The following is a 52,065-nucleotide window of genomic DNA, read 5'->3' as shown; positions in this document are numbered from 1 at the left end:
AACCTGTTTGGATAGCTGCAAGTGGGGAGAGGTATTTTGATACGATGAAATAAAGGAGGATGATGCTAATAGATATCATAACAATTAAGGCTATAACTTGTATATATGCTGCTTTAAATATAGGTTTATTTATAATATCAGCGCTTTCGGTAATACAAGCTGTATAAGCAAAGACTTTAGTACAAGCTCCAAGTCTTTCTTCATTATTTAACTTATAAGAGAAGAAGTTGTTATCACCATGAGCTTTATATGCATTTAGAACAGGAGAATGGTCTACCGAAGGATCTAATAAAGCTTCGTTGGTGGCTGCAAAAATTTTATCTTTATTATCAAAAACAAAGGTATTGCCTGGAGTTCTAGCGATTTGATCTTGTAAACTAGTTAATAAAATATCAATTCCTAAAACACCAATAAATTTACCATCCTTATAAAGAGCTTTAGAGTAAGTAATGCAGTATTCATTACTAATAGCATCAATATAAGCTGGGGTTATATAGATTTGATTACTATTTCTAGCTTCTTTATACCATTCCCTAGTAGTTGCATTATAGTTGTTGGCTTTTCCATTTATAGTTATATTAGTATTTTTTTTCTCGCTTAGATCACTACTCATGATATTTTCACCATTATCTAAACCAATATAAACAGCAAGCAAATTTCCACTATTGCGGTAGTATTTTAATATGGCCCCTACATTATTAACTATGTTATCTTGAGAATTTAGTGCTTCATAGGGTAATTTTAATATATCTTTTTCAAGAGTATTAAGCAAAGATATATTTCTGGATCTAAAATCCTCTATAGAAATTTGTGTTGCTTTAAGAAGTTCTGTTTCAGTATAAAGCGTACTTTGATACAAAGAATCTTTTGTAAAGTAAAAGCTAATGATGCTCAAAATACTTAAAGCAAAAATTGCAATTGAATTTGCAATAACAGAAAGTTTTATTTTGATATTATTCATATTTTTCCTTTTAAATTTAATTAATTTTTGTAAAAGAACTTTTAACATTAATTTTATAAAATATAAAATAATGCTAAATTTTCTTAAGAATTATAAATTAAAAAATCTAAATTTTTACTTAAATATAAAAGTGATAAAAAATTTCATTTAATAAATATTAAATTAATTTATATTTATTATTTTTATTTAAATAAATATCGCTTCGAAAATTCTATGTATTAAGCTTAATATCGTTATAATTTAAAAAATTTATATCGAAGGAAATATTTTGAAAAAAATTCTATTATTTATTTTATCTTTAGGGATATTTTATACTTTCACACAAGCTAAAAATTTAGAGCAAGAACAAAATACTAGTAGCAATTTAGTTAGTGTCAGTATAGCACCTCAAGCATTTTTTGTTAAAAAAATAGCTGCAAATACTCTAGATGTCAATGTTATTTTGCCCCCAAATAGCAATGAGCATAATTTTGAATTTAAACCAAGTACTATGAAAAAACTTGAAAAAAGTGATATTTATTTCACTATAGGCTTAGAATTTGAAAAAGTTTTTACGGATAAATTTAAACAAAATTTTTCAAAACTTCAAGTTGTAAATATGCAAAAAAACATAGCTTTGATTCAAACTCATGATACACACGAACACTCTCATGAGCATGAACACCACGAACATGAGCATTTTGATCCTCATACTTGGCTAGATCCTATTTTAGTCCAAACTATGGCTTTAAATATTTATGACGCCTTGATTCAAAAATATCCACAAAATAAAAATTTATATAAACAAAATTTAGATAAATTTTTAGCAGAATTAGATAGTTTAAATTTACAAATTGCCTCAAAATTAGAAAAATTAAAAAATAGAGAATTTGTAGTTTATCATCCTTCTTGGACATATTTTGCAAAACGCTATAATCTTACGCAAATTCCTGTAGAAATTTTAGGTAAGGAACCAAAAAGCAAAGATTTGCAAAAACTTATCACTCTAATGAAAGATAAAAATTTAAAAGTCATTTTTGTTCAAAATGGTTTCCCTGAAAATGCAGCAAAAACACTTGCTAAAGAATGTGATGCAAAAATTTACAAAATAGATCATTTATCTTATGATTGGGAAAATGAGCTTTTAAAAACTGCTGATGCCTTTTCTCATAATTTATAATCAGGTTTTTTGATGCTTTTTTTTGAAATTTCTAATCTAAACTACGCTTATAATAATGAAATCATCTTAAAAAACATCAATCTTAGCTATGACAATAAAGACTTTCTCTCTATCATAGGTCCAAATGGCGCAGGAAAATCAACACTCGTAAAACTTATCTTAGGACTTTTAAAATCCAAAAATGAAATCCATTTCAAAGCTCTTCAAAAAAAAGAAATAGGCTATGTTCCTCAACACACTCTAGCCAATCCTAATTTTTGTCCAAGAGTACTTGAAATCATTCTTATGGGACTTGTAAGTAAAAAAATTTTTGGTTTTTATGGGAAAAAAGATAAAGAAAAAGCTATGCAAGCTTTAAAAAGTGTAGGAATGGAAAAATTTTGGAACAAAACCATTGATTCTCTAAGTGGAGGACAAAGGCAACGTGTTTTTATCGCAAGAGCCTTAGCTAGTGAATGCAAAATGCTTATTTTAGATGAACCTACCGCAAGCGTTGATAACAAGTCTGCTATACAAATTTTTGAACTTCTAAGCTCTTTGCACCAAAAAGGCATGGGAATTTTACTCATTTGTCACGATATCAACCTTGTATTAGCTTATAGCGATAAAATTGCACATTTAAACAAAGAACTTTTCTTGCATACTAACACTAAAGAAAAAGAAAAAAGTTCATTTTTAAAACATTTATACGAAAATCACTCTCATTTTTGTGATGTAGAAATGAGTTTAAATACTTGTTTTTGCGATGAAAAAAATTGCGATAGCAAAAAACTATGCGAACAAGAATTTACAAGAAGAAATTTGAAAAAAACAGAATTTAAAAAAGAAAATTTTTGTTTAAAATTTTCAAAGGAAAATAATGCTTGAAATTTTAAATTTCACCTTTTTTCAAAACGCTTTACTAGGAGCGATTTTAGTCAGTATAGCTTGTGGGATCATAGGCACTTTGGTGATGATAAATCGCCTTTTTTCTATGGCTGGAGGTATAACACATGGGGCTTTTGGTGGTATAGGTATAGCTTTTTATTTCTCTTTGCCTATTTTATTAAGCACGGGAATATTTACTTTATTTTTGGCTTTTTTAGTAGCTTTTTTAGCTAAACACTATGAACACAGAAGTGATAGTATTATCGCTGTAATATGGGCTTTTGGAATGGCTGTTGGGATTATTTTAATCGATTTAAGCCCTAGTTATAACACAGATTTAATGGCTTATCTTTTTGGGAGCATTTTGGCTGTAGGAACACAAGATTTATGGCTTATGGCTTTGGTTGATAGCGTGGTGGTGCTTTTAATTTTATTATTTTATAGACAATTTGAAGCATTAAGCTTTGATGCGGAATTTGCAAAAGTTCGTGGTATCAATACAAGTTTTTTTCATTATCTTTTAATCGCCCTTATGGCTTTTTGCATAGTTATTTCCATACGCCTTGTAGGGCTTATTTTAGTTATGGCTTTACTTAGTATCCCAAGCTTTATTGCTGAAAATTTTACCAAAAGACTTGGCTTTATCATGATTTTGGCAAGTTTTTTAAGTATGATTTTTTGTGTTTTAGGACTTATACTTAGTTATTATCTTAATCTCTCAAGCGGTGCTTGCATCATAGCTGTAGCTTGCTTTGGTTTTTTAGTGCATTTGATAGGCAAATTTTTAAAAAGGTAAAGGTGCAAAAAATACTTGGACTTTTATATCTTTTTGCCCTTGTTCTTTAAAATACAAATGTTCGCTTGCTTTAAAAACAAAAAATTTTTCTGCGATTTTTCTTTGTAAATCTTGAGTTTTTTCACATAAAGGATACACAAGTTTAATATCATAAATTTTAAATTTGCAAGCATAAGCAAACATTTGATACAAATCGCTTTGTTCTATACCCTGTTTTTTCTCATTTTCACTATCATTTGGAATTTTCCATTTGGTATCTAGGATCATTTTATTTTCTATATATAAATCAGGCTTTAACATGAAACAATTTTCATCATTTTTTGAGATTAAATACTTTCCATTGTTTTGAACTTTAATATCTTGAGCTGGATTTACTTTTTTTAGCATATAAGCTACATAATCTTCAAAAATTTTCTCCATAGGAAAAAGCAAAGCAAAAGCTTCATTTTTACCATGATAAGGCATAAAACTTTCATTTTTTAAGAAAATTTTACACCACAAAAGCAAGTTTTCATAATAATCAAAATGTCTTGAAATTTTATAACTAAAATCTTTTTCATAATTTTTAGAAAATTCTACCTCATCGAGAATTTGCATAGATTTTATAAGTCTAAATTTATTCAAACTTGTTTTTGATTTTAAAAAATTTAGCGTTGATTTTATCAAACGATTGGGTGCTATATCTAAAACAAACTCATCGTTGCTTGTAAAAAATCTTTCTTTGTGTATAAAATTTTGCTTGATATGCTCGTTAAATAGTAATTTTCCCTTTAAAAAAGCCCTATTTTCTTCGCAACTTAGATAAGATCTCATCAAGCCTTTTTTATATACGCTATCAAATTCATCTAAAAACATAGTGATAAACACTTCAAATAAAGGAATTTTAGAACTTTGCAAAGATGAAATTTGCGATTTTTTAAAGGGGGAGTTTTTTAAGGTTTTTAGCATATTTATCAAAAGATTTTTAGGATTAAATTTAAAATCTTTTTCATAAAAATCATTATTTTTAGAAATATTGTCTAATTCATAACATCTTCTTAGTTTTTCTTTGTCATGATTTGAAGAACTATCTTCTTTTTTATAACTATCTAAATTCGTGCATTTTGGCAAAATCTCCAAAACCCCGCTTTTAGTCTGTATAATGCCGACATAATTTTTAGCTTTTAAGGAATTTTTGTTTTTAAAGCCTAGAAGATTTTCATTATTTTTTGCAAAGTCTTCTAGCTCTTTATAAAACCCTTCGGCCTTTTCTTTGAAAATTTCTTTTAAATCTTCTTTAGAAAAAGCTTGGTATTCGATGATGGAAAAAGTGCTATTCATTTTCGTTTTTTAATTTATTTGCTATTTCATCATTATAAATTGCTTGATATATTTCTATTTTATCCCAAATTTTATCATCAAATGAAGCAATATTATAAATACTTCTCTCGCTATTAACACTATCTAGATTTTTTATTTTTTGAAGATATTTATCATCTTTTTTATCTTCAAAAATCATACCATTATCATTTAAAACCTCATTAATCAAAGCATAATCATTATAAAAATACTCTTGCAAAAGCGGAATAATTTTATTTTGAAAAACTTTTTTTAAATCTTCTAAATTTTCAACACTTACAAAAAATGCATGACCTATGGTTTTTTCTCTATCTAGTAAATATTCTATACGAGTGTTTATAGCTTTTAATAATTCTTGTAAATTAATACCTTCGCAATCCATAGATAATTTGCTCACATCAGGCATCATCTCAATAAATTCAAATCTTCTTCTTAAAGCTGTATCAAGAGAAGTTATGCTTCTATCGGCTGTATTCATAGTGCCTATGATATAAACATTTTTAGGCACTCCAAATTTTTCACCGCTATAAGGCAAAGTCACTTTTAACTCTTCTTTTTCACCTATCCTTTTACTAGGTTCTATCAAGGTTATAAGCTCACCAAAAATCTTACTTACATTACCACGATTGATTTCATCGATGATGATTATATAAGGTTTTAATTCTGGCTTTTCACTAGGATTATTATCTACTTTATAATCTTGTTCTCGTTCTTTAAACAATTTAACTAGCTGAAAATAGTAACTATCGATTTGTCTTCTATGTTTATTATTTAAAATTTGCTTAATGCTTCTTCCGTTTATAATCTTATCTTTATTTTCCAAAAGCGTTTTAAAAATTTCTAAATTTAAATACAAATTTGCATTAGTATCATCTGTGATAATTCTATATTTTTCATTATATTCTTCTAATTTAAATCCACCACTTTGAATTTTTTCTATAAATTTTTGTTGATCTACTAATTCATCTAAAAAAATTTCTATTTTGTTTTCTAAATCTTCACTCTTTACAAATTCTTCTTGTGTTAATAAAGATACTTTGTAATTATCCAAAGCTTTTTTACAAAGTTCTTTAAAAATTCCGTCTTTTATTTCGTATTCTACTTCCTTAGAATTTTCTTTGCTATCTATGCGAGGCTTTATGCCTTCTACAAATTCTTCATATCCATAGCTTTGATGAAAAGTGGTAAAAACTATTTGTCCATTTTTTACATACTCATCAAATTTTGCTTTTTTCTCATCTCTGTTTTCTAAATTTTCACCTAAAATTTCTAAAGCTTTATCTATAGTATGATAAGTTTTTCCTGTCCCTGGAGGCCCATAAAGAATTTGATTTAAAGGTATATTTTGATTTTCAATTAGTATCTTTTCATTTTCGCTTTGCTTAATCGCACTAAGATTTGAGTTGCTTAATATATCTTCAAATAATGGTTTAGCATATGACTCAACTTCATTTTTACCTAAAACACTATATTCCAAAAATCTATTCGAAGAGTATTTTCTAATATTATTAATACTAGCAATAATTTCTATCTTTTGATTTTTTATTTCTACTTTAAATTCTTTCTCACCACCTCTTGTCTTCAAATACTTAACCATATCTTTTGAAACATAATTTTTATAAGCATTGACATATTTTACAAATTCCAAATAATGAGATTTAATACAAGCATGCGGACATCGATTGCTGCTCTTAAGATCATATTCTCGCAATAGCCCATTTTTTAATTCAAATAACAAATTTGTTAAAACTTCTATAGAATTTATTTGAAACGTATCAAAATCATCTCTATTGACAATATTTAATCTTTTACATTCTTTAATTATGTCTTTTGTAGCTTTGATATATTGATTGTAATTTTTTAGTCTTTTTTCCAAAAATATCTTAAAAATTTTCTCATTTGAATCTTCTATTTGTGCTTGTGTTTTATTTCCATTTGAAAAATGAAATTCAGCAATATTCATACTATTTTCCTTTTAACCTACAAATATAAAATTTTATAGTTTTTTGTGTTTATATTTAAATTTAATTATATAAAAGGTAATTAAAAAATCATATTTCTAAATTTTCACCACTCCACAAAGGTTCTAGCTTTTTTTATATCATTAAAATTTATAGTAGTTTTTTCTTTATTTTCTAAATTTTCTAAAGTGATATTTTCATCATCTACAGCAATGATTTTTGCTTCGAATTTTTCTTTTTCATTGGTTGTGATCTTCACAAGTTCACCTATACTTTTTGCAAAATGTTCTATCTTGCTAAGTTTTCTTTCAAGTCCTGGTGAAGATACTTCTAAAAAATACTCTCCATTTACAGGTGACTCTACATCAAAAATAGGCGATAAAATTTCACTAAGCCTTGCACAATCATCAAGATTTACCCCGCCTTCTTTTTGTACATAAATTCTATAAATTTTTCTGCCATTTTCACTTACTAGCTCATCATCATAAAAACTAAGTCCTGCTTCTTTGCAAAGGGCTTCAAGATTCATTTTTATCCTTTTTTATTTTTTCAAAAAGTGCATCCATATGGTTTTGATACTCAAGCCTATCATCAAATTTAAAATGAAAATTCGGACACCTATACCAGCCCTGCTCACTCATGCAGTAATTTTGCAAAGCTCTACTTGCCTTTTTTAAAGAAGATAAAATTTTTTCTTGCTCATGAACATTAAAAAACATCTTATCAAGATACACAAAAGCATCGTATCTGCCTTTTTTACACTCTACATCCACTACACACAAATTTTTCAAATTTTCATCATCTAAATTTGCTAAAGCTTCAGGGATCAGCTCTTTTAAGATACTTTCAGTGCGTAGTTTTTTAATCTCACTTGGGTTCATAGACTTGCTTGTTCCTCTACTTCTTTATAGCTTTCTATATAATCACCCACTCTCATATCATCACACCCTTCTATACCTACGCCACATTCATAGCCTTTTGCCACTTCTTTAGCATCATCTTTAAAGCGTTTGAGTGAACTCACATTGCCTTCATAAACCACAACTCCATCACGGATAAGACGAATTTTAGCTCCACGGTTAATCACCCCTTCAGTTACCATACAACCTGCAATTTGTCCGATTTTTGGTACATTGATCACTTGTCTAATCTCTGCTTGTCCTAATTGCTCTTCAGAAATAATCGGGCTCATCATACCACCAAGTAAGGCTTTTACATCGTCTAAAAGATTATAAATTACATTATAAGTTTTAATTTCTACGCCTTTATCCTTAGCACGCTCTTTAACTTCCCCTGTTGGGCGTATGTTAAAACCTAGTACTATAGAGTTTTCACTCGCACTTGCAAGCTCTATATCACTTTGCGTGATTCCTCCTACTCCACTATGAATGATATTCACTTTAATCTCATCATTTCTAAGTTTTTCTAAACTTGCCTTTAAGGCTTCTAAAGATCCTTGCACATCAGCTTTTAAAATAACAGGCAAGGCTTTTAGATTACCTTCTTTGATCTTAGCTCCAAGCTCATCAATGCTAACTTTAGTGGATTTGCTAAGTTCTTTTTGGCGATTGTATTCGTGGCGTTTATTAGCATATTCTCTTGCTTCTTTATCGGTTTTTACTGCGATTAAAATTTCACCTGCATCTGCTACTTCACTAAGCCCTACGATAACCCCACATTCGCCTGGTTTAATTTCTTTTAAGGCTTTACCTTGATCATCGCTCATCGCACGCACTTTTCCATAAGCCTCGCCTGCAACCACGGTACTTCCTATAGTAAGTGTTCCATTTTGCACGATGATAGTAGCCACCGCACCACGCCCTTTTTGCACAGAACTTTCTATAATGCTTGCTTTAGCAAAACTTTTTGGATTGGCTTTAAGTTCTAAAATATCAGCTTGTAAAAGCACGATTTCAAGCAAATCTTCAATCCCCATTCCTGTTTTAGCCGAAACTCCTACAAATTCATAAGATCCGCCCCATTCTACTGGCATGATTTCCATTTCTGCGAGTTGAGTTTTTACCATATCGGGATTTGCTGCTTCTTTATCCATTTTATTAATAGCAATAATAATAGGCACACCTGCTGCTTTAGCATGATTTATCGCTTCTTTGGTTTGTGGTTTTACCCCATCATCTGCGGCTACAACGATGATTACAATATCAGTGATACTTGCACCCCTTGCACGCATAGCAGTAAAAGCTTCGTGACCTGGAGTATCGATAAAAGTAATTTTACGCCCGTTTTTTTCTACCATATAAGCACCCACGTGTTGGGTAATACCCCCTGCTTCTCCACTTGCAACGCGTGATTTTCTGATATAATCTAACAAAGAAGTTTTACCATGATCAACATGCCCCATGATGGTAATCACAGGCGCTCTAGTCACTAAATCTTTTTCATCAGTCTCTTCTTCATAGTCTTTTACATAATCAAACTCATCAGCCTCGTTAATGATATTGATCTCTATACCAAATTCAGCAGCCAAAATTTCAATCGCATCTTCATCTAAGAAATCATTTTTTGTTGTCATCATTCCAAGCATGAAAAGTTTTGAAATCACTTCACTAGTGCTTTTTCCTATCTTATCAGCGAATTCATACACACGAATTTCTTTAGAAATAGCAACGCTACCTACTTCTTCTACTTCCTTTTTTTCAATCTTTTTAGATGGTTTTTTACGACTTCTTCTTTGAATTCCACCTTCAAGCCCAAAACCCGCAGAATTTCCAACAGCTTGTCTTATAAAATTAGGTTGTTTTTTATTGATATTTTGTGGTTTTTCTTGTTCTTTTACACTAAAATCAGGTAATACTACCTCATCTTCATCATCTAAAGAAATATCACCAAAATCATGTTCATCTAAAAAATTCATTTTTTCGGTACTTTCTTTTTTACTCGCAACAAAAGATTTTTTTTCTTTTTTCTTTTTCTTTAAACTCTCATCAGCATTTGAAAACATAGTTTTTAAACTTAAGCGCTCTTCATTATTGATAGATATATCATTTGAATTTTTTACTTCTTCTTTTTTAACTTGAATTTCTTCTTCGTCTTTTTTCTTTTTAACAATAACAAGTCCGCGTCTTTTGGCTAAAGTTGCACTAGCAAGGCTTTGTGGCTTATGAGCATCAATAATTTCTTGTTTTTCTTCCTCTTTTGCATTTTCTTTTTCAATTTTTAATTCTTCTTTTTTAACTTCTTGTTTAAGCTTTTCTTCTTTTTTAGGTTCTTTTTTTTCAGATTCATTTAGCTTTTCTTGTTCTTTTATATTTTCTTTTTTAGGCTTTTTTGCTGTAGGAGTTTTGATATTTTTCTTAAAAGCTTCTGGAATTTCTCTTGTTTGTATATACTCATAAATAGCTGCCGCAATCTCAGGTTCTACAGCATTTGATGCTGTTTTAATTCCAAGTCCTAATTCATTTGCCTTTTCAATAATTTCCTTACTATCATAACCTAATTCTTTTGCGATTTCATGAATTCTAATCTTTGCCATTTAAAAATATCTCCTTAAGTCCTTGCTGAGTAATTTTAGTATTTAAATTTTTACATATTTTAGAAAATGCTTTTTGTAAGACTTTATCTTCTCTCTCAATACAATTTTGACATAAATATCCGCTTCTTCCATGTTCTGCTTTAGGCACAATATCTCCTAAAACAACTTTAAATCTAAATAACATATTTTGCTCAAAGCGGTTTTTACACACTATGCACATTCTAATTGGTATATGTTTTTTCAAAATTATATCTTTTTTTTATATTTTTTAGCAAATTTCAAAGCCATTATCATCAAATTCTAAATATTGCACACGAAAATCTTTAAATTTTGTTTGTATTTTCTTTGCTAAAGCTAAAGCATCATCTTTAAAAGCTAAAGAAAAAAAGCTCGATCCCGAACCTGAAAGTGTGCTCATTAAAGCTTTATTTTCTAAGGCAAATTTTTGCACTTCAAAAAGCTCGGGTAAGTTTTTCATACGATTGATTTCATGGAGCTTATCTTGACTTGCAAATTTTAAAAATTCATATTTTTTCTCCAAAAAACAAGCGGTTAAAAATGAAGCATGAGAAAGGTTGAAAACCGCATCATTAAAACTTAAATTTTTGGCCAAAGCTTGGCGTGATTGTTCCGTGCTCATTGCCAAATTTGGGATCACAACCACAGCAGCTAAATCTTTATCAATCTCTTTTTTGATACTATAAACTTTATTTTTTTCAACCAAAGAACACACAAAACCACCAAGAGTAGCTGGAGCGATATTATCTGGATGGTTTTCATAAATTAAAGCTTCATCTAAAATACGTTCTTTTTCTACCTTAAATCCACTCATATAATAAGCACTGGCAATAGCTCCAACAATCACAGCTGAAGAGCTTCCTAATCCTCTTGAAAGAGGAATGTTATTTTGAAAAATAAAACGAAAATTATCTTTTTTTCCGCTTAGTTTTTCATAAATTTCATAAAAAATATTTACAAATATATTGTTTTTTTTAAGAAAAATATTATCACTTCCCTCGCCTCCAATACTAATGCTAAAAACACCTGATTTTTGGATTTGAGTTTCATTAAAAAGCTTTAAACTAAGTCCTAAACAATCAAAACCTGGCCCTAAATTCGCACTCGTAGCTGGAACTAAAATTTTCAAATTTCATCCTAAATTGCATCTAAAAAATAAAAGGGAAGATTATCATTATTTAGTTTAAGCTCTTGTAAATTTTTTGGTAAAAAAAACTCTGCTGGGATATTTTGCTCTAAACAAATTTCACCTTCCTTATATACAAAACAAAAATTTTTATTTGCACTTATGGGTTTATAGCCATTTAATTCAAAAGCACTCACCGCAAATAAAGGAATATTTTTTACTATACTTAAAGTACTCAAACTTACATAAGAAATTTTAATCCCCATATAAGAACCTGGACCATTAGCATAGATTAAACTTGTAAAATCATATTCTTTAAGCAATTCATCTAAAATTTTTGGTAAAAATTCGCTTGCTTTTTCTTCACTTTTATAAGTTTTTATAAGTTTATCATCTTGATAAATTCCGATCATTAAAGGCTTAGATAAAGTATTAAGTAAAAGAGAAGTTTTTATGCAAATACCTTTTCATAAGCTTTTTGGGTTGTTTTTTCAAGGCTTACAATTTCATAAGCATCTTTATCTTTTAAAACTTCTTTAGTAAGTAAATGATTTAAATGATGACTCCCAGCATATGAAGTATAATCTCCAAAAACACGATATCCAAGTAAGGTTAAATCTCCAATTGCATCTAAAATTTTATGTCTTACAAACTCATCTTTGAAACGCAAACCCTCAGGATTTAAAATACGATTTTCATCTACTACTATAGTATTTTCTAAACTTCCACCTAGTGCTAAATTCATACTCCTAAGAGCTTGAACATCTTTTAAAAAACCAAAAGTTCTAGCCCTTGCTATGTTTTCTATATAATTTTTTTTGCTGAATTCAAAATTGTAACTTTGTTCACCTATGACAGCATTGTCAAATTTAATTGTGTAATTAATACGGGGTTCTTTAGTAGGAGTTAAACGCACAAATTTATTACCATCTCTTACTTCTATAGGCTTTTTAATTACCATAATTTTTTTAGGCACATCAAGTTCTTTTACCCCTGCTTCATCAAGCATCATACAAAAACTAATACTTGATCCATCCATAACAGGAGCTTCATTTGCATTTAAAACAATGCGTACATTATCGATTCCATAAGCATTAATCGCACTCATTAAATGCTCTATTGTAGAAATAAACCCTCTTTCATCTCCTAAAACAGTTGCCATTTGAGTATTGATCACATTTTCAGGACTTGCCTTATAGCTTGCATTAAGATCACTTCTAAAAAATACTATACCACTATTTGCTTCTAAAGGCTCTAAAGTAATTTCTATGGGTTCACCCTTATGAAGTCCTATACCTACGCCTTTGACAGTTTTTGCTAAAGTTAATTGTTTCATTAATTTTTTCCTAAAATTATCTTTTTACCATCATTTAAAACATTGTAAATATTATTTTCTATCCATTTTTTATCTTGCCATTGTTCAGGACGCGTTTCAACCCCTTGAACCAAAACTCCAAAATGCAAATGATCGCCTAAGGCTAAACCACTTGTTCCTGTTTTGCCTATAATGCTTTGTTTATTAATCATTTCATCTAAATCAACATTTTTAGAAGAACAGTGCCCATAAAGACTATATACTCCAAAACCATGATAAACAATTAAATTTAAACCATAAATTCCATTTTCAGCAGCAAAAACAACCTTGCCTGCGTTATTACTTATGATAGGAGCTTGTGCTACGCTTGCTAGATCAAGCCCCATATGATAAGAATCACTCACAAATTGCCCATTATAAGAATAATACCTATGATCAGCAAAATCCGCTACTTTCATACCATTTTTAAGAGGTAAAAATAAATTCAAATCAAAATTATCAATTTTTTCCTCAGGTACTTTTGAAGTGATTTCATGGATAAGTTTTTCATTGCTATTTCTTAAAGTTTCATTGACAAACTTAAATTTTTCATAACGATTGAGATTATTATCTTTTGGAGCGTACTGATTTGCTAAATTCTCAATCTTTCCATCTAAAAATTTATCCGTTAGATTGATATTTGAAACACGATATTTACGATTAACAAAATAATACCTTATACGTTCTTTTGAAATATTGCCCGCTTTATCCGTAGCGATAACAAATGCACGAAATTCCTCATCTCTTGCATCCCAAGCAATCAAAGCCGCATAATATCCTTCTTTTACATAAGGTGTGGCTTTAAAGATTTTACCTTTATTTGTTTCTATATACACCTTATCTAAATTAGCATCATCAGCCTTAAAAACAACTGCCCCAGCACCACCTTGCTCGATTTGGTAAGAATTGCTTATGATATTGATTTTTGGAGCCGTATTATCTACTAATACCGCAATTTGTTTTCTTGCTTCATTGCCACTAAAAAAATTCCAAAAACTAGAATCTTTAGCTATCGCCTCCAAAACAAAAGATTTTACATTTTCTTTGTAACCAAATTTTGGCAAAGCAACTTGTAAGGTAATATCTTTTAAATTAGAAATCTTTTCATCTGCTATAACCATTGCACTAGTATTGTCGTCTTTATGCAATATAATTTGTACGTTTTTGATAGAACTTTCATCATCTTTAATATGCACTAAAATAGGTTTTTTAAGATCAGTATATACAACATCTGGCATTAAAATTTGAGGAGGATTTTTTTCAAAAATACTTAATCTTGAAATAAAAAAAATCAAAATTGCTATTAAAACTAAAATTAAAACAGATAAATAAGTTTTGCCTTTTCTTTTTGCCATAACCTTCCTTAAAAATTTTCAATGTTTTTGTTGCTTTTAATATAAATTCTATTATATTTTCAGTAAATATCTAGCAAATTTATAAAATTTCTCTTAGGGTATTAGCCTGTTTCATCCATTCTCTTAATTCATCGTTTTTGTCTAATTGTATCATTTGTTTACATCTCTCTAATTCTTGTTGAAAAAAATCAATAGAACTTAATAAGTTATCTTTATTTTGTAAAAAAATACTTTCCCACATTTGTGGCGATGATTTGGCAATTCTGCTCATACCTTTAAAAGATCCTCCGGCTAAATGAACTATATTTCTTTTATCTTCTTCCTTCATTACAAAATTTGCCAAAGAAAAACTTATAACATGAGGCAAATGAGAAATAATAGCAGCATGATGATCATGGGCTTTACTATCCATAAAAACAATTTTCATCCCTAAATGAGAAAAAATTTCTACCGCTCTTTTTTGATGTAAATCATCAGCTATTTCACTATCACAAAGAACACAAACTGCATCTTTATAAAGCTCTTTAAAAGCTGCTTTTGGACCTGAATTTTCAGTTCCTGTCATAGGATGAGCAAAAAGAGTTTGTTTGATTAAATTCTTAGGCAAACTTTCTATAATTTTTCTTTTTGTACTTCCAAGCTCTATAATTGTTACATTAGAAGGCAAATCAACTAACTTTTGCAAAATTGCTATAATAGCATCAACAGGAGTTGCGACAAAAATCATATCACATAAAGCTAAATCTTTAAATTCTATAAGCTCATGAATAAGACCTAATTGCAGGGCATCTTTTTCATTTTCTTTGCTTAAATCCATACCATAAACACAAGAAATAAGCTTATTTTCTTTCAAACAAAGCCCTAAAGATCCACCCATAAGCCCAAGCCCTATAATTGCTATTTTCATACTTTCTACCTTAGTTTTTTTGTTAAATTTTTTTTGCTATTATACAGCTTTTAATAAAGCTTTAGGTAAAAAATCAATGAAAAAACATCTTATTAGTATTTGTGCTTTAGTTGCTATGGCCAATGCAGCAACCATTAAAGATATTAAATTTATCGGATTAAATCATTTATCGAACACAAGCGCTATAAATATCGCGGGGCTTAAAATAGGCGAGGAAATAAATCCTGCAAAAATCAACACTGCTATTCTTAATCTTTATAAACAAAATTATTTCGAAAATATTGCAGTAGAAAACAACAATGGAATTTTGGAAATTATAGTTACTGAAAAACCAACTATAGCAAAGGTTAGTATAACAGGTATAGCTTCCAATGATAGAAAACAAGTTGAAAGTATTTTAGGGATTAAAAGAGGTACACTACTTGATGAAGGAAGTATAAAAGAAGCTATTGAACGCATTAAAGCTTATTATGAAGCAAAAAGTTATTTTGATACTATTGTAGAATACAAAAAAAAGACTTTAGAAAATACTGATGGACTAGAGCTTGAATTTATAGTAAATCGTGGTGAAAATATCATTATTGATAATGTTCATTTAAGTGGAGCAAAGAAATTTTCATATTCTGATATAGAACCTGCTGTTGTTAACAAAGAAAAAGAATTTATGGGATGGATGTGGGGACGCAATGATGGAAAATTAAAAGTTTTTGAACTTAGTAACGATAGTTCAAGAATTGCTGATGAATATATGAAAAAAGGATATTTAGATGTTCAAGTATCCTCCCCTTATCTTAAAACCTACACAGATACTTATCAAGCAAATTTGACTTATTTTATCAAAGAAGGAAAGCCTTATAAAATTAAAAGTATAAGCATAGAAAATCCTTTATTTGATGATAAGCAAAATGCACAAACCGTAAAAGATTTAAGATCAAGCGCTGGCAAAACTATCAATATCGAAGACATTAGAAAAGATGTTAAAACCATAGAAACACAAAGTGCTGATTTGGGTTATGCGTTTGTAGAAGTCTATCCTGATATTCAAAAAAATGATCAAACTCAAGAAGCCACCGTTGTATTTAAAGTAATCCCTCACGATAAAGTTTATATAAGAAATGTTATTATTTCAGGAAATTCACGCACCGTAGATCGCGTCATACGCCGAGAATTATATATAACAGAAGGTAATTTATACAATAGAACAGACTTAAGCGAGTCAAAAAATGCTTTAAAAAGAACTTCTTATTTTGACGATGTAAATATCAAAGAAGAAAAAGTTGATAATACACATATTGATTTGATTGTTGATGTTAAAGAAGCTTCTACAGGAGCTATTTCTGGAGGCATTGGCTATGGATCAAGCGATGGTATTTTGCTTAACGCTTCTTTATCGGATACAAATATCTTTGGTTCAGGAATAAAAAGCTCTGTAAGCGTAGATAAAAGCGATGATACTTTATCGGGAAGGATTAGTCTCGTAAATCCACGCGTTCTTGATAGTCAATATAGTCTGGGTGGAACACTTTATTCAAATGACTATGAATGGGATAATTATTCAGAAAAAAATTACGGCTTTGATATAACAGTTGGACGCCAATTTGCAAGATACTATAATGTAAGCTTAACTTATAATCTTGAACAAAGCGATATATATCACTTAAGTCCAACTCTTTTAAGAACAGGATATGAACTTGGCAAAAGTATTAAAAGCTCTATAACTCCAGCAATCACCTTTAACAATACAGATGATTATTATCTGCCACGATCAGGTATTATTGCTTCAACTAGTTTAGAATACGCTGGACTTGGCGGAGATCAAGAATTTATTTCATCAAGCTCTAAATTTAACTTTTATCAAGGTTTGCAAGACTATATAGGATATGATCTTATTTATCGCTATAAAGCGAGTTTTTATAAAGTATGGGATGAAGGTTATTTACCAATTAACCAAAGAATTTATTTAGGTGGTATTAGATCGATACGCGGTTTTGAAAGCAGAACAGTAAGTCCTAAAAATCAATGGGGAGATGAAGTAGGTGGAACTATAGCTTTTGCCAATTCCGTAGAACTTAGTTTTCCTTTGATTGATAGAATCAAACTTCGTGGTAGCGTGTTTTTTGATTATGGTATGATAGGGCGTAAAAATTTAGATGAAATAAAAAGAATGAGTACAGGTATAGGCATTGAATGGATTACACCTATTGGACCTTTACAACTTGTATTTGCCAAACCTCTTAATGATAAAAAAGGTGATGATACTAATAGTTTTGAATTTAATCTTGGAACACGCTTTTAATGAAAGAATTTTTAGATGCTTGCTTGAATGCAAATTTGCAAATACGCAAGTATCTAAACAATATCCCACAAAATGATCTTAAACTTTGCTCTAAATTAGGCTATGATAAAAATCAAGGCTATGAGCTTGACTTAAAATGTGAACAAATTTTCATAAAATATCTTAGTTGTTTTGGACAAATTTTTTCTGAAGAAAGCGGATTGATCGGAAAAGCTAGCCCAAAACAAATGATTCTTGATCCTTTGGATGGAAGTTCAAATTTTGTTTCTAAAATACCATTTTATGGAACTTCTATAGCTCTTATGGAAAAAGATCAGGCAAAAAGCGCTTTTGTTTGCAATCTTGTCAGTCAAGAAATTTTTGCTTTTAATAACAAACAAGCTTTTAAATCCAATCTTTCCGATCCAAAATACTCACCCTTAACACCTAATCTATTTTCTAAAATAGGTATAGTTGAAAAAATTTCACTTTATCCAGAACTTCTCGATTTTTTAACAAAAAATCAATTAAAATTTCGCTCTTTGGGTGCAACAGCCTTAAGTCTTGCTTATGCTTCGTATTTTAGTTTTGTATTAATTCTTGGAAAAACACGAATTTTTGATACAGCAGCTGCTTTAGCAATTCATCAAAATTTATATATAGAAAAAAATGAAAATTTCCTTCTCCTAAGCCAAGACAAAAAAATTTTTGATATAATCTTAGAATTTTTAAAAAATAATTAGGTGAATATATGAATTTTGCAGATATTTTTTCAAAAATAAGAAGACAACAACCTAGCGTTAAAGAAGCGCCAAATCACTGGGTAAAGTGCCAAAGTTGTCATGCTTTGATGTATTATAAAGAAATAGAATCTTGTTTTAATGTTTGTCCTAAATGCAATTATCACATGAGAATTTCAGCTGATGAACGTATTAAACTTTTAAGCGATGAAGGCAGTTTTATTGAGTATGATGCAAATTTAGAAGCTATAGATCCTTTAAAATTTGTTGATAGCAAATCCTATAAAAAACGCCTTAGCGAAGGTGAAAGTAAAACAGGTAGAAAAAGTTCTGTCATCAGTGGAGAATGTGAAATCAATGGTTTAAAAACCCAACTTGTTGTATTTGATTTTTCTTTTATGGGCGGATCTTTAGGTTCTGTTGAAGGAGAAAAAATTGTTAGAGCTATACAAAGAGCTATCACAAGCAAAACTTCTCTTGTCATCGTAAGTGCAAGCGGTGGAGCTAGAATGCAAGAAAGTACTTATTCTTTGATGCAAATGAGCAAAACTAGTGCTGCACTTAAACTTCTTAGCAAAGAAAAACTTCCTTATATTAGCATTTTAACCGATCCTACTATGGGTGGAGTAAGTGCTTCTTTTGCTTGGCTTGGAGATTTAATCATCGCTGAACCTGAAGCTTTAGTAGGTTTTGCTGGTGCAAGAGTTATTAAACAAACTATAGGAGCAGATTTACCTGAAGGTTTTCAAAAAGCAGAGTTCTTGTTAGAACATGGACTTATAGATGCCATAGTTGAAAGAGGAGAACAAAAACAATATCTTAGCGATGTACTAAAATTTTTTAGTGGAAAATAATTTGCAAGTTAATATCTTTTGTATTCAAAAAAGTGATGAATTTAAAACTTGGAGTGAGAAATACTCTAAACTCATCTCCAAATACGCCACTTTAAAAGAAATAAATGTTTTTAATAAAAAAATAGCCTTAGCTCAAAATTTAAATGCCATAGAAGCAAAAAAAAGCTATGAAGAAGCTTTTATGCCTTATAAAAAAGGCTATTGTATCGCTCTTGATGAAAAAGGGAAAGATCTTACAAGTATAGAATTTGCAAAACTCATCCAAGATAAAAATGAATTAAGTTTTTTTATAGGAGGTGCTTATGGTTTAAGAGAAGAATTTAATCAAAGTTTGGATTTTAGACTATCATTAAGCAAACTTACTTTAGCACATCAATTTGTTAAAACCTTACTTTTAGAACAAATTTATCGTGCATTTTGCATCAACAACAATCACCCTTATCACAAATAGAAAGTTTTAAAATGAAAAAAAATGAAATACAAAATTTCAAAAATATTTTAGAAGAAAGAAAAAAAGCTATCTTAGAAAATTTGCAAAGCAATTCAAATGAAATCGAAGCTCTTCACAATAGCGTCCCAAGCGATAGTGTAGATTTTTCTGTCATAGAAACAGGCTCTCAAATTGACTTTGCTATCAGCACCAATCTCAAAGAAGAACTTATAGAAATCGAAGATTCTTTAGATAAAATCAAAAACGGCACTTATGGAATTTGCGAATCTTGCGATGATGAAATCGACTCTCAAAGACTAAAAATCAAACCTCACGCAAGATATTGTATCACTTGCCGTCAAATTGCAGAACAAGGAAAAAAACATGAAAATTAAACTCTTCTTACTTGCAAGTTTTATTTATATAGCACTTATTTTTGCCTTTGCTTGGCATCTAGAACTAGGAAGCTATACTCTAAATATCAGCACTTATACCTTTGAACTACCTATTATGATATGGCTTGTTATTCCTTTATTTATTTATATGATTTTAGCCGTTTTACACATAGCATTTTATGGATTTTTGCGTTATTTAAAATTTAAGCATTTTTTTAAAGATGCAGCTAAATTTGAAGCTTATACTCAAGATTTACTCCTTGAAAAAGATCTTAAAACCACTTTTCAAACAAAAGAATTTAGATCTGTAGCACAACTTTTTAAAACCATAAAAACACATGAAAAAATTCCACACTCAAATAAAATCAATGAAATTTTAGATCTTATTGATGGTTTAAATAAAAACGAATTTTTTAACCTTAGCAAATTTAAACTCGAAAATAACAATGTTTTATATTTGCAAAATGAAAAAAATCATCTCAAAAATGATGCAAATTATGCCTATAACAAACTTAAAAACCTTAATGAAATCAAAGATGAATTTGAAGAAATTGCTTTTAACACTCTTATAGAAAAAGCTAGTTATGAGCAAATTAAAAATGTAAAAATCCCTAAAAAGCCTTCTGAAGTTCTCACACTTATCAAGCGTTTTAAAGAAGGAAATTTAGAACTTAGTGTAGCAGAATATGAAGTTTTACTTTCACACAACATATTAAGCGAAAAAGACTATCTTAATGCAGCAAAACTAAGTACTAAACTTTTAAATCCTGATGCTATTTTAGGAATTTTTAACAAAATTAAAAATGAAAAAAGCGAAGCTTTAAGAGCATATTTATATCTTTTGGCTGAATTTGGACTTTTAGATGAGTTAAGAGAACAAATTCACAATGATGATAAAAAATTTAATGATTTTAAAGCCTTTTTAGCCTTGCGTGAAAAAAATATCAAAATCGATCTAAATCAACTCATACAATGATAGATTTTAGCAAAAAACCCCTGTTTTTAGCCCCTATGGCAGGTTTTTCAGATCTGCCTTTTCGTAATGTAGTAAAAAAATTTGGTGCTGATATTACCATAAGTGAAATGATAAGTTCTAATGCCTTAGTTTATGAAAGTTCTAAAACTTTACATATGCTAGAAAGAGCTGAATTAGAAAATCCCTATATAGTCCAAATTGCAGGTGGAGATAAAGAAGTGCTAAAAAAAGCAGTGCAAATGCTAAATGAAATGGATTTTGTAGATGGGATCGATTTTAATTGCGGTTGCCCTGTAAATAAAGTTGTTAAACAATGTGCTGGCAGTGCTTTGCTAGAAAATTTAGAGCTTTTTAAAAATCTTGTAGGAGTGATTAAAGAAAACAATAAAAAAAGCCTTACAAGTGTGAAATTTCGACTAGGATTTAATGAAAAATATCCTGAAAAAATGGCTAAAATTTGTGAAAGCTTGGGGGTGGATTTTATAAGTATCCACGGACGCACAAGAAAACAGCTTTATAGCGGAAAAGCCGATTATGGATCCATTGCTAGTGCTAAAGCGAGTGTGAAAATTCCTGTGATTGCAAATGGCGATATTAACGCACAAAACGCTAAAGAAGTTTATAAAATCACAAAATGTGATGGACTCATGATAGGGCGTGCAAGCGTAGGAAATCCTTGGATATTTTATGAAATCAAAAGCGGTAAAAGTGTAGATGAAAAACTCAAAAAAGAAATCATACTCACTCATTTTGATGAAATGATAAAACACTACAAAGATCAAGGCGTAAGTATATTTCGCAAGCATTTACACGAGTATTCTAAAGGGCATAAAGACGCTTCAGCCTTTAGAGATACCGTTAATCGTATCGACAATGTCGAAGAAATGCGAAAAAAAATAGAAGAATTTTTTAGTTTAACTTGATTGATTTTTATAATTTAAAAAATCTTAAGCCTTAATATCTATAATTTTTGCTGAAGTGTTTTGAGAAAGAATTTTATTAAATTCCCCTGCATTATCATTGCTAAAATTCATACCAAAAAGAATTTCTAGCTCATCGCTTGTGCCAAATTTAGTTTCTAGTAGTTTTCTTAAAAGCTCATTCATTTTATTATCATCTTTGTAGGTTTCGCTTTTACTTTCTACTTGTATAGGTTTGAAAGCTTTTTTGTCTTCTTCTGAAGTTTCTTGCAGTTTTTTCTGCGATGAATCAATATTGTTAAAATCAACAAAATATTTTTTTTGAAGCTCAAGATATTTTTCTTTAAATTCATCTATACTTTTGCTTGTGTGAAAAATTTTAACATAAGCTTCATCATAACTCACGCCATCAATATGCATCCAACGAGGGTGTTTAGCATTTTCATCCATCCATTGAAATAAATTTTTAACTTCTGATTCTGGTAATTCATTGTTTCTAAGCTTATCTTCTATTGAACCCTCGACTAATTCTATTTTATCGCTGAATTTTTTAGAAATCTTATACAAATCTATCAAATCATTACCTAATTCTTCTCTTTGTTTTTTTGTAAGCTCGGGATTTCCATTTTCAATACTTTCATCTCTTATTTTGGTAAGTGTTTGCAAAGGATTGTTTCCAAAATATCTATTAAAAGAGCTTAGAGGAAATACTATCATCTTTATCACCTTGGAATAAATTTTATTCTAAAGTAAATCGGCAAAAATGATTTTTTTTAATATTTTTACTCATATATTTAAAATATAAAGCGCAAGTCTTCTAGCCCTTGAAAAAAATCTTACTTAATCTTCCAAAGTCCTTACAATCAAACTTTTAGGTAAATTAAAATGCTCTATAAGTTCTTTCTCTTTTTCTCTCATTTCTCCATTATCATTTTCATGATCAAAACCTAACAAATGAAGCATAGCGTGGATAAAAAGCAAGCTTATTTCTTCTTCATAGCTATGCCCTAACTCTTTAGCCTTTTCTTTTGCCAAATCCACATTGATCACAACAGAACCCAAAGGCAAACTCTCATCGATATTTTCAAGTGGAAAAGAAAGTACATCAGTGGTTTTATCTTGTTTTCTTTGCTCTAAGTTAATTTCTTGCATTTCTTTACTATCCACAAAGACAAGCTCCACATCTTTAGGACTTAAAAAACTTGCTATAGATTCTAAAAAATCACATTTTTCATCACTTAATATCATAAACCTTCCTTAATCAAATGATATAAATTTTCTATTTCTTCATCATCAAAAATCGCACAATTTTTACTACTATAAAATTGTTTTAGTTTTTTCTCTTCAAACTCAAATCCTAAAGCACATTGAGAATGCGAAGGTAAAAAAGCCCTTAGCAATGTAATGGAATTTTGAATTTTCTCATCACAGGCAAAACAAAAAAAATCTTTATGCAATCTTCCTTCAAATTCCAAAATTTTTAAATAAGCATCAACAATAACACGCTTTGGATTTTGTTTTTCAAACCTTTTCACACACTCATCAAGTAAATCAAAATAAAAACTATCAAGCTCTTCTACATCTTTTAAGTGCCTATATAAAAGACGGATAAATTCTTGCCAAATAAGCATTTTATCCCTTTGCATAATCCATAAAAATCCCAAATGCAATACATCTTTAAGTCTTGGTAAAAAACTAGGATTTTCTTCTAAAGCAAAGTCGATTTTATAGCCGCTTAAAATACTAGAATGTCTAAGTCCATAAAAACGATAAGCCTTAATAAGCATTTTGGGACTTAAAATATAAACAATCAAATCCTCATCTTTAACTTTTTGAGTATGAAGTATAAAGCCTTGCATTAAACAATTTCAATACCATAAGCCCTAAGTATATCAAAAGCGGATTTTTCTAAATTTTCATCAAAACTTGCACTTAAATTTTGGTGTAAAATTATCCTTGCATTAGGCTTAGCACCAAAAGCTAAAATAATATTACAAAACACACAAATATGAGAAACAAGCCCTGCAAAATGAAGTTCTTCATAATCACTTTTTTGTATGAAATTAGCTAATTCTAAGCTACCAAAAGTATTTTTATAAAAAATTTTATGAGCTTTTTGTAAAAAAGGTTCAAATTCCTTTGGCATTTGCCAACCCAAACTCTCTTTAATGCAATGTTTTACAGGTAAATTTAAACCTTCTTTACTTTGTAGATAATGCTCATCATGCGTATCATAGGTTAAAAGCAAATGCGTGTTATTAAAATCGATTTGATTTAAGGCTTTAAGAATATTTTCTTTGATTTTTAAAGCCTTATCAAAACCTAAACTTCCATCAATAAAATCATTTTGATAATCCACTAAAACAAAAGCTTTTTTCATGCTTTTATGCCTTTTGAAGCCAAAAACTTTCTGTGTGTAAATTTGTAAAAGCAGTTTTTAAGCTTGTAAAAAGCTTAGGATGATCTTTTTCTAAATTTGCTAAAAGCTGTTTAGCTTCTTCTCTAGCGTGTGGAAATTTCACATTTTTTTCGCTGAGTTTCATACCAGGACAAAATTCATTTCCTATCACGCTAAGTTCATTTTGCGTAGCATTATCCCTAAGCTGTCTTTCTCGCACAAAAATCAAAGGGCGTATCACAGTTATACCGCGTTTGCTTTGATAAATAGGCGCTAAGGTTCTTAAAGCTCCATTATGAATAAAATTCATAAAAAAGCTTTCTGCTGCATCATCTAAATGATGAGCTATAGCAAGCTTGTTAAAACCTTTTTCAAGAGCGTAAGTATATAAAGCTCCACGACGCATTCTCGAAAAATAACTACAAAAACTTGAATTTTCTCTTATGGTATCGCCTGAAACTTCATAAATATTTGAATCAAGCACGCTATGTTTAATGCCGTGTTCTTCACAATGTGCATGAAGATGAGAATAATCCTCGCCCATACCATAACTCAAAGTTACCGCTTCAAGTTCAAATTTAAAAGGAGCGTGAGCTTGCATACGATTTAAAAGATGGGCTAAAGCCAAAGAATCTTTCCCGCCACTAAGCCCTAAAAGAACCCTATCTCCATCTTTAATAAGTCCAAATTTAGCATTAGCTTGTGCAACTTGGCGTATGAGTTTTTTGCTAAGATTTATCATAATTTCTCGCACATTTTAAGCACAAAATTGGCTGAAATTTTAGCTGAATTGATCACAAACTCATCAAAATCAAATTCAGCCTTTTCCCCTGCTTTATCACTCATAGCTCTTAAGATAAAACAAGGCACCTTTAAAGCATCACAAACCAAAGCCACACTTGCGCCTTCCATTTCACAAGCATCCGCATTGAAAATTTCTCTAATTTTTGCTTTTTTTGCTTCATCGCAAATAAACTCATCACCCGTTGCAATAATACCTGCACGCAGTTTGATATTTAATTCCTTAGCAACTTCTAAAGCAAGATTGTTTAATTTCTCATCGGTTTTGATAAAAATTTCATTACCTGGAACAAAACCCAAAGGATGTCCAAAAGCAGTAATATCAAGATCGTATTGAGCTAATTTTGTTGCATAAAGCAAATCGCCAATTTCAAGTTCAGGATTAAAAGCACCTGCAACTCCTGTAAAAAGCAAAGCTTGTGCGCCAAATTTTTCTATCATCACACTAGCACTAAGAGTAGAATTTACCTTGCCAATTTTAGAATACGCTAAAACAAGTTCATGGTTTTTATACTTTGCAAAATAATAAGTATTGTTAGCGTGTTCTATTTTCGTATAATCTTTAAGTGTTTCAAGTAAAGGAGTGATTTCTTCACTCATGGCTCCTAAAATTGCTATTTTCATCATACAACCTTTAAAAATTCATCAATATCATTCATATTTGTTAAAGCATAAGTTTCTTTTGAAGTGATTTTTTTATTCAAACCCTTAAGCACACTTGCGCCAAATTCTATGAAATAATCTACTTCATTTTCACATGCCTTAATGCTTTGTTTATAAAGCACAGGAGAGATAAGTTGCGCTTTTAAAAGCTCAATGGCTTCTTCTTTGCTTGTATAAATTTTGGCATTTGCATTAGAAATTACGGCTTTAAAATTTGGTTTTAACACCTTTTCAAGCTCCACACAAAGCTTAGCTGAAGCATTTTCCAAAAGAGGACAATGACTTGCCACGTTCATATTTAAAAGCATAGCTCTTTTAGCTCCTGCTTCTTTAAATACACTTTCATAACTTGCTAAATCAGGTTTTAAACCTGCTACAACGATTTGTCCATCGCAGTTATAATTTGCAGCGAAAATTTGCTTGTTTTCTTTTTGTGCTTTTTGACAAAGCTCTTCAACCTTTTCATCATCAAGCCCCAAAACCACCATCATACCTGCTTCAACTTTTGCACAATCTTCTTGCATGAAAAGCCCTCTTTTATTGACCAAAGAAAGAGCCTCTAAAAAATCAAAAGCACCATTGACAGCTAAGGCTGAAAATTCTCCCAAAGAATGCCCTAAAGCAAATTTCGAACTTAAATCAGGTTTTTTTTCAAGTAAAACACTATAAGCCATTAAGGAATTTAAAACGATGGCGGGTTGAGTAAATTCACTTTGATTGAGTTTTTCGTTTTCTTCAAAAAGCAAATGTTTAAAATCAATCTTACAAAAATCACTTGCGTTTTGAAGGAGTTCTTTGGCTTTTATAGAGTTTTCATAAAAATCTTTTCCCATGCCAAGACTTTGAGAGCCTTGACCTGGAAATATAAACGCAGCATTCATTAATGACAACCGCAACCGCCGCCACCACAGCAACCGCCACCACCATGTCCATGTCCGTGATGATGATCGTGTCCATGTCCGCTTCCACAACCACAACTATGACTTCCTGCGATAATACCTGTAAGAATTTCATCTTCACTCGCAACTCTAGCATCTACGATATTTAAAGAAAAAAGCAAATCACGACCTGCATAAGGATGATTATAGTCAATTGTCACATCATTTTCACCAATTTCTTTTACAGTTACACGAACGGTTTCGCCATTTTCACCTTCGCCAAAAAGCTCCATACCTACTTTTAAATCAATACCTGCAAATTGCTCTTTTGGTAAAGTTTGAACGGCATTTTCATCGTATTCGCCTAAACCTTTTTCTTTTTTAATTACCACATCAGCATTGCTAGGGCAATCAAGCTTCATCACTTCTTCTTCTAAGCTTTCTAAAATCTGACCTTTGCCTAAAATAAAAGAAATAGGTTGAGAATATAAATTTGATTCTAAAACTTCATTTGTATTTGCATCTTTTAACTCATAAAACATTGAAACTACACTATTTTTTTCTATAGCCATTTTATCTCCTTAATTTATTTTCTATTAGGTGAAGCTTTTGCTTCGGGTGAATTTGGATAATTAGTTTTTAAAGCTTTATAAAAACCATTTGCTGTTTTTGTATCACCTGTTTTATCCAATGAAATGGCAGTATGATATAAAAGTTTTGGGAAATAATCTCCTTTTGTACTCAAAGAAGAACTTTTTTTATAATAAACAATAGCATTGTTATAATTTTTTTGTTTATACTCGATCTCCCCTAACCAAAAATTTGCTCTTGCAGGTTTATACTGCTTTGTTATGAGAAAATTTAATTTTGCTTTGGAATCTTCAAAAGCATTTTTATCAACATCTTTTATCGCTAATTCTAAAATTTCATTATTTTTTTTCTTTTTCCAAGATTCATCAATTTGTTTTGCTTTATCATCTTGGGTATTTTGAGTATTATTGTTTTCAATGGTACTATTTGAATCTGTAGTTGAAACAACAACACTAGGTGTAATAGTTTTAACGCTTAAATTTGCATCATTTAATTCGTTTTTAGAAACATAATTTGCATTAATAGCATCTACTAAAGAACTAAGTTCGGCTAAAACTTTTTTTACTTGCTTATTATTAGCTTCTTGAATTTTTCTACTTTCTTCAACATAAGCCTTTAATTTTTGAATTTCACTAGTAAAATTATTTTCAATATTTTGATTATTCTCTTCAACTTGACTTAATCTAGAATTTGATTTAGCATATTGAGAATTTATACCTTCTAAAGTGCTTTGTAAACCCTCGATTCTTTCGTTAATTTCATTAATTCTAGCATTTGTTTGTATATTTTCATTATTTAAATTATCTAACTTTTCTTTAAATAATTTTTCATTTGAAGTTAAACCATAAGAAGAATTGCTTGTTATATCTCCTGCACCAAAAGCTGAGCTTTCTGCATAAAGTAAAGTAGCTCCAAGAAGAGCTACTGTGAATATTTTTTTCATTAATTATCTTGATAATTTAAATTCAGCACGTCTGTTTTGCGCATCGCAAGCTTTAGTTTTTTCAGTACACACAGGATTTGTTTCTCCATAGCTTTTAACAGCAATTCTATCAGCATTTACACCTTTAGCGATTAAAGCTTCTTTTACAGCTTTTGCTCTTTTTAAACCTAGAGCTTGGTTATATTCATCGGTTCCCCACTCATCGCAGTTTCCTTCAACAGTAATACTTACACCGCTTACTTCAGTGTTAAAAATATTAGCATTTGTGCTTACAACATTTTGCATATCAGGACGAATGTTGAATTTATCAAAATCAAAATATACTTTATTTAAAGTATCATTAAGTTGAGAAATTTTTGAATCAATATCCCAACCATCACTTCCACCTGAACCACGATTTGAATCAACACTACTATCACCGCTTACGCTAGTGCTTTTTGTGCTACAACCACTAATAACAACTGCAAGAGCTGCGATTGAAGTAAAAAGAATTTTTTTCATTTATGACCTTTCAAAGTTAATAAATTCTTATTATTATATCTAATTTTTAATTAATTTTAACCTAAAATTGAAATTTTTACCAATCAATTGATTGAATTTTTCCAACCCTAAGAGGAAAATAAAAAGTCTTATTTGCATTTACACGAATAACACCCAAAGCACTTTGCGCACCTAAATATTTGATAAATACTATACTTCCACCATCACTAGAAAATCTTGGAAATAAATTTTTTCCATTTGCTGTAAGTTGACGAATATAATCACTATTAATTGACATCAAATAAATATTAAAAACACCTGCTTGATTTGGTTCACGACTTGAATAAACCAAAAAATCTTTATAAGTCGAAACAGCCGAATTGTTTCTACCATGAAAAACAACTTGTTCAGCACTATTGCTATTTAAATCTTGCATAAAAATATTAGGATATCCTAAACGATCGCTTACAAATACCACTTTACTATCATCTGAGCCAATAAAATTTCCATTAACATCAATACCAGAATAATTAGTTAATTGTGTTAGATTTTTGGTATTTAAGTCATATAAATAAACATCAGGCTGATCTTTTGGAGCCATGGTAACAAGTAGTTTACTTCCATCTACACTCACATCACTTGCTACAACCATACCGCCACTTGATAAAATTTTACTAGCTTTATTGGTATTTAAATCATAACGGTATAAAGTTGGCTTATCATGATCATAAGCTGTATAATAAAATAGAGTTTGTTCTTTATTTCCCCATTTTGGAAATAAATTAAGCCCACCATCAACAATAACTTTTTGATAAGTTAAAGTATAATCAGCCATAATAATTTGACTTTTTTTAGAGCTAGAATTTCTCGCGATCAAAATTTTATGATCCATCCAATCAACAGGTGCAAGTCCTAACGCATTTACAGAAGCTTTGACGCTTTTATGTGCCAAAAATGGATATTGCTCTAAACCATTTAAAGTATAAGTTTGCTCTGACTTATCAGAACCGCCAGCTTTTATTTTTACATTTAAACTCAAAGTGTTACCATTTTTATTTAAAGTGTATTCAAAAGTATAATTACTTGTCTCAGTTGCATTAGCAACAACTTCAAAGTTTGAACTTACTTTCAAATCATTCACAATGATATTATAAAAGCTTTTCTTTAAATTCTCATCACTTAAATTTGAATTATCTTTAACGATAATCTTTGGTAAAACCACACCAGAATTAACAACATCAATAACCGGATCTTCTGCCCAAAGACTTCCTAAAAAGACTAAAAAAATTGCTACAATTTTTTTCATTTTGTTCTCCTAATCATTTTTAACTTTTGCTTCATCTCTTAAATTCATGGTAATGCTTATATTTTTATTTTGCGGAGGATAAGTAATAAATTTACCTTTTTGACTTTCTAAAAATTCAGCCACTTTAGCATCATATAAAGGATTCCCACTTTTTTCAACTGAAGTATAGCCAAATTTTCCATTTTCATCAATAAAAATTTTTACCTTAACAGAAATTTTTTCACTATTTGGATAATACTGAGTCCATCTTTGAGTGATAATACGCACGACTTTCCCTAAAAATTCATCATAAATTCCAATTTTTTGTGCCTTTGTACTTTCACCTTGTGTTGAACTTTCTTCTTGAAGCAAGCTATCATTAAGTTGTTTTACAAGTTCAGAAGCTTGAGGTTTTGGGGCACTAGAAATTCCTGATTTAGCACTTGATTGAATTTTTGTAGTCTTTTCTTCTTGTATTTCTTTAATATTTCCAAAAAGCTCATTAAAATTACTTGCCTTTTGGTCAATATCTTCGGTTTTAACTGTTTTATTTGTAGTCTGAGCAAAAAGCTTTTCTATATCAATTTGCTCTGTTGATTTTTGTATTTCTTTAGGAGTGTTGCTTTGAGTAATAACTTGTTTTGATGGTTCAGCAAGTTCAATATCTACAAAACTATCTTTTATATCGGTATATTGTATAGCGGGTTCAACCTCGCTTACAAGTCTAAAAAAAACAAGAATTACTATACCAACATATATTGCTAAAGCAAGTAAAAACGAATTTAAATTACTCAAACCATAATTTTTCATGATTATTCAGTCTGTAAAGCAACTTTATTAAATCCTAAATTTTTTACACTTCTTAAGACTGAAATAACATCGTCATATTTTAAGCTTTTATCAGCGCGTATAAAAACCGGATCTTCGGTATTAAATTGTGCTTTTCTTTGAGCAAGATTATCAGCAAAACTTATAAAATCGTATTTTTCTTGATTTAAAAAAATTTCTTTTTTTGCATTAATACTAATAATTAAACTCTTAACAGTTGGAGCGCTAGTATTTTTTTGACTACCTTGTGGAAGATTAATTTTTTCTTCATAAGTAATGCTTGGAGCTGTTACCATTAAAATCGCAAGCAATACAAGCATAATATCTACTAAAGGTGTGATATTAAGTTCAGGTTTTTCATCATCAAATGGCATTTTTAACCTTATTTACTCGAACTTATAACTTTAATCTCGCTATCAATAATGCTTAAAAGTTCAAAAGCTTTTCTTTTAATGATGAGATGAAATGTATAAGCAGGAATTGCTACTAAAATACCACAACCTGTAGCAACTAAAGCCTCACTGATTTTAGGAGCTATGAGACTTAAAGAATTTTGAGTTTCAAGTCCACCAAAAGTTTCAAGTATAGAAATAACTGTCCCAAAAAGACCTATAAAAGGTGAAGTTGAAGCAATAATACTAAGCCAAGTAAGTCCAGCAGAAGCGCGGCGACTTGCTAAATTTTTATAGATTTCTAAATGATTTGAAGTTGTATCATTACATTTTCTTAAAATCGAATCAGTACGACTTAAATCCTTCTCACCCAAGAGCAAAGTTTCTAAACTTTCTTTCTCCTTGTTTCTCCATGTAGCCAAATAAGTCAATCTAGCAAACAAAATACTAAATGCTAAAATAAAATATAAAGAAAGCCATAATAAAACTATATAAGTAATAATACTTGAACTATTGAAAAAATGAAATATAGCTTCAAAATTCATTAATGCATCCTTGCATTATCAAGTTTTGAAAAAGTTGCTGCTAAAGCTGCATTATCAGAACTCATAGATTTAATCAAATCTTTTGCTTGAGCAAGATTTTTTTCAATCTCACTTTCATCACTTCCACAAACCCAAACCGCACCCTTTGCTAACACGCAAATCTTATCTTCATCTACCTTTGCATGTCCAGCATCAATAGCAATTAATTCATGGTTTAAATCAGCTTTTTCAATATCAATTACTCCAGATTTTAAAGAAGAAACCAAAGCAGCATGTCCTTTAAGCACGCCAAATTCTCCTTCACTACCCGGTAAAGTAACAGATTTTACTTCTCCTTGATAGATTACACCCAAAGGCGTAACTATCTCGAAATTAATCAAATCGTTCATAAATTAACCTTTTAATTTATCCGCTTTTGCAATAGCTTCATCTATATTTCCAACCATATAGAAAGCATTTTCTGGTAAATGATCATATTTACCTTCTAAAATTCCCTTAAATCCTGCTATTGTATCTTCAAGGCTTATATATTTTCCTGGGCTACCTGTGAAAACTTCTGCAACGAAAAATGGTTGTGATAAGAATTTTTCAATCTTTCTTGCTCTTTCAACTACAAGTTTATCCTCTTCGCTAAGCTCATCCATACCTAAAATGGCGATGATATCTTGTAAATCTTTGTATTTTTGAAGCACTGATTGAACACCACGAGCAACTTTATAATGTTCTTCTCCAATGATATTTGGATCAAGCATTCTTGAAGTTGAGTCAAGTGGGTCAACTGCAGGATAAATACCCTTTTCAGCAATAGCTCTATTTAAAACCGTTGTAGCATCTAAGTGAGCAAAAACAGTTGCTGGAGCTGGGTCTGTTAAGTCATCAGCTGGAACGTAAACAGCTTGAACTGAAGTGATTGAGCCTTTTTTAGTTGAAGTAATTCTTTCTTGGAATTTACCCATTTCACTTGCTAAGGTTGGTTGATAACCCACAGCTGATGGAATTCTTCCTAAAAGTGCTGACATTTCAGAACCTGATTGTGAAAATCTAAAGATATTATCAATAAACATAAGCACATCAAGACCCATTTCATCTCTAAAATACTCAGCCATTGTTAAACCTGTTAAAGCAATACGATTTCTTGCCCCTGGTGGTTCATTCATTTGTCCATAACATAGAGCAACTTTGTCTAAAACATTACTTTCTTTCATTTCATTATAAAGGTCATTTCCTTCACGAGTTCTCTCACCCACACCTGCAAATACAGAATAGCCGCTATGCTTAAATGCAACATTGTGAATAAGCTCCATAATAATAACAGTTTTACCAACACCTGCACCACCAAAAAGACCTACTTTACCACCTTTTGCATAAGGAGCAAGTAAATCTACAACTTTAATCCCTGTTTCAAAAATCTCACTTTTTGTGCTTTGATCTTCAAAAGCTGGTGGATCTCTATGAATTGCCCATTTTTTATCAAAAGAAATTTCTTCACCTTCATCGATCAAATCTCCAGTAACATTGAAAATTCTTCCTAAAACTTTCTCACCAACAGGAACACTAATAGGAGCACCTAAAGCCTCAGCTTTTAAGCCCCTTACCAAACCATCTGTCATATCCATAGCAATAGTTCTAACTCTATTATCTCCTAAATGAGCTGCTACTTCTAAAACAAGTTTATGTTTTTTTCCTTCGCTTTCAAAATTTACAACAATTGCTTCATTAATTTGAGGTAAATAGTCGTTAAAATCTACATCAACAACCGGACCTAATACCTGTGAAATAAATCCTTGCATTATTTATCTTCTCCTTAAAATTTTACTATTTCATTGATTCAACACCACTGATAATCTCTATAAGCTCAGTAGTAATGGATTCTTGTCTTGCTTTGTTATAAGCTAAATTTAGTTGTTTCACTCTTGCCTTTGCGTTATTAGTTGCATTATCCATAGCTTGCATTCTTGCGCTATGCTCTGCCGCCAAAGAATCGATTAACGCATAATACATATTATACTCAAAATACGTTTTCATTAAATCTTCTAAAAGCTCAGTTCCTTCCGGTTCAAGCTCTAAAAGAGAATTATGAGTCTGTTCAATACTCTTTGGCTCAACTGGAATAAGATGATTAATTTTAAGTTCTTGGGTAATCATATTTTTATAACCATTATGAACTAAAATCACTTCATCTGTATTTCCATTTAAAAAATCATCTACAGCAGCATGAATTACTTCACATGCTTTCTCATAATCAGGACTAGAACTAAGATGGAAATATTTCTCTAACAATTCTATTTTTTGAAAATTAAAATATTCAATCCCAGTTTTACCTATAGCTCTAAGACGAATATTAATATTTTTTGCTTCATATTCTTTTAGCATTTCACTTACTGTTTTTAAAGTCTTAATATTAAAACCACCGCATAAGCCTTTATCTGCAGTAATAAATATTAAATCTACGGTTTTAATTTGTTCTTTTTTATGAAACAAAGATAAACGCACATCATCTTCATTGTGAACAATTTTATTGATCTGAAATGAAATTTCACTCAAAATTTCATCGATTTTTTGTGCATAAATTTTTGATCTTTTAGCTGCTTCTTCTGCTTTTTTTAACTTAGCAGTAGAAACTAGCTTCATAGCATTTGTAGTCTTTTGAGTGTTATGAACACTTTTAATTTTTCTTTTAATTTCTTTTAAATTAGACATAAAAGACCTTATAAATGATTTGCTTTAAACTCATTAATGGCTTTAGCTAGTTTTTCTTCCAAATCAGAATCTAAAGCTTTTTTAGAGCGAATTTGCTCAAAAATATCTGGATGTTTTGCCTCAATAAAAGGATAAATTCCATCTTCAAATTCCTTAATTCTAGAAACAGCAATATCATCTAAGAAACCTTTGGTTCCTGCAAAAATTAAAACTACTTGTTTTTCAACGCTAAGCGGAGAATAAGGTGGTTGTTTTAAGAGTTCAACCATTCTTTGTCCACGTTCAAGTTGTTTTCTACTTGCCTCATCTAAATCACTAGCAAATTGTGCAAAAGCTTGAAGCTCTCTATATTGAGCAAGGTCAAGTCTTAATGTGCCTGAAACTTGTTTTGTAGCTTTAATTTGAGCAGCCCCACCTACACGAGATACTGATAAACCAACATTAATTGCAGGACGAATTCCTGAGTTAAATAAATCAGTTTCTAAGAAAATTTGTCCATCTGTAATTGAAATAACATTAGTTGGAATATAAGCAGAAACATCTCCTGCTTGTGTTTCAATTATCGGCAATGCCGTCAAAGAACCAGCACCTAATTCATCATTTAGCTTGCTTGCTCTTTCAAGCAATCTTGAATGAAGGTAAAAAACATCGCCTGGATAAGCTTCACGACCTGGAGGACGACGTAAAATCAAAGACATTTCGCGATAAGCTACAGCATGCTTGCTCAAATCATCATAAACAATTAAAGCATGTTTTGCGTTGTCTCTAAAAAATTCACCCATGGTTACACCAGTATATGGAGCTAAGTACTGTAAAGCCGCAGGATCTGAAGCACCGGCATTTACAACAATAGTATATTCCATAGCACCATGTTCTTCTAGTCTTTTAACCACTTGTGCCACTGTACTTTGCTTTTGACCAATTGCAACATATATACAGATAACTCCTTGACCTCTTTGAGATATAATAGTATCAACAGCAACAGTAGTTTTACCTGTTTGTCTATCACCTATGATAAGCTCTCTTTGACCACGACCAATTGGCACAAGCGCATCAATAGCTTTAATTCCTGTATGTAAAGGCTCATGAACACTTTTTCTCGCCATAATACCTTTTGCTTTTTCTTCAACAAAACGATATTCATTAGCATTGATCACACCTTTAGCATCAATTGGCTCACCTAAAGCATTTACAACACGGCCAATCAAAGCCTCACCTACTGGAACTTTAAGTAATTTCTTAAGTCTTTTTACAGAAGCACCTTCTTTTAAACCTTCTCCTTTTCCAAGTATAACAATACCTACACTCGACTCTTCAAGGTTTAAGGCCATTCCTTTATCACCATTTTCAAATTCTACCATTTCTCCAGCCATAATATTCTTAAGTCCATATACCTTAGCAACACCATCAGCTACAGAAATAATCTTTCCTGTTTCTTCAATTTCAAGATTTAAATCAAAATTTTCAATTCTTTCTTTGATTATTGAACTGATCTCATCAGCTTTAAATTTCATTTACTTTTTCTCCTTAGATAATTTTCAATATATATTCGTTTAGCTTATTTTGAAGAGCTTTCATAGAAAAAGAAAGTTCATAACCTAATTCTTCTAATTCTATTTTAACACTATCATCTTGACTGATTTTATTATTTAGTTTAATATTTGCATCAAATTTTTTGTTAAGTTTGACTTCAAGATCTTTAAGATTTTCTTGACTTAATTTTTCTTTAGAATATACAATACCAACAAAAATATTTTCTTTAAAAGCTTTTTGTCTTTCAAGTTCTTTAACTATTTGAGGAATGCATTCTAATCTTGAATTTTCAATCAAAAGTCTTAAAAAATTTTGAAAACTAGAATTTTTAATATCAAAAAAAGAATCAAGAAATTCCATTTTTCTTTCTTTTTTAATCTCATTAGATTCTATAATATTTTTAAATTTTGGCAAAACAAAAGCAGAATTTAAAATACACAAATTCTGATAAAAATCATTTATATCAGCTCTTGAAGCTATCGCTTTTGCATATCTTCTTGCAATTATATTTTCCATATTTAAGATACCTTCTTCATCATAAGTTCTATTATTTCACTCTGTTTTAATGTCATATTTGGATCAGAAAAAATTTCATTTAAAGTATTTGATACTAATTCTTTTTCCATTTTTCTAAATTCATAATCTTTTTGTTCCTCAAAATGTTTTTGAAGTAAATCTAACTCATCTTGAGTTTCTTTCTTAATATTTTTAACTAAGATTTCAGCTTCTTTTTTTGCTGTAATTAAAGCGGCAGCAGCACTTGCCTTAGCTTCTTCAAGTTTTTTCATCGTATCTAATTTCTTAGCTTTACTTTCTAAAAGTTTTTTTTGAATTTCATCAAGTTTAGAAGAAATTTTTACAATACGGTTTTTGTAAAAATTTTTAAATGGAGTTGCAACAAAATAATACAATATACCCACAAAAATTAGAAAATTAATAGTCCTTGGAATAATATCATATTCTCCACTACCGTTTGATGCACCAAAAGCATACAAAGGTAGCAAAAATATAATAAATAATAACTTACTCATTTCTCTCCTCTTAAATTTTCTTTATGTTATTTTGCAAAGCTTGCTTAAGCTCAGGTAAATGTATGTTTAAATGTTCTTGTAACTCTTTTTTTTGAATAGCTAAATCTGCATAAAAGCTGGCCATTTTTCTTTCTAATTCTTCTTTCTTGCTTCTAAGAATTTGCTCTGCCTCTTCTTTAGCAGCAGCTATAGCACTTTGTTTGATTTTTTGAATTTCTTCTCTAGTGTTAATATGAATAACTTCTAATTCATCATTCACACATAAAACTTCTTGAGAATTTTCTTTTACTTTATTCTCATCATTTTTTATAGAATCATTTCTTTCATCCATAAATTTTAAAAGCGGCTTATACAGCATACTATTTAAAGTAACTATCATAGCCAAAAAAATAGCTATAGTAGCAAGCATTATGGAAGGATGCATATCTTCAAACATAATTCTCCTTGGTTAGAATTTTTGAAGGACTATTTTACCATAAAAAAGCTAAGATTTTGGTTAAAACTTTTCAAGCATTTTGATTAATTTTTTAATTTTATCAATATTTTCTAAATGAATTACAAAATCATTATTTTTATTTTTGCAGTCAAATCCAAAGCGATTTAGTATTTGTTTTAATTTTTTTATTTCATCTTCAAATTCTTGATTAGGTAAGCTTTCATTATTTTTTATTTTTTTAACTATTTTTTCAGTATCTCTAACATTAAGTTTTTGACCTATTATGCTATCAACTAACATTTTTTCATCTTTTTGATCTAAACCAACCAAAATTTTAGCATGACCCTGAGAAATTTTTCCAGAAGCAATCAACTCTTGAGTTCTAATATCTAAATTCAGAAGTCTTAAAGTATTTGTTATTTGAGTGCGAGACTTATGAATAAGTTCTGCTAAATTCTCTTGAGTAATTTTATGAACTTGCATTAAATCCTTATAAGAATTAGCAAGCTCAATAGGGTTTAAATTCTCTCTTTGTATATTTTCAATAAGAGCCAATTCTCTAAGCTTATTCTCATCAATATCAGCAATAAAAGCTAGAATTTCTTTTTTTCCTAATGCTTTCACTGCTCTTAAGCGACGTTCTCCAGCAATTAAAATAAATTTATTATTTTTTTTAAATACAATAATAGGCTGAATAAGTCCAAATTCTTTGATAGAATTAGCAAGCTCATCTAAAGCTTCTTGATCAAAATTCTTTCTTGGCTGAAATGGATTAGGTGAAATTTGATCAATTTCTATCATAGTGCTTTGATTTTTATCAAAACCCAATTCTTTACTATAAACAGTATCCATATCACTGATTAAACTACTTAAACCCCTATCTTTATTTAACCCCATTATAATTATCCTAATATAGAATACGCCAAATTTTGATAAGCAACAGAACCTGGTGATTTAATATCATAAAGAATTATAGGCTTTCCAAAACTTGGACTTTCTGCAAGTTTTACATTGCGAGGGATCACAATAAAGTCATCTTCGTTTCCATTAATAGTAAAAAGTTGTTTTTTAAAATTTTGTTTCAAATCATCTACAACATCTTTAGAAAGATTATTTTGAGAGCTATACATTGTCGGTAAAAATCCACGAACCCTGAGTTTAGAATTAATAGTTTTTTTGATAATTTTAATTGTATTTAAAACCATAGCTACACCCTCGAGCGCATAAAATTCACACTGTATAGGGATAATTACACTATCACTTGCTGCAAAAGCATTTATAGTAATACTTCCAAGAGCAGGCGGAGAATCAATAATAATAAAATCATACTCATCAATCACTTCTTGAATTTGATTTTTAAGCAGCATTTTTTTCTCATTATTTTCACCTTTAGCAAGCTCTTGTTCTATACCTACAAGACCTATATTTGAAGGAGCTAAATGAAGTTGTGGCAATTCTGTTTTTAAAATAATATCTGAAAGCTTTTTTCTTCCTATAAAAACATGGTAAATATTATACTCATAATTATTACGATTAAAACCAAGTCCTGTAGTCGCATTAGCTTGCGGATCAACATCAATCAAAAGTACTTTTTTTTCAGCCACAGCTAAAGAAGCGGCTAAATTTACTGCTGTTGTAGTCTTTCCTACCCCACCTTTTTGGTTTGCTATTGTAATAATTTCGCTCATCTTAAACTATACACCCTTTTATCACCTAGTAAAATTGAACCATCTTCATACAAAAAAGAATTTTCAAGTGAAAAAACTTTACCTTCATGATGGACGCTAAATTTTCTTGATTTTTCAAATTCTAACATATACTTGCTAAAAATATTCTTCCATAAAATTTTTTTTTCTACTTTTTGCAAAAACTCACTCACTAAATCTTTAAGCGAAATTTCTATATCGCATAAAGCTGTATTTTGGGGTGAAAATTTCAGATTTAAACCCATACCGCCTATGATAAAATTTGAAATTTTAGCACTTATAACTCCTCCAGCTTTTTTATCATCTAAATATAGATCGTTAGGCCATTTAAGCCAAATTTTAGAACCTTTTTCTTGTAAAACTTCTTTAAGTAAATAAGCAAAATAAATACTCACAGAAGCTAAAGGTAAATCTTTTGGTAAATCTTCTTCTTTAATACAAAAAGAAAGATGTAAATTTCCTTTAGAGCTTTGCCAAGAATTTTCCCTACTTCCAACTCCATTTGTTTGTTCTAAAGCATAAATAGCAAAATTTTCATCAATCTTTCCATTGCGTATTTGCTCGCATAAAAAAAGATGAGTTGAGTCTATACTTTCAACACAAACTATCTTCACTTTTAAGCCTTTTTCCATTTAAATAAGTCCTGCCATCAAGAGCTTTTTTTCCACTTTCTTGAAGTTTTTTAATACGCAAAACTCCTTGTTTGCAAGCAAGCAAAAAACTTTCTTTTTCTAATTCTAAAATTTCACCCATCTTAGCATTTTGTTTTAATTCATCCACAAGTTCAAGTTCTAAGAATTTAAGTCCATTTTCCAAGAAAACTCCAGGCCAAGGGGTGAAAGCTAGATATTTTTGATAAAGTTCTCTTGCATTTTGCAAATTTATAAGCCCATCTTCTTTTTTGATTTTTCTACAAAGCGTTGCTAGACTTTCCTCTTGTTTTTTAGGGGTGATTTTATCAAAATTTAAAAGAGTAGAGAGGATCAGCTTAGCGGCCAAATTTGCTAAAAGTTCAAAAACTTCACTTGAATTTTTATCTTTTATATCACATTCTAAGCTTTCAAGTATAGCACCTGTGTCAAGCCCTTCTTCCATGAGCATGGTGCAAACTCCACTTTTTTCATCTTTATTTAAAATTGCACTTTGGATCGGACTGGCACCACGGTATTTTGGAAGTAAAGAAGCGTGCAAATTCACACAAGGCGCTAAATCCAAAATGGCTTTAGGTAAAATTTTTCCATAGGCAGCAACCACGATAAAATCAGGATTTAAATCCTTAATCTCTCTTATAATATTTTTATCTTTTAAAGAACTTGGAGTAAAAATAGGAATACTAGGATAATTTTGACTTAAAAAAGCCTTAGTATCACTTGGAGTTAAAATTTGCTTTCTACCTACGGCTTTGTCAGGCTGAGTAAAAAGTGCTACGAGTTTAAAATTTTCATTTTCTACTAGTGCTTTTAAAATACAAGTTGCGTAAGATGGAGTGCCCATAAAAATAATTTTTTTCATTTTTTCGCTTTGTGTGAAATTAAAAGTTTTAATTATAGCTTATTTGATTTTAAAAGAGAATTTAATAAATTAATCACTCAAACAAAGTTCCACCTATTTGTTTATCTTCTAATAAAAATGTCTTTGCCACACTTAAATCAAAGCCACTTGCTAAAAACATTTTTTTATTGTGTTCAAGTAAAAATTTAGCTGCCTTAAGTTTGGTTACTATACCACCTGTTCCGTGCTCACTACCTGTTTTTATGGTTGCTTGTAGCCATTCTTCTTTAATATGAGTGATTTTTTCTAAACGCTTTGCATCACTAAATTCACTAGGATTTTTATCGTAAAATCCATCAATATCGCTTAAAATCACAAGCAAATCCACATCAAAAAAATGCGTAGCATAAGCACTTAAACTATCATTATCACCAAAGACAATTTCTTCTATAGCTGTAGCGTCATTTTCATTGATAATAGGTAAAATTCCTAAATTTATCATCATATCGATAGCATTTTTTGCGTGTTTAGTAGCTTTTCTAGAGTCAAAATCCTTGCCTGTAAGTAAAATTTGTCCGCCTAGTTTGTTAAATTTGGCTAAAAGCTCGTTATAAACACTGATTAAAAAAGGTTGTCCAATAGCAGCTAAAACTTGTTTATTAATAAGGTTTTTTCTATCGATATCTAGTTTGGTGTGTCCTGCCGAAATAGCCGCCGAGGTTACTAAAATTACTTCATATTTTTCCATGAGTTTAGCTAAAAATGCGACTAAATTTTTAAGACGCTCAAAACTTAAAGTGTTTTCTTCGCTAATCACATGAGAACCCACTTTAACAACTATTCTTTTCATGCTTATTCCTTGAAAAATTTTTATAATTTTAGCCAAAATTTCATATAAACTAGTTATTTTTGAAAAAATAGGGAGTGTTTGAAATTTTTAATATAAAACACTTCCTAGATTGTTAAAATTTTTTTGTTATTTCTTAAAGTTTTAATTTCTTCTAAAAGCATGAATTTAAGTTCTTTAAGTCCTGTTTTTTCAAGGCTTGAGACTTTGATTAAAAAGCTTTGTGGATTATTTATTTCTTTGAGATAATTGTCTAACTCATTAATGTTTAAAGCAATTTGCTCAGCAAATTCCTCTCCTAAACGAACACTATCACTTTTTGAAATCATGATGCCAAATTTACGCCCAAAAAGTTCATTGGAAAATTTTTCAAGTTCTTTTCTTAGTACTATAAATTGTTCTTTTAAAGGCATTTGCCTCATAGGATCTAGCACGAAAAGTAAAAAGCTCGTTCTTTCTATGTGCTTTAAAAAGGCAAGTCCCAAGCCTTTACCCCCACTTGCTCCTTCGATAATCCCTGGAATATCAGCCATAACAAAGGAATTATACTCATCTACATCTACAAGTCCAAGTTTTGGAGTAAGGGTGGTAAATTCATAATTTGCAATTTCAGGTTTTGCATTTGAAACAACGCTTATAAGAGTAGATTTTCCCACATTTGGAAAGCCCACAAGCCCTACATCGGCAATAAGTTTAAGTTCAAGTCTGACTAAGCGACTTTCTCCTTTTATACCAGGTTGTGCGTAATCGGGGCGTTGATTGGTGGCGTGTTTAAAATGGGTGTTGCCAAGTCCACCTTTTCCACCTTTTAAAAAAAGCTCTCTTTGTCCTTCTTTGGTAAGATCAAGTAAAATTTCATTGGTTTGTACATCGATAACTTGCGTTCCTTCGGGCACTATAAGTTCTAAATTTTCACCCTTTTTGCCATTTTTATTGCGTCCCATTCCACCAGCACCATTTTGCGCGCGTAATTCTCTTTTGCCTTTGAAATTTACAAGAGTGTGGGTATTATTATCACATACGAAAATAATATCACCACCATTTCCACCATCTCCTCCATCAGGGCCACCAAGTGGAACATGTTTTTCACGGCGAAAACTTACAGCACCTTTGCCACCATCGCCTGAAGCTAAAGTAATTTTAACACTATCAATAAACATTTAAATTGCCTTTGACTTTAAATTTATAAAGCTAAATTTGAGTAAATAAAAGAAGTTAAATTTATAAATTTAAAGTTTTCAAGACGCTAAAAAGCGTCCTAAAAACTTATGCAGGATATACAGAAACTTTTTTTCTATCTTTGTCTTTTCTTTCGAATTTTACAAAACCATCAATTAGAGCAAAGATAGTATGATCTTTTCCCATGCCTACATTGTTACCTGCATGAGTTGCAGTTCCTCTTTGGCGGATGATGATATTTCCAGCTCTAACAAACTCGCCACCAAATTTTTTAACACCTAAACGACGACCTATGGAATCGCGGTTATTTTGAGTTGAACCTTGACCTTTCTTGTGTGCCATTCTTTACTCCTTAAGCTTTAATATCTTTTACTACAACGCGAGTAAATTGTCTTCTAAAACCGCGTTTGAGTTTAGAATCTTTTCTGCGTCTTTTTTTGTAAATCACAACTTTTTTATCTTTTCCGTGATTGATCACTTCCAAAACAACTTTTGCACCTGCTACGAAAGGCGCACCTACCTTTAATTCTTTATCATTGATAGCAAGAACTTCGCTTACTTCAATACTTGCTTTGCTTTCAGCTTCAAAGTGATCTAGTTTTAGCTCATCGCCAACACTTACTTTGTATTGCTTTCCGCTGTGTTTGATAATAGCATACATTGCTTTTCCTTATAAATTGGTAGTACCATAAAGCACCGTAATAACGGATTTAAAAGCTTTAGTGGTTTAATAAAATTTCGATTTTACAAAATTTTTCTTTAATTTTTGATGAATTTAAGAAAGAGTTTAGAGTTTGAGAAAAATCAAACTCTAAAAATTTAAAAGCCTAGATTTACTCCGCCGCCTTCTTGGGTTTGATAATTTGCATCACGACCTATAGTGTAGCCATTTCCACTACCAGTATTACTTAAAGGTCTGCAAATATCGCCCACTTTTACACTACCTTCTGTGATTTTTGCATAAGAAAATTTAGGGCTTGTGCGAGTGATTTCAATACTTCCTGTTTTGCTTTCTACTCTTCCTGTATTTTCTTTTGTATAAGTATCTTTTATAACCTTCCCAAGAGCAAAACATTCATAAACATCACCTTGATTTAAGCTTTGAGAAAATATTACTTCATTGTTTTCAACACTTGCAACTTTCAAAGGATAAATTGCGTTTAAAATATCTCCTGCTATACGATTTGCAATTTGTTTGAGTGCGGTTTCATTGGCACTAAGACTATTGTCTTTAAGATTGACTTTCATGCTTAAAGTATTAGAAAATTTAATTTGTCTTGTAGCAAATAAAAGCACACGATAATCTACGATAACTTCAATTTCAGTTTTGCTTTTTCCTGTTAAATTGCTTGTTTTTTGTTTACCTTCAAGTCCTGAAATAGAAAACAATAAAATATAATCTGTTGCTAACACATTTTTAAGTTTATAAACTTCATCGCTAGCTGCGTCGCCACTTTTGATTAAAGCTTTTTCCATTTCATAATAGCCACTAGAATCACGGTCTAAAACATTAAATTTACGACTTTGCAATAAATCAGAAATGATTTTTTGTTGCAAAGCTGAGCCTATACCTCTTTTTGCAGCATCTGGAGTAGAATCAAAAACAGTAATACTTCTTCTATTATCTGCACTTAAACCTGGAGCTTGATACTTTTTTGTTGTTGTGGTTTTAAAAATCGTTACATTGGCTGTATATTTACCATTTGCATCTTGTTCAACACTATTGATTTCATAAGTATCAGCTCTACCTTTGGTGGCTTTTGAAATTTGCTCGCTGTAATTATCTTGTATATTTGAACCTGAATTATCAGTTGAAACGCTAGTATTAGATTTCTTAAGAGAATTGATGCTTGCTCCGCTCATTTTTCCTATAGCCTCTATAATGGCATTGTTTATCGCATCTTCCCTAGTCAAGCCTGTGCCTTCACCTGTGCTTGATTTTGTTGAAGTTGTGGTTATAACTTTAGCATTAAGACTTAGGCTTAAAAATAAGCCTAAAAAAAGAATTTTAATTATTTTCATCTTTTACCTTTAAAAATCATCCATGCTATTTACAACATTAGAGCTTCTTTGTATGCTAGAAGATTTTTTAGCTTCATTTTTTGTTGCATTTGACTTTGAATTTAAAGCCTCATTTGTGTTAGCTAAATTTTCATAAGAATAAAATCTCACAGTTCCTACATGTTCAATACCATTTTCACTTGTATAGCTCCATTTTTTAAGAGTACGAATACCACGAATTTTACCGCTTGCGCTTGCTTTTATTTTACTATTTACTTTATCAATAATATTTGTTATGTTTTGAGTTTGTTCTTGAGTGGAACTATCATTAACATTAATACTTTGTTTGATGATTTCCTCGTAAGTATCACCAGTTGTTCTTTCATCTTTAAGACTTAAATTTGTATTAATAAACTCTATAATAGCAGCATCAGCCATAGTAAGTGCTGTTTCTTTGGCTCTATCTTCTAAAATATTTGTTTTTTTAGCATTGCTAGGATCTGCTACATAACCCCAGTTTCCATAACTTAAAATAATAGGTGCACCATTTTCATCATAAACTAAGCGAATTCCATATTCATTTAAAAAGCCTTTTGTATCTTTTGGCAGATACTCACTTATTGCCTTGCCTTTACCCTTAATAGCACTCTGTCTTGCTAGTGCCATATCTTTTGCTAATTGGCGAGTTTTATTGGAAATAACAGCAATAACACCTACATCATACTCACCTCTTCTTTGTGTAACTATAGTTTGCACAGGAACAAGTCCACTCATAGAACCTATGGCATTTGTCATAGTTTTATTAAGAAATTCTTGCTTTAATAAAGTCTTTTTTCTGTCTTCGCTTAAAGAATTTGTATCTATACCTAAATCTTTTAATGCCTTATCAAGCTGAGCACCAGCTAATTGTGTAAGTTTATTTAAAATTTGATCAACCTTATCACCTTTTGGCAATTCATCAAATTCCTTAGCATTAGTAGAATTGTCTGCTTCATAATTTTGAATCTTGCTTGTAGCAATTCTTCCAAAAGCATCTCTTATAAATTCGCTTTGCAAATTTAACATTGCTTTTTGGTAAGCATTTTGTAAAGCTTGTGCAAATTGTGGATCAGTATCATTTACAGCAACAGTACTTTTTCCAGTATAAAAAGTTTTTCCATCTTTGGTTATACCATATTCTATACCGAAATTATCGGCAAATTCTTCAAAAAAATCTTCAATTGATTTTGGGGTAATATCCTTAGTACTTGCGTCAGACATTTCATTTTGAGTATTTATATCTTGTTGTGTAATTTCTACAGGCTGGGAACCTTGTGCATAAAGTAAACTTGCCATAACTAAAGAGCCGATAAATAATATTTTTTCATTTCGTATCCTTTTAAAAATCATAAAAAAAGCCCAAGCTAAACACTTGAGCTAAAAAATTTTATTCATAAATTAATTTTTATTTTACCAAGTAACTGATTTACTAGAACCGGTTTTATCAATAGTTTGCTCATCTTCCCAATAAACTAAACCTGATGTTAGATCAGTAAGTCTTAACAAGAAAAAGTATTCTACTTGAGTTTTACCATTGCTAAGTTTTACATTATCTTGTCTAATTTTACCCGCAAGAGAAAAATCAGGCGATACCAATGTCCCTTTTTTTGCTATGGTTTTTTGATTAAACTCATCATTATCTCTTAATTCTCTTACATCTTCACTCATGCTATCAAGTGCTCCGCCTGCAGCAACTGCTGAAGTTAGAACAAATTTACCTGATTTTCTTAATGCAGAAGTGATTTTTGCGGTGAGTTTTTCAGTATCGATTCTTTGCGGGGTATCATTCACAACCCTACCAATAGCAATAACCTTTCTTGTACCTGGTTTAATATTTGCAAAAGCAGGATCGCTTAACATACTATTTATCATAGTTTCAGCTGCACTTTCAAAATCTTGTCTATCAAGACCCAAGGTTAAAGCATCGCCTTTTTTTATCTGACTTGCCTTTCCATCTGTATAAGCTATTTGCGCACAACCACTAAAAAGCAAAGCTCCAATAAGAGCTGTTCCTAAAATTTTTGTTTTTTTCATGATTTATCCTTCCTAAAATGAGATTAATTTTTTGCTTTAATTTCTAATCTAAAATCCTTCGCTCTTGTATCAGATGCAAGTTTACGAAGAATCACCTCTTGTCCTGCTGGAATTCTAAGGGCTTGATAGTCCTCATTTAAAACATCTCTTAGCACAAAACCATCTTTATCTAACCAATCCACTTTATAAATTACATCTTTAGCAAAAGTACTGCGTAAAATCACTTCAAATTCTAAATAACCATTGCTATTTATACGCTTTTGAAATTGTTTTACTAAACTTTTTGGTAAATTTGAACCTAAAATTACAGTATTTTGATTTGAATTTATTTGATAACTTGGTACACAAGCACTAAGTAAAAACATTAAAATAAATAAAATATTTTTTTTCATCTTTTAGCCTTATTTTTCCATGATAGCAACACTTGCGGCTAAATACGAAGCAAAAGAACGCACTATCACAAGAACATTTTTATTTTTATCTAATGATTTTTGAAACAAAATATTGCCTTGTGGATCTTTGATTTCTAAATTTCCGTCGTTTTCTATTGTTGCTATAGCAATACTTTTTGGTAAACCTCTCCAAGAACGCACATCAGCTTTATTGGTTGCAGCAGTTGCTACTGCTGTTGCAAGACTTAGCCATCCACCTGTAGAGTCATTATTTGCAACAGCTACATTTAAAGTGGTTTTAATTATAGTTTGAGCTAAGACTTTAGCAATCATTACAGGCATATTTATTTTAAATTCAGTAGCGACAATATTGTCTAAATCTACAAAATCATTTGTATTTTGACCATTTATATTCAAATTTGCAAAAGAAGCTTCCCTTTTTTTCAAGGTTTGTAAAGCAATATTTGTGCTAATAATTTTTTTATCCACTATAAAAGGTAAGGTTAAAGCAAATTCATCCTTAACTACACCAAATCCATTTTCATAAACTACAAAAACATATTTTTTAGCTTTTTTGACTTTTATTTTTGTGGCATATTCTTTAAAAATTTTAGCCTCTTTTTTGATAGTTTTGTTTTTTGGATAAATAATAGCTACTTCTCTAAATAAATCTGCAGCTTTTCTATAATCTTTATCCATAAAGAAAAATATTGAAGCAAGATAAGTCGCATAAGGATTTATGAAATTTTTTGTTGTATCAAATTCTTTAAATAAGTTGTCATATTGCTCTTCTATAACTTTTGAATTTTCATTCATATTTTTATCATAATTTTTATCTTCTTTTGCCTTATCTAAATCAGCACGATTTTTTTCAATTTCTTTAGTAAAATATTCTTTTGCCTTATCTTGACGCATTAAAGCACGATTAAACTCAACTCTTGCATTTTCATAATCATCTTCTTCCATATAGTTTAGAGCTTTATATATATTAACCATAATTCTTTCATATAAAGAACCATCATAATCTACTATAGTATCATTAAGCAAGGTTGTACCAACAAATTTAGTTGTTTTAGAGCTTACATTTTCTAAATCCACATCATATTTATAAGATTCTTCCGCAGCATCAAAAAATACATTACTTTTGTTAAAATCACCACAATTTCTAGCAATCAAACCTGCATTTAATCCTGTATAAATGACATCATCATTTTTTTTAATTTTTTCTAAATTTTGATTGAAAAAATCATCACCACAATATTTTTGTGTTAAAGCATTTTCAAATGTTGTATTTTGTTTAACCTGATTAACACAAGCTGTTAAAAAAAGGCAAACAATACCTGAAAAAATCAACCCAACTTTTATCTTCATTAAATTCCTTTCTTAAAGAAAATTGAAAATGAATATTATAACGTAGTATATACTTAAAAACTAATGAAAAAAATTTAACCCTAGGAGAAAAACCTAGGGTTTGATTTAAATAAGCATAGGAGCTAATACAAAGCCTAATACTACAGCAATTGCAATAGCTAAAACCCCTGGTATAAAGAATGAGTGATTAAATATAAATTTACCAATTCTAGTCGTTCCTGTATCATCCATTTGCACTGCACCTAACAAAGTCGGATAAGTTGGAAGTACAAAAAGTGCTGAAACTGCTGCAAAACAAGCTACAAGCATATAAGAATCATGCGGATTTGCTGCTGAAATTCCTAAAGCAGTGATAATTACAGGTACAATGGCCTTTGCGGTTGCTGCTTGGGAATATAAAAGCATACTTGCAAAGAAAAATGCAACTGCTAACATAGCAGGGGTTTGTTTAACCCAGTCGCCTGCTACTTCTTTGATAGAAGCTTCGTGTCCTGCAACAAAAGTATTTCCAAGCCATGCTACACCAAAAACACAAACACAAGCAGTCATACCGCTTTTAAATACACTAGTGTCAAGAATTTTACCTGGTTCAACTTTACAAAGCCAAGTGATCAAAGTTGCTGCAGTAAGTAAAAAGCTCATAATAGCTGCATCTCTTGGAACCACAACAGGATCAATCCATTTAATATTACTTGAAATTGCGGTTGCATAAAGTACAACTGCCAAAACAGTGATCAAGAAAATTACCACTGAAAGTTTAGCACCTGGTTTATCTTCGCCATGCAAAACAGCTCCTGCATCCTTTACAAGTCCTGCTTTTAATCGTTCTTGATAAACACTATCCTTACTCAAATCCATAGGAGTGATTAAACTCACTATAAAAGCTGCAAGCATACAAGCTACAAAAGTTGTGCTAATCCAAATTCCAATTAAAGTTGGATAATTCCATCCAAGTGGCTCTAAAACTCCGCTCATATAAACCACAGCTGCACTTACAGGAGAAGCAGTGATTCCAATTTGCGAAGAAACAACCATTAATGAAAGTGGAACACTAGGTTTTATGTTTTGAGATTTTGCAACATCAACTACAACAGGCATTAAAGAAAATACTGCATTTCCTGTTCCTGCTAAGATTGTAAGCAACCATCCACAAGCTGGAGCTAAATAATTTATAAATTTAGGGCTTGATCTTAAAATTTTTTCTGTCACCCTTACCATATAATCAAGTCCACCTGCTTGTTGCATAGCAGAAATTGCTGCAATAGCTGCAGCAATAATTAAAATAACATCCCAAGGAATATTACCAGGTTTCATACCTAAAACAAGTCCTAGTATAACTACACCTAATCCTCCAGCATAACCTATAGCAATGCCGCCTAGGCGAATACCGATAAAAATCGCCCCAAGAAGGACGATTACTTGCAAAATTATCATTATATCCATATTAAATCCTAAAATGCTATTTTTTAGCTTCCATGTGAGGATTTAGCATATTTGATGGAGTTAAAATTTCATCAATTTGTTCTTTACTTAAAAGCCCTCTTTCAAGCGCAATATCAGCCACTCTTTTTCCAGTGTTCATTGCCTCTTTAGCTATAGAAGCTGAATTTTCATAACCAATATAAGGATTTAAAGCTGTTACTATACCTACTGAATTATAGACAAAGTCTGAACAAATTTTTTCATTTGCGGTAATACCATCTATACATTTATCAGCTAAAGTATACATTGCTTTTTCTAGCATTACAACAGAATTAAATAAGCTATATGCTACAACTGGTTCAAAAACATTAAGTTGTAATTGTCCACCCTCACAAGCAAAAGTTACAGTTACGTCTGCTCCAATAACAAAATAACAAACTTGATTAACTACTTCAGGAATAACAGGATTTACCTTACCTGGCATGATAGAACTACCTGGTTGCATTTTTGGAAGATTAATCTCATTAAGACCACATTTTGGACCACTACTTAAAAGTCTTAAGTCATTACATACTTTAGAAAGTTTTGTTGCAACACGTTTTAAAACACCTGAAATTTGTACATAAGCTCCCGTATCTTGAGTCGCCTCGATCAAATCCTCAGCCACAGTATATTCAAAACCTGTCACTTCTCTTATTTTTCTTTCTACAACCTTCGGATAATCAGGATGAGAATTAATTCCCGTTCCAATAGCAGTTCCACCCAAATTGATCTCTAAAATCAATTTTCTAGCTTCTAATACTCTTTGTATATCTTCACCTATCATTACGGCAAAAGTTTTAAATTCACGACCTAAAGTCATAGGTACAGCATCTTGCAGTTGGGTTCTACCCATTTTAAGAACATCTTTAAATTCTTCAGCTTTTCTCTCATAAGCTTTTTTTAGATGTTCCATAGCTTTTGCCAAATCACTTAAATAATCATGCAAGGCAAGGTGTAAAGCCGTAGGATAAGCATCATTAGTACTTTGGCTTAAATTAACATGATCATTTGGATGAAGATATTGGTATTCACCTTTTTTATGACCCATAAGTTCAAGTCCTATGTTCGCTATAACTTCATTAGCATTCATATTTGTACTTGTTCCAGCACCTCCTTGGATCATATCTACTACAAATTGATCATAATACCCGCCTTCTAAAATTTTATCGCACGCTTTAATAATCGCATCTTGGATATTTTTATCCAAAAGACCTAATTCATGATTTGCCATAGCTGCAGCTTTTTTTACTCTAGCCAAAGCTCTAACAAAGCGAGGAAAATCTTTTAATCTATCATGAGAAATATCAAAATTTTCAACAGCTCTAAAAGTTTGCACTCCATAATAAACCTCATCAGAGATTTCTAATTCCCCAATAAAATCATGTTCTTTTCTTGTTCCCATTTTGAACCTTTCATAAAAGTATTTTAATTTAAAATCAAAAATTTTTGATTTAAATCATAAAATAATGATATTGCATTTTTAGTTAATAATTGGTTAATAAGAAAACTACTTTCAAATACAATAAATTAAGTATTTTTATATCCTATTATGTCTTTATATTTAATTTTTATTAATATAAAAAATTTTATTTACTTCAAAAAAAATTAATATATTTTTGCAAGCTTTTTTGTTAGAATAAAATTTTTAATAATTTAAATAATTAGGGATAATATGGAAGAAATTACAATAAACATAGATAAGATTAAAATAAATGATGACTGGAAAGAATTTTTAAGAGACGAATTTCAAAAAAAATATTTTCTAGAAATCAAAAAACAATACCTAAATGCGATTAATCAAAATATAGTTATTTATCCGCCTGCAAATTTAATCTTTAATGCTTTTAATTTATGTCCTTTAAAAGAAATTAAAATTATTATCCTAGGACAAGATCCTTATCATCAACCAAATCAAGCAATGGGGCTTAGTTTTTCGGTTCCAAAAAATGTAAAAATCCCACCAAGTCTTAATAATATTTTTAAAGAATTGCAAAATGATTTAAACATCACTCCAGCAAAAAGCGGAGATTTAAGCTCTTGGGCAAAACAAGGAGTTTTGCTCTTAAATTCTATTCTTAGCGTTGAAGCAAATAAAGCAGCTAGCCATAGTTC

At 30.4% G+C, this 52,065-nt stretch carries 59 protein-coding genes (1 of these 59 cut by a window edge); 11 read left to right on the top strand and 48 right to left on the bottom strand.

Annotated elements, in window-relative coordinates; translation table 11 throughout:
• Positions 1–961 (bottom strand): cache domain-containing protein (locus tag AJ882_RS08335; protein WP_214283310.1); only part of this gene is annotated, 961 nt, incomplete at its 3' end.
• Positions 962–1,229: 268 nt separating this feature from the next.
• On the opposite strand from AJ882_RS08335, the gene AJ882_RS08330 reads away from it, so the two are divergent.
• From AJ882_RS08330 to AJ882_RS08320, 3 genes are read left to right on the top strand one after another with little or no spacing between them, the layout of a single operon-like run.
• Positions 1,230–2,120 carry a metal ABC transporter solute-binding protein, Zn/Mn family gene (locus AJ882_RS08330; protein ID WP_014517164.1) on the top strand — a complete coding sequence of 297 codons (891 nt, stop codon included), beginning with the start codon at positions 1,230–1,232 and terminating at the stop codon, positions 2,118–2,120.
• 12 nt (positions 2,121–2,132) lie between these two features.
• Positions 2,133–2,987, top strand: a complete 855-nt coding sequence (locus AJ882_RS08325; protein ID WP_002872129.1) for an ABC transporter ATP-binding protein — start codon at positions 2,133–2,135, stop codon at positions 2,985–2,987.
• Entirely contained in the window at positions 2,980–3,783 is an 804-nt protein-coding gene (locus AJ882_RS08320) for a metal ABC transporter permease (protein ID WP_002860605.1), read from the top strand. Before AJ882_RS08325 ends, AJ882_RS08320 begins: the two co-directional genes overlap by 8 nt.
• On the opposite strand, the gene AJ882_RS08315 is transcribed toward AJ882_RS08320, so the two are convergent.
• The 11 genes from AJ882_RS08315 to AJ882_RS08265 all read right to left on the bottom strand — a co-directional run bounded on the left by AJ882_RS08315 (position 3,772) and on the right by AJ882_RS08265 (position 15,335).
• Positions 3,772–5,103 carry an McrC family protein gene (locus AJ882_RS08315; RefSeq protein WP_002935256.1) on the bottom strand — a complete coding sequence of 444 codons (1,332 nt, stop codon included), beginning with the start codon at positions 5,101–5,103 and terminating at the stop codon, positions 3,772–3,774. The genes AJ882_RS08320 and AJ882_RS08315 overlap by 12 nt on opposite strands.
• Positions 5,096–7,084, bottom strand: coding sequence for an McrB family protein (locus tag AJ882_RS08310; RefSeq protein WP_002868392.1), 1,989 nt, complete (start codon positions 7,082–7,084; stop codon positions 5,096–5,098). Before AJ882_RS08310 ends, AJ882_RS08315 begins: the two co-directional genes overlap by 8 nt.
• 104 nt (positions 7,085–7,188) lie before the next feature.
• Positions 7,189–7,611 carry a ribosome maturation factor RimP gene (rimP, locus tag AJ882_RS08305; protein ID WP_002800873.1) on the bottom strand — a complete coding sequence of 141 codons (423 nt, stop codon included), beginning with the start codon at positions 7,609–7,611 and terminating at the stop codon, positions 7,189–7,191.
• Positions 7,601–7,963, bottom strand: a complete 363-nt coding sequence (gene rbfA / locus AJ882_RS08300) for a 30S ribosome-binding factor RbfA (RefSeq protein WP_002778650.1) — start codon at positions 7,961–7,963, stop codon at positions 7,601–7,603. Before rbfA ends, rimP begins: the two co-directional genes overlap by 11 nt.
• Entirely contained in the window at positions 7,960–10,575 is a 2,616-nt protein-coding gene (gene infB / locus AJ882_RS08295; protein ID WP_002868393.1) for a translation initiation factor IF-2, read from the bottom strand. Before infB ends, rbfA begins: the two co-directional genes overlap by 4 nt.
• Positions 10,562–10,819, bottom strand: coding sequence for a DUF448 domain-containing protein (locus AJ882_RS08290; protein WP_002859353.1), 258 nt, complete (start codon positions 10,817–10,819; stop codon positions 10,562–10,564). The genes infB and AJ882_RS08290 overlap by 14 nt, the downstream gene beginning before the upstream one ends.
• A 24-nt stretch (positions 10,820–10,843) precedes the next feature.
• Positions 10,844–11,722: a homoserine kinase gene (thrB, locus tag AJ882_RS08285; RefSeq protein ID WP_002851909.1), complete on the bottom strand. Its 879-nt coding sequence runs from the start codon at positions 11,720–11,722 to the stop codon at positions 10,844–10,846.
• An 8-nt stretch (positions 11,723–11,730) separates the two neighbouring features.
• On the bottom strand, positions 11,731–12,132 hold the full coding sequence (locus tag AJ882_RS08280) for a tRNA threonylcarbamoyladenosine biosynthesis protein TsaB (RefSeq protein ID WP_002851789.1): 402 nt from the start codon (positions 12,130–12,132) through the stop codon (positions 11,731–11,733).
• Positions 12,133–12,170: 38 nt separating this feature from the next.
• Positions 12,171–13,055 carry a UDP-3-O-acyl-N-acetylglucosamine deacetylase gene (gene lpxC, locus AJ882_RS08275; RefSeq protein ID WP_002869857.1) on the bottom strand — a complete coding sequence of 295 codons (885 nt, stop codon included), beginning with the start codon at positions 13,053–13,055 and terminating at the stop codon, positions 12,171–12,173.
• Positions 13,055–14,428, bottom strand: coding sequence for a M23 family metallopeptidase (locus AJ882_RS08270; RefSeq protein ID WP_002876253.1), 1,374 nt, complete (start codon positions 14,426–14,428; stop codon positions 13,055–13,057). The genes lpxC and AJ882_RS08270 overlap by 1 nt, the downstream gene beginning before the upstream one ends.
• A 79-nt stretch (positions 14,429–14,507) precedes the next feature.
• A complete protein-coding gene (locus AJ882_RS08265; RefSeq protein WP_002860599.1) occupies positions 14,508–15,335 on the bottom strand; it encodes a prephenate dehydrogenase in 828 nt (275 codons plus the stop codon).
• Positions 15,336–15,411: 76 nt separating this feature from the next.
• On the opposite strand from AJ882_RS08265, the gene bamA reads away from it, so the two are divergent.
• The 7 genes from bamA to AJ882_RS08230 are packed head-to-tail and all read left to right on the top strand — an operon-like array spanning position 15,412 to position 21,928.
• On the top strand, positions 15,412–17,631 hold the full coding sequence (bamA, locus tag AJ882_RS08260) for an outer membrane protein assembly factor BamA (RefSeq protein WP_002869859.1): 2,220 nt from the start codon (positions 15,412–15,414) through the stop codon (positions 17,629–17,631).
• Positions 17,631–18,353: an inositol monophosphatase family protein gene (locus AJ882_RS08255; RefSeq protein ID WP_002851687.1), complete on the top strand. Its 723-nt coding sequence runs from the start codon at positions 17,631–17,633 to the stop codon at positions 18,351–18,353. Before bamA ends, AJ882_RS08255 begins: the two co-directional genes overlap by 1 nt.
• Positions 18,354–18,361: 8 nt before the next feature.
• Positions 18,362–19,204 carry an acetyl-CoA carboxylase, carboxyltransferase subunit beta gene (gene accD, locus AJ882_RS08250; protein WP_002851791.1) on the top strand — a complete coding sequence of 281 codons (843 nt, stop codon included), beginning with the start codon at positions 18,362–18,364 and terminating at the stop codon, positions 19,202–19,204.
• A 1-nt stretch (position 19,205) separates the two neighbouring features.
• Complete coding sequence (locus AJ882_RS08245) at positions 19,206–19,655, top strand: 23S rRNA (pseudouridine(1915)-N(3))-methyltransferase RlmH (RefSeq protein ID WP_002857335.1); 450 nt, start codon at positions 19,206–19,208, stop codon at positions 19,653–19,655.
• An 11-nt stretch (positions 19,656–19,666) separates the two neighbouring features.
• Positions 19,667–20,029, top strand: a complete 363-nt coding sequence (dksA, locus tag AJ882_RS08240; RefSeq protein ID WP_002872253.1) for a molecular chaperone DnaK suppressor DksA — start codon at positions 19,667–19,669, stop codon at positions 20,027–20,029.
• Entirely contained in the window at positions 20,019–21,005 is a 987-nt protein-coding gene (locus AJ882_RS08235; RefSeq protein WP_002851806.1) for a hypothetical protein, read from the top strand. The genes dksA and AJ882_RS08235 overlap by 11 nt, the downstream gene beginning before the upstream one ends.
• Positions 21,002–21,928: a tRNA dihydrouridine synthase gene (locus AJ882_RS08230; RefSeq protein ID WP_002823485.1), complete on the top strand. Its 927-nt coding sequence runs from the start codon at positions 21,002–21,004 to the stop codon at positions 21,926–21,928. Before AJ882_RS08235 ends, AJ882_RS08230 begins: the two co-directional genes overlap by 4 nt.
• A gap of 24 nt (positions 21,929–21,952) precedes the next feature.
• Here AJ882_RS08230 and AJ882_RS08225 read toward each other — a convergent pair whose 3' ends face one another.
• The 36 genes from AJ882_RS08225 to aspA all read right to left on the bottom strand — a co-directional run bounded on the left by AJ882_RS08225 (position 21,953) and on the right by aspA (position 51,355).
• Entirely contained in the window at positions 21,953–22,642 is a 690-nt protein-coding gene (locus AJ882_RS08225; protein ID WP_002851870.1) for a hypothetical protein, read from the bottom strand.
• Between the two features lie 123 nt (positions 22,643–22,765).
• On the bottom strand, positions 22,766–23,173 hold the full coding sequence (ybeY, locus tag AJ882_RS08220; protein WP_002851664.1) for an rRNA maturation RNase YbeY: 408 nt from the start codon (positions 23,171–23,173) through the stop codon (positions 22,766–22,768).
• The gene (gene recO, locus AJ882_RS08215; RefSeq protein ID WP_002851895.1) at positions 23,170–23,784 is read right to left on the bottom strand and encodes a recombination protein RecO; all 615 of its coding nucleotides are present in this window, start codon (positions 23,782–23,784) and stop codon (positions 23,170–23,172) included. The genes ybeY and recO overlap by 4 nt, the downstream gene beginning before the upstream one ends.
• Entirely contained in the window at positions 23,784–24,305 is a 522-nt protein-coding gene (locus AJ882_RS08210; RefSeq protein ID WP_002785057.1) for an isochorismatase family cysteine hydrolase, read from the bottom strand. The genes recO and AJ882_RS08210 overlap by 1 nt, the downstream gene beginning before the upstream one ends.
• Positions 24,306–24,309: 4 nt before the next feature.
• Positions 24,310–25,065, bottom strand: a complete 756-nt coding sequence (locus AJ882_RS08205) for a tRNA 2-thiocytidine(32) synthetase TtcA (RefSeq protein WP_002857529.1) — start codon at positions 25,063–25,065, stop codon at positions 24,310–24,312.
• A complete protein-coding gene (gene pfs, locus AJ882_RS08200) occupies positions 25,062–25,751 on the bottom strand; it encodes an aminodeoxyfutalosine nucleosidase (protein ID WP_002859787.1) in 690 nt (229 codons plus the stop codon). The genes AJ882_RS08205 and pfs overlap by 4 nt, the downstream gene beginning before the upstream one ends.
• A complete protein-coding gene (locus tag AJ882_RS08195; RefSeq protein WP_229251105.1) occupies positions 25,748–26,620 on the bottom strand; it encodes an ACP S-malonyltransferase in 873 nt (290 codons plus the stop codon). Before AJ882_RS08195 ends, pfs begins: the two co-directional genes overlap by 4 nt.
• 47 nt (positions 26,621–26,667) lie before the next feature.
• Entirely contained in the window at positions 26,668–27,237 is a 570-nt protein-coding gene (locus AJ882_RS08190; protein ID WP_011049593.1) for a peptidylprolyl isomerase, read from the bottom strand.
• Between the two features lie 14 nt (positions 27,238–27,251).
• The gene (locus AJ882_RS08185) at positions 27,252–28,199 is read right to left on the bottom strand and encodes a tetratricopeptide repeat protein (protein WP_002851738.1); all 948 of its coding nucleotides are present in this window, start codon (positions 28,197–28,199) and stop codon (positions 27,252–27,254) included.
• Positions 28,200–28,202: 3 nt separating this feature from the next.
• A complete protein-coding gene (gene pal, locus AJ882_RS08180) occupies positions 28,203–28,700 on the bottom strand; it encodes a peptidoglycan-associated lipoprotein Pal (RefSeq protein WP_002851617.1) in 498 nt (165 codons plus the stop codon).
• A 76-nt stretch (positions 28,701–28,776) separates the two neighbouring features.
• A complete protein-coding gene (tolB, locus tag AJ882_RS08175) occupies positions 28,777–29,985 on the bottom strand; it encodes a Tol-Pal system protein TolB (RefSeq protein WP_002860589.1) in 1,209 nt (402 codons plus the stop codon).
• A gap of 9 nt (positions 29,986–29,994) precedes the next feature.
• A complete protein-coding gene (locus AJ882_RS08170) occupies positions 29,995–30,774 on the bottom strand; it encodes a TonB C-terminal domain-containing protein (RefSeq protein WP_002867816.1) in 780 nt (259 codons plus the stop codon).
• Between the two features lie 2 nt (positions 30,775–30,776).
• Positions 30,777–31,166 (bottom strand): ExbD/TolR family protein, encoded by a 390-nt coding sequence (locus AJ882_RS08165; RefSeq protein ID WP_002866730.1) that lies wholly within the window; start codon positions 31,164–31,166, stop codon positions 30,777–30,779.
• Between the two features lie 8 nt (positions 31,167–31,174).
• Complete coding sequence (locus AJ882_RS08160; protein ID WP_002867817.1) at positions 31,175–31,729, bottom strand: MotA/TolQ/ExbB proton channel family protein; 555 nt, start codon at positions 31,727–31,729, stop codon at positions 31,175–31,177.
• Complete coding sequence (gene atpC / locus AJ882_RS08155; RefSeq protein WP_002851752.1) at positions 31,729–32,118, bottom strand: ATP synthase F1 subunit epsilon; 390 nt, start codon at positions 32,116–32,118, stop codon at positions 31,729–31,731. The genes AJ882_RS08160 and atpC overlap by 1 nt, the downstream gene beginning before the upstream one ends.
• A gap of 3 nt (positions 32,119–32,121) precedes the next feature.
• Complete coding sequence (gene atpD / locus AJ882_RS08150; RefSeq protein WP_002852005.1) at positions 32,122–33,519, bottom strand: F0F1 ATP synthase subunit beta; 1,398 nt, start codon at positions 33,517–33,519, stop codon at positions 32,122–32,124.
• 25 nt (positions 33,520–33,544) lie between these two features.
• Positions 33,545–34,429: an ATP synthase F1 subunit gamma gene (atpG, locus tag AJ882_RS08145; protein ID WP_002860587.1), complete on the bottom strand. Its 885-nt coding sequence runs from the start codon at positions 34,427–34,429 to the stop codon at positions 33,545–33,547.
• Positions 34,430–34,437: 8 nt separating this feature from the next.
• A complete protein-coding gene (atpA, locus tag AJ882_RS08140; protein WP_002851836.1) occupies positions 34,438–35,943 on the bottom strand; it encodes a F0F1 ATP synthase subunit alpha in 1,506 nt (501 codons plus the stop codon).
• Between the two features lie 13 nt (positions 35,944–35,956).
• Positions 35,957–36,478 (bottom strand): F0F1 ATP synthase subunit delta, encoded by a 522-nt coding sequence (locus AJ882_RS08135; RefSeq protein ID WP_002851861.1) that lies wholly within the window; start codon positions 36,476–36,478, stop codon positions 35,957–35,959.
• 2 nt (positions 36,479–36,480) lie between these two features.
• A complete protein-coding gene (locus AJ882_RS08130; protein ID WP_002867818.1) occupies positions 36,481–36,993 on the bottom strand; it encodes a F0F1 ATP synthase subunit B in 513 nt (170 codons plus the stop codon).
• 10 nt (positions 36,994–37,003) lie between these two features.
• Positions 37,004–37,429, bottom strand: coding sequence for a FoF1 ATP synthase subunit B' (locus AJ882_RS08125; RefSeq protein ID WP_002867819.1), 426 nt, complete (start codon positions 37,427–37,429; stop codon positions 37,004–37,006).
• Positions 37,430–37,489: 60 nt separating this feature from the next.
• A complete protein-coding gene (locus AJ882_RS08120; protein WP_014517163.1) occupies positions 37,490–38,326 on the bottom strand; it encodes a ParB/RepB/Spo0J family partition protein in 837 nt (278 codons plus the stop codon).
• A 5-nt stretch (positions 38,327–38,331) separates the two neighbouring features.
• Positions 38,332–39,117, bottom strand: coding sequence for a ParA family protein (locus AJ882_RS08115; RefSeq protein ID WP_002851697.1), 786 nt, complete (start codon positions 39,115–39,117; stop codon positions 38,332–38,334).
• A complete protein-coding gene (locus AJ882_RS08110; protein WP_002867821.1) occupies positions 39,114–39,767 on the bottom strand; it encodes a biotin--[acetyl-CoA-carboxylase] ligase in 654 nt (217 codons plus the stop codon). The genes AJ882_RS08115 and AJ882_RS08110 overlap by 4 nt, the downstream gene beginning before the upstream one ends.
• Positions 39,730–40,647, bottom strand: a complete 918-nt coding sequence (gene fmt / locus AJ882_RS08105; protein WP_002859775.1) for a methionyl-tRNA formyltransferase — start codon at positions 40,645–40,647, stop codon at positions 39,730–39,732. Before fmt ends, AJ882_RS08110 begins: the two co-directional genes overlap by 38 nt.
• A 73-nt stretch (positions 40,648–40,720) precedes the next feature.
• Positions 40,721–41,476, bottom strand: a complete 756-nt coding sequence (gene proB / locus AJ882_RS08100; RefSeq protein ID WP_011049591.1) for a glutamate 5-kinase — start codon at positions 41,474–41,476, stop codon at positions 40,721–40,723.
• A 104-nt stretch (positions 41,477–41,580) separates the two neighbouring features.
• Positions 41,581–42,633, bottom strand: a complete 1,053-nt coding sequence (gene obgE / locus AJ882_RS08095; RefSeq protein ID WP_002859773.1) for a GTPase ObgE — start codon at positions 42,631–42,633, stop codon at positions 41,581–41,583.
• Between the two features lie 106 nt (positions 42,634–42,739).
• Complete coding sequence (rpmA, locus tag AJ882_RS08090) at positions 42,740–42,994, bottom strand: 50S ribosomal protein L27 (protein WP_002800974.1); 255 nt, start codon at positions 42,992–42,994, stop codon at positions 42,740–42,742.
• A 10-nt stretch (positions 42,995–43,004) separates the two neighbouring features.
• The gene (rplU, locus tag AJ882_RS08085; protein ID WP_002778820.1) at positions 43,005–43,313 is read right to left on the bottom strand and encodes a 50S ribosomal protein L21; all 309 of its coding nucleotides are present in this window, start codon (positions 43,311–43,313) and stop codon (positions 43,005–43,007) included.
• A gap of 158 nt (positions 43,314–43,471) precedes the next feature.
• A complete protein-coding gene (locus AJ882_RS08080; protein WP_002859772.1) occupies positions 43,472–44,674 on the bottom strand; it encodes a CsgG/HfaB family protein in 1,203 nt (400 codons plus the stop codon).
• Between the two features lie 9 nt (positions 44,675–44,683).
• On the bottom strand, positions 44,684–46,042 hold the full coding sequence (locus tag AJ882_RS08075; RefSeq protein ID WP_070279731.1) for a DUF6844 domain-containing protein: 1,359 nt from the start codon (positions 46,040–46,042) through the stop codon (positions 44,684–44,686).
• A gap of 60 nt (positions 46,043–46,102) precedes the next feature.
• Positions 46,103–46,726 (bottom strand): penicillin-binding protein activator LpoB, encoded by a 624-nt coding sequence (lpoB, locus tag AJ882_RS08070; RefSeq protein ID WP_002867824.1) that lies wholly within the window; start codon positions 46,724–46,726, stop codon positions 46,103–46,105.
• Between the two features lie 23 nt (positions 46,727–46,749).
• Entirely contained in the window at positions 46,750–47,118 is a 369-nt protein-coding gene (locus AJ882_RS08065) for a DUF1425 domain-containing protein (RefSeq protein ID WP_002867825.1), read from the bottom strand.
• A 9-nt stretch (positions 47,119–47,127) separates the two neighbouring features.
• On the bottom strand, positions 47,128–48,489 hold the full coding sequence (locus tag AJ882_RS08060) for a COG3014 family protein (protein ID WP_002867826.1): 1,362 nt from the start codon (positions 48,487–48,489) through the stop codon (positions 47,128–47,130).
• A 105-nt stretch (positions 48,490–48,594) separates the two neighbouring features.
• Positions 48,595–49,932 carry an anaerobic C4-dicarboxylate transporter gene (locus tag AJ882_RS08055; RefSeq protein WP_002859768.1) on the bottom strand — a complete coding sequence of 446 codons (1,338 nt, stop codon included), beginning with the start codon at positions 49,930–49,932 and terminating at the stop codon, positions 48,595–48,597.
• Positions 49,933–49,948: 16 nt separating this feature from the next.
• On the bottom strand, positions 49,949–51,355 hold the full coding sequence (aspA, locus tag AJ882_RS08050) for an aspartate ammonia-lyase (protein ID WP_002851742.1): 1,407 nt from the start codon (positions 51,353–51,355) through the stop codon (positions 49,949–49,951).
• A 270-nt stretch (positions 51,356–51,625) separates the two neighbouring features.
• Between aspA and ung the strand changes: the two genes are divergently transcribed.
• Positions 51,626–52,065, top strand: the 5' portion of a protein-coding gene (gene ung, locus AJ882_RS08045) for a uracil-DNA glycosylase (RefSeq protein WP_002859767.1). It continues 256 nt past the right edge of the window; only the first 440 of its 696 coding nucleotides appear in the window; its start codon is at positions 51,626–51,628; the stop codon falls past the right edge of the window.

This window comes from Campylobacter sp. BCW_6461 (genome assembly GCF_001762735.1).
GTDB classification, from domain to species: domain Bacteria; phylum Campylobacterota; class Campylobacteria; order Campylobacterales; family Campylobacteraceae; genus Campylobacter_D; species Campylobacter_D jejuni.
This window is presented reverse-complemented; position numbering and strand designations above follow the sequence as displayed.

Bases quoted from the DNA above. Each gene is read 5' to 3' on its own strand.
- AJ882_RS08235 (WP_002851806.1), top strand. From the start codon at position 20,019: ATGAAAATTAAACTCTTCTTACTTGCAAGTTTTATTTATATAGCACTT.
- AJ882_RS08210 (WP_002785057.1), bottom strand. From the start codon at position 24,305: ATGAAAAAAGCTTTTGTTTTAGTGGATTATCAAAATGATTTTATTGAT.
- rplU (WP_002778820.1), bottom strand. From the start codon at position 43,313: ATGTATGCTATTATCAAACACAGCGGAAAGCAATACAAAGTAAGTGTT.
- pal (WP_002851617.1), bottom strand. From the start codon at position 28,700: ATGAAAAAAATTCTTTTTACTTCAATCGCAGCTCTTGCAGTTGTTATT.
- dksA (WP_002872253.1), top strand. From the start codon at position 19,667: ATGAAAAAAAATGAAATACAAAATTTCAAAAATATTTTAGAAGAAAGA.
- rimP (WP_002800873.1), bottom strand. From the start codon at position 7,611: ATGAATCTTGAAGCCCTTTGCAAAGAAGCAGGACTTAGTTTTTATGAT.
- AJ882_RS08075 (WP_070279731.1), bottom strand. From the start codon at position 46,042: ATGATTTTTAAAAGGATACGAAATGAAAAAATATTATTTATCGGCTCT.
- AJ882_RS08280 (WP_002851789.1), bottom strand. From the start codon at position 12,132: ATGATCGGAATTTATCAAGATGATAAACTTATAAAAACTTATAAAAGT.
- AJ882_RS08115 (WP_002851697.1), bottom strand. From the start codon at position 39,117: ATGAGCGAAATTATTACAATAGCAAACCAAAAAGGTGGGGTAGGAAAG.
- AJ882_RS08120 (WP_014517163.1), bottom strand. From the start codon at position 38,326: ATGGGGTTAAATAAAGATAGGGGTTTAAGTAGTTTAATCAGTGATATG.
- AJ882_RS08060 (WP_002867826.1), bottom strand. From the start codon at position 48,489: ATGAAGATAAAAGTTGGGTTGATTTTTTCAGGTATTGTTTGCCTTTTT.
- proB (WP_011049591.1), bottom strand. From the start codon at position 41,476: ATGAAAAGAATAGTTGTTAAAGTGGGTTCTCATGTGATTAGCGAAGAA.
- infB (WP_002868393.1), bottom strand. From the start codon at position 10,575: ATGGCAAAGATTAGAATTCATGAAATCGCAAAAGAATTAGGTTATGAT.
- atpD (WP_002852005.1), bottom strand. From the start codon at position 33,519: ATGCAAGGATTTATTTCACAGGTATTAGGTCCGGTTGTTGATGTAGAT.
- AJ882_RS08110 (WP_002867821.1), bottom strand. From the start codon at position 39,767: ATGGAAAAAGGCTTAAAAGTGAAGATAGTTTGTGTTGAAAGTATAGAC.
- AJ882_RS08270 (WP_002876253.1), bottom strand. From the start codon at position 14,428: ATGGCAAAAAGAAAAGGCAAAACTTATTTATCTGTTTTAATTTTAGTT.
- AJ882_RS08320 (WP_002860605.1), top strand. From the start codon at position 2,980: ATGCTTGAAATTTTAAATTTCACCTTTTTTCAAAACGCTTTACTAGGA.
- AJ882_RS08055 (WP_002859768.1), bottom strand. From the start codon at position 49,932: ATGGATATAATGATAATTTTGCAAGTAATCGTCCTTCTTGGGGCGATT.
- lpxC (WP_002869857.1), bottom strand. From the start codon at position 13,055: ATGAAACAATTAACTTTAGCAAAAACTGTCAAAGGCGTAGGTATAGGA.
- AJ882_RS08325 (WP_002872129.1), top strand. From the start codon at position 2,133: ATGCTTTTTTTTGAAATTTCTAATCTAAACTACGCTTATAATAATGAA.
- AJ882_RS08265 (WP_002860599.1), bottom strand. From the start codon at position 15,335: ATGAAAATAGCAATTATAGGGCTTGGGCTTATGGGTGGATCTTTAGGG.
- AJ882_RS08205 (WP_002857529.1), bottom strand. From the start codon at position 25,065: ATGATAAATCTTAGCAAAAAACTCATACGCCAAGTTGCACAAGCTAAT.
- tolB (WP_002860589.1), bottom strand. From the start codon at position 29,985: ATGAAAAAAATTGTAGCAATTTTTTTAGTCTTTTTAGGAAGTCTTTGG.
- lpoB (WP_002867824.1), bottom strand. From the start codon at position 46,726: ATGAAAAAAACAAAAATTTTAGGAACAGCTCTTATTGGAGCTTTGCTT.
- AJ882_RS08315 (WP_002935256.1), bottom strand. From the start codon at position 5,103: ATGAATAGCACTTTTTCCATCATCGAATACCAAGCTTTTTCTAAAGAA.
- AJ882_RS08160 (WP_002867817.1), bottom strand. From the start codon at position 31,729: ATGAATTTTGAAGCTATATTTCATTTTTTCAATAGTTCAAGTATTATT.
- atpA (WP_002851836.1), bottom strand. From the start codon at position 35,943: ATGAAATTTAAAGCTGATGAGATCAGTTCAATAATCAAAGAAAGAATT.
- AJ882_RS08130 (WP_002867818.1), bottom strand. From the start codon at position 36,993: ATGAGTAAGTTATTATTTATTATATTTTTGCTACCTTTGTATGCTTTT.
- obgE (WP_002859773.1), bottom strand. From the start codon at position 42,633: ATGTTTATTGATAGTGTTAAAATTACTTTAGCTTCAGGCGATGGTGGC.
- rpmA (WP_002800974.1), bottom strand. From the start codon at position 42,994: ATGGCACACAAGAAAGGTCAAGGTTCAACTCAAAATAACCGCGATTCC.
- AJ882_RS08080 (WP_002859772.1), bottom strand. From the start codon at position 44,674: ATGAAAATAATTAAAATTCTTTTTTTAGGCTTATTTTTAAGCCTAAGT.
- accD (WP_002851791.1), top strand. From the start codon at position 18,362: ATGAATTTTGCAGATATTTTTTCAAAAATAAGAAGACAACAACCTAGC.
- AJ882_RS08190 (WP_011049593.1), bottom strand. From the start codon at position 27,237: ATGGCTATAGAAAAAAATAGTGTAGTTTCAATGTTTTATGAGTTAAAA.
- atpG (WP_002860587.1), bottom strand. From the start codon at position 34,429: ATGTCTAATTTAAAAGAAATTAAAAGAAAAATTAAAAGTGTTCATAAC.
- AJ882_RS08310 (WP_002868392.1), bottom strand. From the start codon at position 7,084: ATGAATATTGCTGAATTTCATTTTTCAAATGGAAATAAAACACAAGCA.
- pfs (WP_002859787.1), bottom strand. From the start codon at position 25,751: ATGATGAAAATAGCAATTTTAGGAGCCATGAGTGAAGAAATCACTCCT.
- AJ882_RS08165 (WP_002866730.1), bottom strand. From the start codon at position 31,166: ATGCCATTTGATGATGAAAAACCTGAACTTAATATCACACCTTTAGTA.
- AJ882_RS08255 (WP_002851687.1), top strand. From the start codon at position 17,631: ATGAAAGAATTTTTAGATGCTTGCTTGAATGCAAATTTGCAAATACGC.
- fmt (WP_002859775.1), bottom strand. From the start codon at position 40,647: ATGAAAAAAATTATTTTTATGGGCACTCCATCTTACGCAACTTGTATT.
- AJ882_RS08065 (WP_002867825.1), bottom strand. From the start codon at position 47,118: ATGAAAAAAAATATTTTATTTATTTTAATGTTTTTACTTAGTGCTTGT.
- recO (WP_002851895.1), bottom strand. From the start codon at position 23,784: ATGCAAGGCTTTATACTTCATACTCAAAAAGTTAAAGATGAGGATTTG.
- AJ882_RS08225 (WP_002851870.1), bottom strand. From the start codon at position 22,642: ATGATAGTATTTCCTCTAAGCTCTTTTAATAGATATTTTGGAAACAAT.
- AJ882_RS08135 (WP_002851861.1), bottom strand. From the start codon at position 36,478: ATGGAAAATATAATTGCAAGAAGATATGCAAAAGCGATAGCTTCAAGA.
- ybeY (WP_002851664.1), bottom strand. From the start codon at position 23,173: ATGATATTAAGTGATGAAAAATGTGATTTTTTAGAATCTATAGCAAGT.
- AJ882_RS08125 (WP_002867819.1), bottom strand. From the start codon at position 37,429: ATGTTTGAAGATATGCATCCTTCCATAATGCTTGCTACTATAGCTATT.
- rbfA (WP_002778650.1), bottom strand. From the start codon at position 7,963: ATGAACCCAAGTGAGATTAAAAAACTACGCACTGAAAGTATCTTAAAA.
- AJ882_RS08195 (WP_229251105.1), bottom strand. From the start codon at position 26,620: ATGGGAAAAGATTTTTATGAAAACTCTATAAAAGCCAAAGAACTCCTT.
- atpC (WP_002851752.1), bottom strand. From the start codon at position 32,118: ATGAACGATTTGATTAATTTCGAGATAGTTACGCCTTTGGGTGTAATC.
- AJ882_RS08230 (WP_002823485.1), top strand. From the start codon at position 21,002: ATGATAGATTTTAGCAAAAAACCCCTGTTTTTAGCCCCTATGGCAGGT.
- AJ882_RS08185 (WP_002851738.1), bottom strand. From the start codon at position 28,199: ATGAAAAAAATATTCACAGTAGCTCTTCTTGGAGCTACTTTACTTTAT.
- aspA (WP_002851742.1), bottom strand. From the start codon at position 51,355: ATGGGAACAAGAAAAGAACATGATTTTATTGGGGAATTAGAAATCTCT.
- bamA (WP_002869859.1), top strand. From the start codon at position 15,412: ATGAAAAAACATCTTATTAGTATTTGTGCTTTAGTTGCTATGGCCAAT.
- AJ882_RS08170 (WP_002867816.1), bottom strand. From the start codon at position 30,774: ATGAAAAATTATGGTTTGAGTAATTTAAATTCGTTTTTACTTGCTTTA.